The organism is Corynebacterium sp. MSK019 (assembly GCF_030232425.1).
Lineage (GTDB): Bacteria > Actinomycetota > Actinomycetes > Mycobacteriales > Mycobacteriaceae > Corynebacterium > Corynebacterium jeikeium_D.
Genome location: NZ_JASPJT010000006.1, coordinates 1 through 57671, shown reverse-complemented (window position 1 = coordinate 57671; position 57671 = coordinate 1). Strand labels below are relative to the sequence as shown.

At 58.3% G+C, this 57671-nt stretch carries 47 protein-coding genes and 4 tRNA genes (1 of these 51 running past the window's edge); 16 read left to right on the top strand and 35 right to left on the bottom strand.

Features of this window, described 5'->3' with window-relative positions; all coding sequences use genetic code 11:
• On the bottom strand, positions 1-521 hold the 5' portion of the coding sequence (locus tag QP982_RS05620; RefSeq protein ID WP_224433852.1) for an SMI1/KNR4 family protein. Its footprint begins 10 nt before the window's first position; the window shows 521 of its 531 coding nt (coding positions 1-521); it begins with the start codon at positions 519-521; its stop codon lies off the left edge, out of view.
• A gap of 176 nt (positions 522-697) precedes the next feature.
• Between QP982_RS05620 and pepN the strand changes: the two genes are divergently transcribed.
• Entirely contained in the window at positions 698-3400 is a 2703-nt protein-coding gene (gene pepN, locus QP982_RS05615; RefSeq protein WP_284870290.1) for an aminopeptidase N, read from the top strand.
• Between the two features lie 67 nt (positions 3401-3467).
• Positions 3468-3866, top strand: coding sequence for a globin (locus QP982_RS05610; RefSeq protein ID WP_016422288.1), 399 nt, complete (start codon positions 3468-3470; stop codon positions 3864-3866).
• An 18-nt stretch (positions 3867-3884) separates the two neighbouring features.
• Here the strand turns inward: QP982_RS05610 and QP982_RS05605 are convergent, their stop codons facing one another.
• The 5 genes from QP982_RS05605 to QP982_RS05585 form a co-directional block, all read right to left on the bottom strand.
• A complete protein-coding gene (locus QP982_RS05605; protein WP_070607783.1) occupies positions 3885-4688 on the bottom strand; it encodes a DUF8185 domain-containing protein in 804 nt (267 codons plus the stop codon).
• Positions 4689-4694: 6 nt separating this feature from the next.
• Positions 4695-5138 carry an acyl-CoA thioesterase gene (locus QP982_RS05600; protein WP_016422286.1) on the bottom strand — a complete coding sequence of 148 codons (444 nt, stop codon included), beginning with the start codon at positions 5136-5138 and terminating at the stop codon, positions 4695-4697.
• 135 nt (positions 5139-5273) lie between these two features.
• Entirely contained in the window at positions 5274-6944 is a 1671-nt protein-coding gene (ettA, locus tag QP982_RS05595; RefSeq protein WP_016422285.1) for an energy-dependent translational throttle protein EttA, read from the bottom strand.
• 285 nt (positions 6945-7229) lie between these two features.
• Positions 7230-7790: a single-stranded DNA-binding protein gene (locus QP982_RS05590; RefSeq protein ID WP_284870289.1), complete on the bottom strand. Its 561-nt coding sequence runs from the start codon at positions 7788-7790 to the stop codon at positions 7230-7232.
• Between the two features lie 232 nt (positions 7791-8022).
• Positions 8023-10170, bottom strand: a complete 2148-nt coding sequence (locus QP982_RS05585; RefSeq protein ID WP_069359320.1) for a bifunctional copper resistance protein CopD/cytochrome c oxidase assembly protein — start codon at positions 10168-10170, stop codon at positions 8023-8025.
• A gap of 86 nt (positions 10171-10256) precedes the next feature.
• Here QP982_RS05585 and QP982_RS05580 point away from each other — a divergent pair.
• Positions 10257-10329: transfer RNA gene (locus QP982_RS05580), tRNA-Arg, on the top strand.
• Between the two features lie 55 nt (positions 10330-10384).
• Here the strand turns inward: QP982_RS05580 and QP982_RS05575 are convergent.
• The gene (locus tag QP982_RS05575; protein WP_016422282.1) at positions 10385-11029 is read right to left on the bottom strand and encodes a TetR/AcrR family transcriptional regulator; all 645 of its coding nucleotides are present in this window, start codon (positions 11027-11029) and stop codon (positions 10385-10387) included.
• 95 nt (positions 11030-11124) lie between these two features.
• Positions 11125-11313: a hypothetical protein gene (locus tag QP982_RS05570; protein ID WP_042388509.1), complete on the bottom strand. Its 189-nt coding sequence runs from the start codon at positions 11311-11313 to the stop codon at positions 11125-11127.
• Between QP982_RS05570 and orn the strand changes: the two genes are divergently transcribed.
• The gene (gene orn / locus QP982_RS05565; RefSeq protein WP_150961543.1) at positions 11312-11965 is read left to right on the top strand and encodes an oligoribonuclease; all 654 of its coding nucleotides are present in this window, start codon (positions 11312-11314) and stop codon (positions 11963-11965) included. The genes QP982_RS05570 and orn overlap by 2 nt on opposite strands.
• Positions 11966-12108: 143 nt before the next feature.
• A tRNA-His gene (locus QP982_RS05560) sits at positions 12109-12184 on the top strand.
• A gap of 283 nt (positions 12185-12467) precedes the next feature.
• Here QP982_RS05560 and QP982_RS05555 read toward each other — a convergent pair.
• Both QP982_RS05555 and QP982_RS05550 read right to left on the bottom strand, forming a co-directional pair.
• A complete protein-coding gene (locus tag QP982_RS05555; protein WP_049172923.1) occupies positions 12468-13262 on the bottom strand; it encodes an ABC transporter ATP-binding protein in 795 nt (264 codons plus the stop codon).
• A 102-nt stretch (positions 13263-13364) separates the two neighbouring features.
• A complete protein-coding gene (locus tag QP982_RS05550) occupies positions 13365-14381 on the bottom strand; it encodes an FtsX-like permease family protein (RefSeq protein ID WP_049193207.1) in 1017 nt (338 codons plus the stop codon).
• Positions 14382-14530: 149 nt separating this feature from the next.
• Between QP982_RS05550 and QP982_RS05545 the strand changes: the two genes are divergently transcribed.
• The gene (locus QP982_RS05545; RefSeq protein WP_065421715.1) at positions 14531-15736 is read left to right on the top strand and encodes a sensor histidine kinase; all 1206 of its coding nucleotides are present in this window, start codon (positions 14531-14533) and stop codon (positions 15734-15736) included.
• 61 nt (positions 15737-15797) lie between these two features.
• Positions 15798-16481 carry a LuxR C-terminal-related transcriptional regulator gene (locus QP982_RS05540; RefSeq protein WP_080985607.1) on the top strand — a complete coding sequence of 228 codons (684 nt, stop codon included), beginning with the start codon at positions 15798-15800 and terminating at the stop codon, positions 16479-16481.
• Between the two features lie 53 nt (positions 16482-16534).
• Here the strand turns inward: QP982_RS05540 and QP982_RS05535 are convergent, their stop codons facing one another.
• On the bottom strand, positions 16535-17704 hold the full coding sequence (locus QP982_RS05535; RefSeq protein ID WP_049193203.1) for a L,D-transpeptidase: 1170 nt from the start codon (positions 17702-17704) through the stop codon (positions 16535-16537).
• Between the two features lie 661 nt (positions 17705-18365).
• Here QP982_RS05535 and QP982_RS05530 point away from each other — a divergent pair.
• Positions 18366-18438 (top strand) — tRNA-Lys (locus QP982_RS05530).
• Positions 18439-18613: 175 nt separating this feature from the next.
• Here the strand turns inward: QP982_RS05530 and QP982_RS05525 are convergent.
• Entirely contained in the window at positions 18614-18895 is a 282-nt protein-coding gene (locus QP982_RS05525; RefSeq protein ID WP_284870288.1) for a DUF3618 domain-containing protein, read from the bottom strand.
• A gap of 150 nt (positions 18896-19045) precedes the next feature.
• On the opposite strand from QP982_RS05525, the gene bcp reads away from it, so the two are divergent.
• The 3 genes from bcp to QP982_RS05510 all read left to right on the top strand — a co-directional run bounded on the left by bcp (position 19046) and on the right by QP982_RS05510 (position 22229).
• Entirely contained in the window at positions 19046-19573 is a 528-nt protein-coding gene (bcp, locus tag QP982_RS05520; protein ID WP_049172881.1) for a thioredoxin-dependent thiol peroxidase, read from the top strand.
• 75 nt (positions 19574-19648) lie between these two features.
• Positions 19649-20308 (top strand): TetR/AcrR family transcriptional regulator, encoded by a 660-nt coding sequence (locus QP982_RS05515; RefSeq protein WP_502870634.1) that lies wholly within the window; start codon positions 19649-19651, stop codon positions 20306-20308.
• A gap of 160 nt (positions 20309-20468) precedes the next feature.
• A complete protein-coding gene (locus QP982_RS05510) occupies positions 20469-22229 on the top strand; it encodes a neocarzinostatin apoprotein domain-containing protein (protein ID WP_070549690.1) in 1761 nt (586 codons plus the stop codon).
• 12 nt (positions 22230-22241) lie between these two features.
• On the opposite strand, the gene acpS is transcribed toward QP982_RS05510, so the two are convergent.
• The 5 genes from acpS to QP982_RS05485 all read right to left on the bottom strand — a co-directional run bounded on the left by acpS (position 22242) and on the right by QP982_RS05485 (position 33170).
• On the bottom strand, positions 22242-22646 hold the full coding sequence (gene acpS / locus QP982_RS05505) for a holo-ACP synthase AcpS (RefSeq protein ID WP_016422272.1): 405 nt from the start codon (positions 22644-22646) through the stop codon (positions 22242-22244).
• Positions 22643-31780: a type I polyketide synthase gene (locus QP982_RS05500; RefSeq protein ID WP_284870287.1), complete on the bottom strand. Its 9138-nt coding sequence runs from the start codon at positions 31778-31780 to the stop codon at positions 22643-22645. Before QP982_RS05500 ends, acpS begins: the two co-directional genes overlap by 4 nt.
• 352 nt (positions 31781-32132) lie before the next feature.
• Positions 32133-32330 carry a hypothetical protein gene (locus tag QP982_RS05495; protein WP_016422270.1) on the bottom strand — a complete coding sequence of 66 codons (198 nt, stop codon included), beginning with the start codon at positions 32328-32330 and terminating at the stop codon, positions 32133-32135.
• A 182-nt stretch (positions 32331-32512) separates the two neighbouring features.
• A complete protein-coding gene (locus tag QP982_RS05490; RefSeq protein WP_224783804.1) occupies positions 32513-32926 on the bottom strand; it encodes a hypothetical protein in 414 nt (137 codons plus the stop codon).
• Between the two features lie 162 nt (positions 32927-33088).
• Positions 33089-33170 (bottom strand) — tRNA-Leu (locus tag QP982_RS05485).
• A 223-nt stretch (positions 33171-33393) separates the two neighbouring features.
• Here QP982_RS05485 and QP982_RS05480 point away from each other — a divergent pair.
• Both QP982_RS05480 and QP982_RS05475 read left to right on the top strand, forming a co-directional pair.
• Complete coding sequence (locus QP982_RS05480; protein WP_049172873.1) at positions 33394-33789, top strand: hypothetical protein; 396 nt, start codon at positions 33394-33396, stop codon at positions 33787-33789.
• Positions 33790-33822: 33 nt separating this feature from the next.
• Positions 33823-34176: a DUF3817 domain-containing protein gene (locus QP982_RS05475; protein ID WP_005511118.1), complete on the top strand. Its 354-nt coding sequence runs from the start codon at positions 33823-33825 to the stop codon at positions 34174-34176.
• A 34-nt stretch (positions 34177-34210) separates the two neighbouring features.
• On the opposite strand, the gene QP982_RS05470 is transcribed toward QP982_RS05475, so the two are convergent.
• The 8 genes from QP982_RS05470 to clpS all read right to left on the bottom strand — a co-directional run bounded on the left by QP982_RS05470 (position 34211) and on the right by clpS (position 40325).
• Positions 34211-34912 (bottom strand): non-canonical purine NTP pyrophosphatase, encoded by a 702-nt coding sequence (locus QP982_RS05470; protein WP_049172870.1) that lies wholly within the window; start codon positions 34910-34912, stop codon positions 34211-34213.
• The gene (gene rph, locus QP982_RS05465; RefSeq protein ID WP_016422266.1) at positions 34909-35670 is read right to left on the bottom strand and encodes a ribonuclease PH; all 762 of its coding nucleotides are present in this window, start codon (positions 35668-35670) and stop codon (positions 34909-34911) included. The genes QP982_RS05470 and rph overlap by 4 nt, the downstream gene beginning before the upstream one ends.
• Positions 35671-35738: 68 nt before the next feature.
• Entirely contained in the window at positions 35739-36521 is a 783-nt protein-coding gene (locus QP982_RS05460) for an MBL fold metallo-hydrolase (protein WP_070549691.1), read from the bottom strand.
• A gap of 73 nt (positions 36522-36594) precedes the next feature.
• Positions 36595-37461, bottom strand: coding sequence for a glutamate racemase (murI, locus tag QP982_RS05455; RefSeq protein WP_370545756.1), 867 nt, complete (start codon positions 37459-37461; stop codon positions 36595-36597).
• A gap of 108 nt (positions 37462-37569) precedes the next feature.
• The gene (locus tag QP982_RS05450; RefSeq protein WP_016422263.1) at positions 37570-38244 is read right to left on the bottom strand and encodes a rhomboid family intramembrane serine protease; all 675 of its coding nucleotides are present in this window, start codon (positions 38242-38244) and stop codon (positions 37570-37572) included.
• A 16-nt stretch (positions 38245-38260) separates the two neighbouring features.
• Positions 38261-39364, bottom strand: coding sequence for a P1 family peptidase (locus QP982_RS05445; RefSeq protein ID WP_049172868.1), 1104 nt, complete (start codon positions 39362-39364; stop codon positions 38261-38263).
• A gap of 85 nt (positions 39365-39449) precedes the next feature.
• On the bottom strand, positions 39450-40001 hold the full coding sequence (locus QP982_RS05440; protein WP_005511188.1) for a DUF2017 domain-containing protein: 552 nt from the start codon (positions 39999-40001) through the stop codon (positions 39450-39452).
• A gap of 30 nt (positions 40002-40031) precedes the next feature.
• Positions 40032-40325, bottom strand: coding sequence for an ATP-dependent Clp protease adapter ClpS (gene clpS / locus QP982_RS05435; RefSeq protein ID WP_005511165.1), 294 nt, complete (start codon positions 40323-40325; stop codon positions 40032-40034).
• Positions 40326-40406: 81 nt separating this feature from the next.
• On the opposite strand from clpS, the gene QP982_RS05430 reads away from it, so the two are divergent.
• From QP982_RS05430 to QP982_RS05420, 3 genes are all read left to right on the top strand, one after another.
• Positions 40407-41717, top strand: a complete 1311-nt coding sequence (locus QP982_RS05430; protein ID WP_016422259.1) for a nicotinate phosphoribosyltransferase — start codon at positions 40407-40409, stop codon at positions 41715-41717.
• Positions 41718-41845: 128 nt separating this feature from the next.
• Positions 41846-43834, top strand: a complete 1989-nt coding sequence (locus QP982_RS05425; RefSeq protein ID WP_284870310.1) for an ATP-dependent DNA helicase — start codon at positions 41846-41848, stop codon at positions 43832-43834.
• A 182-nt stretch (positions 43835-44016) separates the two neighbouring features.
• On the top strand, positions 44017-45600 hold the full coding sequence (locus QP982_RS05420; protein ID WP_069359083.1) for an AMP-binding protein: 1584 nt from the start codon (positions 44017-44019) through the stop codon (positions 45598-45600).
• Here the strand turns inward: QP982_RS05420 and QP982_RS05415 are convergent.
• From QP982_RS05415 to QP982_RS05370, 10 genes are all read right to left on the bottom strand, one after another.
• A complete protein-coding gene (locus QP982_RS05415) occupies positions 45591-46394 on the bottom strand; it encodes an aminoacyl-tRNA hydrolase (protein ID WP_048732996.1) in 804 nt (267 codons plus the stop codon). The genes QP982_RS05420 and QP982_RS05415 overlap by 10 nt on opposite strands.
• Positions 46394-47686, bottom strand: a complete 1293-nt coding sequence (gene serB / locus QP982_RS05410) for a phosphoserine phosphatase SerB (protein WP_049193346.1) — start codon at positions 47684-47686, stop codon at positions 46394-46396. Before serB ends, QP982_RS05415 begins: the two co-directional genes overlap by 1 nt.
• A gap of 278 nt (positions 47687-47964) precedes the next feature.
• A complete protein-coding gene (gene ctaD, locus QP982_RS05405; protein WP_005511131.1) occupies positions 47965-49665 on the bottom strand; it encodes an aa3-type cytochrome oxidase subunit I in 1701 nt (566 codons plus the stop codon).
• 330 nt (positions 49666-49995) lie between these two features.
• Positions 49996-51012 (bottom strand): class 1b ribonucleoside-diphosphate reductase subunit beta, encoded by a 1017-nt coding sequence (gene nrdF, locus QP982_RS05400; protein WP_016422253.1) that lies wholly within the window; start codon positions 51010-51012, stop codon positions 49996-49998.
• Positions 51013-51350: 338 nt separating this feature from the next.
• Positions 51351-52796: an MFS transporter gene (locus QP982_RS05395; RefSeq protein ID WP_016422252.1), complete on the bottom strand. Its 1446-nt coding sequence runs from the start codon at positions 52794-52796 to the stop codon at positions 51351-51353.
• A 50-nt stretch (positions 52797-52846) separates the two neighbouring features.
• Positions 52847-53572 carry a purine-nucleoside phosphorylase gene (gene deoD, locus QP982_RS05390; RefSeq protein ID WP_016422251.1) on the bottom strand — a complete coding sequence of 242 codons (726 nt, stop codon included), beginning with the start codon at positions 53570-53572 and terminating at the stop codon, positions 52847-52849.
• 235 nt (positions 53573-53807) lie between these two features.
• Positions 53808-55952 carry a class 1b ribonucleoside-diphosphate reductase subunit alpha gene (gene nrdE / locus QP982_RS05385; RefSeq protein WP_172620253.1) on the bottom strand — a complete coding sequence of 715 codons (2145 nt, stop codon included), beginning with the start codon at positions 55950-55952 and terminating at the stop codon, positions 53808-53810.
• 174 nt (positions 55953-56126) lie between these two features.
• Positions 56127-56549, bottom strand: a complete 423-nt coding sequence (gene nrdI / locus QP982_RS05380; protein WP_049181994.1) for a class Ib ribonucleoside-diphosphate reductase assembly flavoprotein NrdI — start codon at positions 56547-56549, stop codon at positions 56127-56129.
• 85 nt (positions 56550-56634) lie between these two features.
• Positions 56635-56859 (bottom strand): glutaredoxin-like protein NrdH, encoded by a 225-nt coding sequence (nrdH, locus tag QP982_RS05375; RefSeq protein WP_005511161.1) that lies wholly within the window; start codon positions 56857-56859, stop codon positions 56635-56637.
• A 566-nt stretch (positions 56860-57425) separates the two neighbouring features.
• Positions 57426-57671, bottom strand: a 246-nt coding sequence (locus QP982_RS05370) for a transposase (protein ID WP_502870633.1), incomplete at its 5' end; no start/stop codon positions are given.

Genomic DNA, 57671 nt, shown 5'->3' with positions numbered 1-57671 from the left:
CAGGGCAAGCCCGTAGCCTCCAGGGAATCAGCAGCAGCCTCCAGGTAGGCAGGCCAGTCGGCGTAGTCCAGGAACTCCGAGCCCACCTCGTGGTCCATGGAGACCATCTTCCCCGAGCGCATGTCCAGACAGTAGTTGTTTCCGCCGAAGTCCATGACCAGTGGAATCCATGCCTCGTGATACCACTTGCCATCCGAGTCGGCGCTGTCCATGCTTTCGGCTTCAAAATCATCGAACTCGCCGTCCGCCTGCAGCTGAGTCCACAGCTTGTAGTCGTTCAGAATCGACTTCGGCGGTGCAATCCAGCCACCGTCCCACGGCTCACCGTCCACAGACGCGTGCCGCAGCCACGAAGCTCGCACGTAGTCTGGCAGCTTTACTCCGAGGTCAGCCTCAAGCTGATCCAGTTCCGCTTCTGTCGCCGGGGCCTCCAGGGCGTCATCGCCAAGCTTTGCTTCAATGCGATCCCACGCCGCGTTGACCCGTTCAACCTTGCTTGCATCATCATTGAGTTCGTACATGAAACGAAGTGTATTCACGTTCGGCTTTGCTCGCATGCCAAAGAAGCCAAAATCTCGCCGAATCGACCGTCAATCGATCGCCCGAATCGACACGCAATGAGCGAGGAAGTCGAGGTCACCCCGCCCACCCCACTACTGCCCGATTCCCAATCCGGGGTCGTGGTTACACTTGTCGCATGACTTCCACGAACCTAACCAGGACCGAGGCCGCCGACCGTGCGGCCATGCTCGAGGTGTCCCACTACGACATCTCGCTCGACCTTACGACCGCACCTGTCGGTGGGCCGCACAGCGCACCAACATTCGCTTCCAAGACCACAATTTCTCTGAAAGCGAAGCGCGCTGGTTCCACCTTTATTGACCTGCGTGATGCGGTTCTCAAGAGTGTGACCATCGACGGCGTCGATGCCACGGAGGCCGCTCGCTATGACAGCGAGACCGGCATTAACGTAGACCTGACCGAAGGTGACCACACCGTCGTTATCGATGCGGACTGTCGTTACACCAATAACGGCCAGGGCATTCACCGCTTCCAGGATCCCGCCGATGGCGAAACCTACCTGTACTCGCAGTTTGAAACTGCCGATGCCAAGCGCGTGTTCGCCTGCTTTGACCAGCCGGATTTGAAGGCGACGTATTCAATCCACGTCGTGGCACCGAAGGGTTGGAAGGTTGTTTCCAACTCGGTGGCCAAGACCGGCACCACCACCGATGTCCACGGCAATGAGGCCGACACCTTCGACTTCTCAGTGGATGTTCCGCTGTCGACGTATCTCGTCGCAGTCTGTGCTGGCCCGTGGTACGAGGTCACTGACTCGTGGACCGGCACTGTCGCACCGCACCCGGAAACCCCTGCTGAGCACCAGCCGGAGGGAGAGCTGACCATTCCGCTAGGCCTCTACTGCCGCCAGTCCATCGCCGAGTACCTCGATGCCGACACCTTATTCAAGGAGACCAAGGAAGGCTTCGACTTCTACGCCAAGCACTTCGGCGAGCCCTACCCGTTCGGCAAGTACGACCAGATCTTCTGCCCGGAATACAACATGGGTGCGATGGAAAACGCCGGCTGCGTGACCATCCGCGACGAGTACGTCTTCCGCTCCAAGCCCACTCATTACCTCTACGAGCGTCGCAATGACACCATCCTGCACGAGATGGCTCACATGTGGTTCGGTGATTTGGTCACCATGCAGTGGTGGGATGATCTCTGGCTCAACGAGTCCTTCGCTACCTGGTCGGCTGCCGCCGCACAGGTTGAGGTTTCCGATTACAGCCACGCCTGGACCACCTTCGCCAACGTAGAGAAGGCCTGGGCCTACAAGCAGGATCAGCTGCCGTCGACGCACCCGATTGCCGCCGATGCCAGCGACATTGACACCGTCGAGCAGAACTTCGACGGCATCACCTACGCCAAGGGCGCGTCCACCCTCAAGCAGCTGGCCGCCTACGTTGGTCAGGACGCCTTCCTCGCCGGTGCTCGTCTTCACTTTTCCCGCCACCGCTTTGGCAACGCCACCTTCGCGGATCTGTTGGAGGCGCTCTCCGAGGCCTCCGGTCGCGATCTGTCTGGCTGGGCCGATCAGTGGCTGACCACCACCGGCATCACCACCCTGGCGCCAGAGTTCCATCAAGAGGACGGCAAGTACACCTCCTTCGCAGTCACGCAGGAAGGCGCCGAGCCGGGTGCCGGTGAACTCCGTGATCACCGAATCGCAGTGGGCATCTACAACCTGCGCGGCACCGGCGCGGACGCTGTACTTGAGCGCACCAAGCGCGTGGAAATCGACGTCCGCGGTGCCCGCACCGATGTCCCAGATCTGGTCGACACACCAGTTGGCGACGTCGTGCTGGTTAACGACGACGACCTCACCTACAGCATGATTCGCCTGGACGAAGGCTCGCTTGCCACCGTCATCGACAACATCGGCGCTTTCACCGATTCGATGGCGCGCACACTGTGCTGGTCCGCCACCTGGCAGATGGTTCGCGCAGGCCAGATGCGCGCTCGCGACTTCGTCAACCTGGTGCTTCGCGGCATCCCGGGCGAGGATAAGCTCTCCGTCTTGGAGCGCGTCATCGCTCAGGCGGTCAGCGCCGTCAACGTCTACGCCGATCCTCAGTGGGCCGAGTCCACCGGCCGCGATCTGCTGGCTCAGGGGCTGTTGGACTACGCGAAGAAGGAAACCGACGCCGACCGCGCCCTGGTTTTCGTTAACGCTCTGGCTACCGTGGGCTCGTCGAATAGCGACGTCGCCGACGCACTGCGCGCCATCTACGCCGGCGACGCCGACAAGGCTGGCTTCCCCGCTGTCACTGTCGACACCGACATGCAGTGGCGCGCCTTGAAGGCTCTGGTTTCCGCTGGTCTCGAAGGCGAGGAGGCCATCGCAGAGCTTGAAAAGACCGACAATTCAGCACTCGGCGCGCAGGCCGCCATCGCCTGCCGCGCCTCCGTGCCGACGCTCGCCAACAAGGCCCGCGTCTGGGCTGAGGCGACTGTCTCCGGCGACGACGCCCCATCGAACCTTGTCATTCGCCACCTGCTGGCCGGCTTCAACGCGCCGGGCTCGGGTGCAGTGCTCGCGCAGGCGCTTGACGACGACTCCCGTGCCACCATCAGCGCGGAGCAGTCGGCAACCTCGCTGTCGGAGCACTTCTTCGCTGTTGCCAACAGCTGGTGGAAGCAGTTCTCCTCCGAGACGGCCCAGACTCTCCTCGAGGGCTTCTACCCCACTTGGGAGATCAGCGAGTCGGCAATCGCGGCCGCTCAGCGCCTGCTCGACAGCGAGGAGACTGCGTCGCCGGTCAAGCGCATCATTTCTGAGCAGCAGTTCCTGGTGAAGCTCGCTCTCCGCGCCCGCGAGTTCGACGCGAAGTAACAAGTGATTTCGGCCGGCACTTTGGCCGTTATCGTTTTCGTGGCATCAAGTCGATAGACTTGGTGCCATGACAACTTCTCAGACGCTCTTTGACTCCGTCGGCGGCGAGGATGTCTTCAATCGCATCGTCCATGGTTTTTACACGCGCATGCGTTCCGATGACCTCATCGGCCCGATGTACCCCAGCGATGACTGGGAGGGCGCCGAGGATCGACTACGTATGTTTCTCGTCCAGTACTGGGGCGGGCCGCACACCTACAGCGAACAGCGTGGTCATCCGCGCCTGCGCATGCGCCACATGCCGTTTTCCATCGGCGAGGCCGAACGCGACCGCTGGCTGGAAATCATGAGCGCCTCACTCGCAGACATTTCCGATGACGAGCTCCCCCGCCCCCAGCGCGAAGCCATGTGGAACCACATGGTGCAGGTTGCTGACATGCTCATCAACCGCTTCGACGCGCAGTAGGAATTAGGCCCTGCGCCGCTAGTTCAGCAGCGGCAGCACGCCAAAGGACTCGAGCGTAAAGATCGAGCCAAACCGCCCATCCAGCCGGTGCCACCGTCCCTTTGCGGACACGCGCACCGGCTCTTTTTCATCCGGTTGCTCCGGGATGAAGCCCATCGTGCACAGCGCAAACACGTCCCGCATGGTCACGTCCACGACGCTTTTCGACGTCGCCTGCGACTGCCCCTCCCCTGTATCAACAGTGGCTTCACCGGTACCGCCGCTGACAGTGAGAACCTTTTGGTCCAGCAGAGACGGTGGCATGCCCATCGGGCCGGAAGATTCGACGGCGACCGCGCGCCCCTGCTTCTCGAGAGTCCGGAAAGCAGTCGCTGGAACATAGTCGACAACCTGCCATCCTTCCGGCACTGGCAGGAATCCCGGCCAGGAGGACGCCGACTGCGCATGCACGCGGTATGGCATCGCGGTGAGCGAAGCTTCTTTCTCCTCTTCGTCCTCAGCAGTTTTTGCCTGCGCAAAGGCACGCACTGCGATGTCTTTAATCTCCGCGGCGGTGACGATGATGTCGTCGGGAAGCGCGTGCAGCGCAATCGTGCGCATGGCGAGCGGGCCGATTGGGGTCTTCACCCATACCTGCGACATTGCGGGCGCAGCGTTAGGTGCCGACGAGGAACTGATACCAGCGGCGGCGGTCTTACGTGCTCGGATGCGTAGCAACGTGCTCTCGTCGAGGGCGTAGGCCTTATGGGCCAGGACACCCAGATTCTTCAGGGCATCGGGAGTGCCAAAGGTCAGCTCGGCAGCGGGATGAGAAGTGGTCACGGCGAATTACTTGTCCTGGTCTTCCTTGTTGTCTTCGATTGCGGGAGCTGCAAAACGCTCCAGTTCACGGCGGGCAGACGGGGAGAGCTCGACTGCCTTCGCAGTCTTGAGATCAAACATCACCATCACGGTTTCGAGCACAGCAACGATGTGATCATGCTGGTCGGAGATTGTCTGGCGAAGTGTGAAAGAGGTGCGACCGAAGTTGATGATCTCGGTCTCAACCACAACTTCCTGGGTGTCCGGCAAAATAGCGCGGACGTAGTCAATCTCCAGGCGACGCACCACTGCCGCAGGCATCCCTGCCCCGCCGCCGAGACCGCGCATCACAAAGTCCAGACGAGCCTGCTGGGCGTATTCCAGGAAAGCGGTGTTGTTGGCGTGGCCATACTGATCGAAATCAGACCAGCGGATAGCGACGTTGGTACGAAATGGTGCTGATTCAGTCATACCCAGAACTATAGGCGTTTTCTGGAGCTACGAGCCTGCGAATACGCGAAAGCCCGGGACCTGTGCACTGGTGCGAGCCAGTCCACAAGGTTCCGGACTTTGCCGTTGGCAAAAATCAGATTCGCGCGAAACAGATTATCGGGTCAGGCGACGGTGCGTGACGCGCGACGGGCGTGCAGCCTCCTCGCCGTAACGCTCAATCTTGTTCTTCTCGTAGCCCTCGAAGTTGCCCTCGAACCAGAACCACTTGCCCTCTTCGAAGTTGCCTTCCCATGCGAGGATGTGGGTACAGGTGCGGTCCAGGAACCAACGGTCGTGGGAAATGACCACGGCACAGCCCGGGAAGTTCTGCAGTGCGTTTTCCAGCGAAGACAGGGTTTCGACGTCAAGGTCGTTAGTCGGCTCATCCAGGAGGATCAGGTTACCGCCCTGCTTCAGGGTCAGCGCGAGGTTCAGACGGTTGCGCTCACCACCGGAGAGAACCTTCGACGGCTTCTGCTGGTCCGCACCCTTGAAACCGAATGCAGACAGGTACGCACGAGACGGCATCTCGTTCTGGCCGACCACGATGTAGTCGAGACCATCAGAGACAACCTCCCAGACGGTCTTTTCCGGATCGATGTTTTCACGACCCTGGTCAACGTAGCTGAGCTGAACAGTCTGACCGACCTTGACCTCACCGGAATCCGGCTGCTCCAGACCCACGATGGTCTTGAACAGGGTGGACTTACCCACACCGTTCGGGCCAATCACACCGACGATGCCGTTACGCGGCAGGGTGAACGACAGGTCCTTAATCAGGACGCGGCCATCGAAGCCCTTCTCCAGGTCCTTGACCTCAACAACCTGGTTACCCAGGCGCGGCGGGGTCGGAATCTGGATCTCTTCGAAGTCGAGCTTCTTGTACTGCTCGGCTTCCTCCACCATCTGCTCGTAGCGCTCCAGACGGGCCTTGTTCTTGGCCTGGCGAGCCTTCTGACCCGAGCGGACCCACGCCAGCTCGTCCTTCAGGCGCTTCTGCAGCTTGGCGTCCTTCTTACCTGCAACCTCGAGGCGCTCAGCCTTCTTCTCCAGGTAAGTCGAGTAATTGCCCTCGTACGGGTAGAGCTTGCCGCGGTCGACCTCACAGATCCAGCCAGCGACGTGATCCAGGAAGTAACGGTCGTGGGTCACGGCCAGGACGGCACCCGGGTACTTAGCCAGGTGCTGCTCGAGCCACAGCACAGACTCGGCGTCCAGGTGGTTAGTCGGCTCGTCGAGAAGCAGCAGGTCCGGCTCGGAGAGCAGCAGCTTTGCCAGTGCTACACGACGACGCTCACCACCGGAGAGGTGAGTAACCGGCTCGTCCGCCGGCGGGCAGCGAAGCGCATCCATTGCCTGCTCAATCTTGGAATCCAGCTCCCAAGCATCAGCGGCGTCGAGCTCCTCCTGGAGCTTGCCCATTTCTTCCATGAGCTCGTCGGTGTAATTGGTGGCCATCTCCTCGGCGATGGCTTCAAAACGAGCCTTCTTCTCGAAGATGTCGCCGAGGCCCTCCTCGACGTTGCCGCGAACGGTCTTCTCCTCATTCAGCGGAGGCTCCTGCAGCAGGATGCCGACAGTGGCGCCCGGCTCCAGGAAAGCTTCACCGTTACTCGGCTGATCAAGGCCAGCCATAATCTTCAGAATCGACGACTTACCTGCGCCGTTCGGACCGACCACGCCGATCTTTGCGCCCGGGTAAAACGCCATGGTGACGTTGTCGAGAATAACCTTATCGCCGTGCGCCTTGCGCACGTTTTTCATCTGGTAGATGAACTCACCCATGGTGGAATTTCGTCCCCTCGTAGAAAGGAAATAAGCAATCCCTGTAGAGGTTACGCATAGGAACCAAAAGGCACAATCTACATGGGCGTACCCGCAATCCTTTCCCACCAAAATCTCTGCCAGGCTCCTAGCAAAACTAGCTGCGAGATAACGCTGCCGAATCGTATGCGATCCCTCCCCTTTCTCAGCAGCGTCACCTCACGTGCAGTAATTACCCCTCCCCTCTTTCCGCTCTTTCAGCGGCTCCCCCTCATTCCGCTCTACAACGATGTACTGGCTCCTGGGTTAGAACGGCGCACTGACTCCTGCATCAGCCATTTCTCGCTGCTCCGAACTAGCTGCACCTGTGTTCCCCGCCTCACCAGCGCCGCCCGTACTAGCAGTGAAGGTGCGCACGGCCCCGGCCTGAGACGCAACTGTCTCAGTAACCGAAGCTTCCGAATCCCCAGTCGATGACTCACCAAGACCAGTCGGCGACTCATGCGGCTTCTCAGTCATAGTCTTCACCGTTGCCAGGTGACGGCGCAGATTCGGACCTACCGCCTTAGCAATGATCTTCTGGCGCTGATGCTTCGTACCATCATCGCCCTCCCAGCGATCCGTACGAACGTGACCGTGGACAATGACGGCTTGGCCCTTCCACACCGTGTTATTCACGTTCTCGGCAAGCTTGCCCCAGCATTCAACATCAAAGTACGAAGTCTCCGACTGCTCCCAGCCATTTTCCCCCCTCCACGACTTACTGGATGCCACAGAAAACTTGCAGACCTTTGCCCCAGAATTGGTATTTCGATTTTCCACATGATGGACCACATTGCCCACCACGGTAATAACTGCCTCAGACATCGGGCTCCTCCCCCAAAGAAAGCGTTTACCTACGTCGGCCGAATAATTCGAAGGTGTCTCATTCGTGCCGTGCCAATTACTTTTCCGGCTTCGAGAAACAAATGAAAGAGGTACATAAAAAGCCTGTGGATAAGTTTGTCGAAAAGACAACTATCCACAGGCTACGTATGAAGTTGAGGGGCGAAGTCGCGGCAATCCTCGTCGTCAAGCATGCAAAATCAGCTTAACGACGCTACCTTCCGCGCCTCTTCGAGGCATCAATCGGATTATCCATGTGCACCGGATGCTGCGCGTCAACCTCCGAGGTGTAGTAATCGCGCTCGTCCTCGCCACCAACACCGACCTGCTGGCTCATGCGAGCGAGCATTTCGTTGTAAGCGGCCAACTCCTCATCATTGTTGCGGTCTGCGACGCGGTCGTAGCGGGCTGCATCCCTCTCATCGGAACGCCGCCACTGTACAAACAGCGCAACGGTAACGATGTAGAGCGGAACCTCACCGGCAGCCCACGCGACGGCACCACCAACGTTCTGATCTTCCAGGAGATTCACTGCCCAAGGGAGATCCAGGCTGGCGTAGTAGGTCTCGGCAAGCACCTTCTGCGACTGCATCAGCGAAATACCGAACCAAGCGTGGAACGGCAACGAACCCATCAGCGTGACCAGCTTGACCGACGGCTCAATCTGCTGTGGTGCAGCATCGACACCAATAATGACCCAGTAGAAGATGTAACCGGAGATCAAGAAGTGGATGTTCATGAACACGTGGCCCGCGTGCTCATCAGCCAAGAAGTCATAAATCGGTGTCATGTAAAGCAGGTAAAAGCCCGCAACGAACTGCACCGTTGCCACGACCGGGTGCGTGAGGAAACGCGACACCGGGTTGTTGATGAAGACCACCAGCCACTCACGAATACCCGGCAGACCATCGCGGCCGGCCGGCTTCAGCGCACGCAGCGCAAGCGTAACCGGACCACCCAGCACCAGCATGACCGGAATACCCATGGAGTAAAGCATGTGGGCGATCATGTGAACCGAGAACAGAGCCGGCATGTACACGCCCAGCGCACTGCACGAAGTAAACAGCAACGTGGCACAACCAGCGAGCCACCACAGGGTGTTGGACAGTGGCCAGGTACCGCCGCGCTTCTTCAGCAGGTAGAGCCAGTACAGGTAAATCCACGCGGCAATGATGGCGGCAGAGCCGAAGAAGATGTCAAAGCGCCACTGCGTGAACATGGCTTCCCAACCGAATGGGATTTCCAGGTTGTAACCGAGCTTGACCTGCATCTGCGTAATCGACGGCAGGCCTTCACCACCGGCCTGCTCAGAGAAATTCGGTGGCGGCGGAGTACGGCCCAGAGCTACGGCAACGCCGATTGTCAGCGCCATGATGATGACCTCGACAATGGCCAGGCGCCAGAATGGGCGATTCGACTGAGCGCGCTCGATCTCCGGAATGGTGATCTTGCGGTGCACATAGCCACATAGACCCAGGAAGATGGTGAGCACAGCCTTGACCAGCACCATGATGCCGTAATTGTTGCTGACCAGGTCAGACCAGTCAATGTTGATGGCTGCGTTAATGAAGCCGGAGGCAGACATGGCGATGAAAGCCACCAACGCCACGAAAGAATAGCGCTTCACTACCTCTGGCATCCATTCACCGCGACGACGCGCGTGGCCAACCAGCGCCATCAAACCGCCGACCCAAAACACAGTGAAGGTCAAGTGCCAGATGTAGGAGTTAGTGCCGTAGTCATGGGCACCACCGGAGGCATTGTGGCTTACAACCGCCAGCGGCATCATCGACACCAAGCTGATGGCGAAGAACACCGGCTGCCAAATCCACTTACGAGTCAGCGATGAACCAAGCGCCACAATGCCCGCAAAAATAGCTACCCACAGCCACGCCAAGCCCTCCTTGGTCTGCTCCAACGACACAGCCCAGTTACTCAGCTGAATCGTCGTCGACAGCGGCTGGCCCGACACATCGGAGAGCACCAGCGGAATCTCCATCAGCGCCATGAGGCCCCAGCCGAGCATGGCCCACATACCCGTGCGGGATGCCGTGTAGCCGTCGAGGCCCAAAGTGCCGTCGGCACGCTGCTTCGTACCGAAAGCGGCGAGCATAAACGAACCGACACCGAGGCAGGCGAGCAGCTCACCGGCCGCCTTCGCGAACGGGAACCCGAAGGTGGTGATTGTGCCGGGATCGGGAATACCCAACGTGGCGCGCGAATCCATGTTGAACGCCATCGAGAGCAAACCAGCTAGAACGCCGCCGATAAGTACAAAAACAACGTACCAACCAGCAGATTTACGGACTTTCTTATCCTTGCTAACAGGCGGAGAGGTCTCGGCCTTGGTCGTGGCAGTCATAGCCCTAAGCTTAGCGACCAAAGTCCCTAGAACAGAACCGGTTGTGATTGGCTACATTAGAGACGCTACAATGCTTTTCTTAGCTAGCCTCCATAGCTCAGTGGACAGAGCAGTCGGCTTCTACCCGATTGGTCGAGGGTTCGAATCCTTCTGGGGGCGCAAAAATAACCCGCCTGAACTGGTTTTATACCAGATGCAGGCGGGTTTTTACTTCTTAGTTCTTCTTGTTATCCGCAGGATCCGGGCGCAAGTAGCGGTCAACCATGTCGACGACCTCTTCGACAGATTCCTTGTCTAGCGTCGCGTCCTTGCCATCCGGGCGCCACACCAGCACCATCGTCTGAATCAGACGGTAAATGTTGCGCGCCAGCAGATATGGATCGTGCTCGCGAATAGTGCCGTCTTCCTGCCCGTGACGGACACCGGGGAGAATGAATTTCTCCACAATTTCCAGCTGTGTATCGCTCATCTCTCCAGTGAGCGCTTCTAAGACACGGTCGGGATCTGTCTTGACCAGGCCAGGGAAAAAGTCACTTTCGATGATGCGTTGAACGACGATTCGAATACGCAGCAACATGCGAGCGCGCGAATCGCCAGGGACATAGCGGAGCCCCTCAAGCATGTGCAGGATTTCGCGGTTGGTCACTTCCCCCAGAAGCTCACCAATGTCAGCGTATCGACGATATACGGTCGGACGCGAAACTCCTGCCTTGCGAGCAATTTCTGCAATCGAAGTCCTACGCAAGCCCACAGTCATTACGCTTTCGCGCGCAGCGGCAATGATGACATCATCGACGGATGGTTTCTGTGCCGCGGTGGTGCTTTGAGCAGCGTCGCCAACACGCCTCGTCTCATCCATGTAACTATTTCTCCCGTTGGAATCCGAACTCAGAAGTAATTTTATCAGGCAAATAGGTCGATTTAGTTCATGCCCCGTTGTCCAATTCTAAGATCTTACTTTCCAGTTAATTTCGTTTCCCCCACAATTCGCTCCACAAACCACACGGCAATCCACACGCCCGACCACAGCACAATCCACATCGCTAAGCTGGGCGTAGTCAGCGTGTGCCCCACAGCCCAGTCCGGGCACAAAATAAGGCGCACTGCAGAATCATGCCGAATCTCAGCGAAAGGTGAAATCATGGCTCAGCCCGATCCCGACCTCCAGCTCTCCCCTGAGCTCGACCGCATCGTGTGGATTGACTGTGAGATGACGGGCCTCGAACCCGAGCGCCACGTCATTGTCGAAATCGCGGCTCTCGTCACCGATGCCAACCTCAACGTCCTCGGGGAAGGCGTGGACATCGTCGTGCACGCGTCCGAGACCGAATTGGCGCAGATGGATGATTTCGTCACCAAGATGCATGCGAAGTCCGGCCTGGATCAGGAAATTCGCGACAGCAAGACTAATGTCGCCGACGCCGAACAGGCTGTTTTGGACTACATCCGTCAGTGGGTTCCCGAGCCGCGCACCGCCCCACTGGCAGGCAACTCGATTGCCTCCGACCGCAAGTTCATCCACCGCTACATGCCAGAGCTCGACCAGCACCTGCACTACCGCATGATTGATGTCTCTTCCTTCAAGGAACTGGCCCGCCGTTGGTACCCCCAGGTTCTCAAGGGCGCTCCAGAAAAGGGTCTCGCTCACCGAGCTCTCGCAGATATCAAGGAGTCGATCCGCGAGCTGGACTACTACCGCCGCGCCATGCTCCTACCCCACCCTGGCCCCGATGCCGACGCTGTTTCCGCCGCAAGCAAGGAATCCACAGAAAAGTACGGTGAAATTCGCGGCTAGCTCGCTTTACGACGGCCCCAAACCCTAACCCTTTCCAAATTTATCCGGGTTGACCTGCTGTTTTTGTTTCCAGCCCACTGTGGGCTACCATATAGTTCGCTGCAGAGATGAGCTGAGAAAACAGCTACTTTAATGCGGTAATGGTGACTGTAGTTCAGTTGGTAGAGCACCAGGTTGTGATCCTGGGTGTCGCGGGTTCGAGTCCCGTCAGTCACCCCAAGTAGAACCCTCGGCCAGGATTGTTCCCGGTCGAGGGTTTTGTGTTTCCACGACCCCTAGAATCCGCCGACTGCGTTTATGTTTAGCGGCAGCGGGCCAATGCGAGTTACTGACTACGTTTATGTCAAAAATGACCCAAAAAATGGCATGAAAGTGTCATAAACTCACACAGTTTCACATTTGCAGCCCATTGTTTCTGGAGTTCAAGGACAAAATGTGCGCCTTTCCGGCGGCGTGGTTATCTGACCCAGCCTTTTCGATGCCGCCTCCTCCCCCATAGTCACTACCGAGTAGCTACCAAGCCAGCATCCGCGGACTGCAGCTTGCCGTCAACCATCTCCACGATTCGGTCGGCACCGTGAAGCTGCCCCAGGTCGTGGGTGATGTACAGGGTGGCCACACCCATCTTCCGCGTCACATCCATAATCAGTCGCGTCACCGCCCCTGCACTCTTCTGATCCAAAGCCGCGGTCGGTTCGTCGACTAGCAGCACTTCCGGCTCATTCATCAGTGCGCGCGCAACATTGACGCGCGCCTGCTGACCACCGGAAAGCTGGCTCACGCGACGTTCTCCCAGCCCAGCCAGTCCGACTGCCTCTAGCAGCTCATCCGCGCGCTTCTCCGCTTCACGACGGCCACCCGCGGGCCACCCGAAAACACGGCCCAGTCGCCGCATTGCGATGAGCTGCTGCTTAACCGTCAGCGCTGGCAGAAGATTCGGCTGCTGGAAAACAATACCGATGTGTTCGCGACGAATCTTGGCAGCATCCGCGCCGCGAGCGCTCAAATCAATGGCCTTCCTTTCCGCACTCTCGTCCGCGCCTGCACCGTTCGCGTCCTGTTTGTTGGAGTACAGCGTGACATGTCCGGTATCGGCACTCTTCAAACAACCTGCGATGGTCAACAGAGTCGACTTGCCGGAACCCGATGGTCCGACCAGTCCCACTACCTCGCCTGCCCGGATCTTCAGCGAGATGTCATCCAAAATGGTGCGTTTGTTGTCGCCATCTTGGACGGTCAGCGAGATGTTCTTTAGAGCGAGTGCCACGGGAGCCTGGTTGTCGATGTAGGTAGTCATTTTGTCCTCAATTCCTCAATTCCTCAGTTGCAGGTTGTGCATGATTAACGCGATGTGAGTGTTCTGTGGGAAGCCGCCGTGCTAGGCCGTACTAACGAGCCACTACGCATTCGCCAATGCGGTGGTCGGATCGACGCGGAATACCGGCACCAGTGCCAGCAGCGCACCAACTACGCCGGTCACGGCCAGAATGAGCCCCGGCACGACGGTCGTGGAAGCATCGACCACAATTGGCATGACGTCGCCGCTCTGCAGAGCCCAGCCCGCCGCTGCAGTCACCGCAACACCGCCGCCGACTCCGATTGCCAGCACGGCCAGGACCTGCGCCAGAGAGTCAGCCACCAGCACGGAGCGGGACGCACCGAGCGCCGAGGAAATGGCCACACCACGCAGTCGTTGAACAGTCCACACTGTGAAGAACGCGCCTACCACCAGCGCAGAAATCACATACAGCATCGAGGTCATCGCGTTCAGCGAGGTCTGCTCGCCCTGATAGGAAGCCGACAGGTTATTGCGCTCGCCGTCGCGCAGAATTGTTCCTTCCGGGACATTCGGCAGCTGCGTCGCAGACTCGTCGACAACCATCGCCGCCGGCACCATCTGCCCCGGTGTCAGGTCTTCCATCACACCGCGCCCGGCATAAATGACCGCTTGGTGGTCCAACCACTTATCCCCCGCCACGCGCGCAACGGTGGCCTCGTGCTCGCCCATCGCGCCAGACAGGGTCAGCGAGTCACCTTCCGCAATGGCGGTTTCACTGACACCGTCGGTGACGGCCACCTGGTCGTCGTTAAGCGAAAAGTCGGAGATGACGGTGACGGGCGTTTCATCGACGCGCGCACGACTGACGTAGACATCGCGGATGGTGGCGTTGTTATCGTTCGCCCACGTCTGGACGCTCTTTCGCGCCGTCTCGCCGATGCTTGACGACGACAGCGACGTAGCCCCCTCCGAGATGACGACGGCGTCGTTTTTGCCGTAGACCTCGTCAAGTGCGGAGACGGACTGGGCTGACAGTCCGGCAGCCAAAGCCGAGAGGAACGTGACCATCACAGCAATCATGCCGACGGTGATGGTGATCAGTGCGGCACGGCCTGGAGCGGCTCGAAGTTCTTTCATTGACTGGTACATACTCATTATGGTCGTGGATTCAAAGGCGGATTTAATCGCCAGGGAGGTTGAACTTCGTCTCCAACTTTCGGTTGATGTTGACAATTCCGGCTTGTCAGCGGTGTTTTGGCAGGTGGAACTGCCCTAAGCTCGAGAGCGTGGATACTCCTGAGACCCTGAATCGCAGCTGGCAATTACTGCGGTTTGCCCTGGATGTTTTGGTGCTGGTGCTGCTGGCGGTATGCGTGGTTCCGGATCCGCAGTGGCGAATCATCACCTATGCGGCGTGCTTTCTAGCGGTGTACATTGCAGGTTCCATTGGGCCGATTGGGCAGGCTCGGCATGGCAACGTAGCCAACGAGGTCGCGCTGACTAAGCCGCGTGGCCTGCTGTTGGGCTGGCTTGTGATTCTGCTGCTGTGCTGGGCGGCGTTGGCGTTTGCAACGCTGGACGCCTCGTTCCTGGTTTTCCCACTGTTTTTCGTAATTTTGCAGGTAACCGGCGGCCTTATGGCCGTAATCATGGTGGCGGCGACAACGGCGACGGCAATTGGCGCCATCGCTATCCATACTCCGCTGACATTTGGTGGTGTCCTCGGCCCCATTCTGGGTGGGACGTTTGTACTCACGGTGGGGCTGGGGTTCCGGCTCCTGCAGAAGGAGACTATCGAAAAGACCAAGGCGCTGGAGGAGCTCTCAGCTGCCCGCGCCCACTCGGAAGCACTGTCCCGTCGTGCCGGTGAGCTGGACGAACGCGCACGCCTCGCAGCCGATATTCATGACACCGTGGCGCAGGGGCTTTCCTCCATCCAGCTGCTGCTGCATTCGGTGGAGTCCCGCATGAAAAGTGCTCCCACTCAGCATGACCAGACCTCGGTGGATTCGCTACAGCTCGCCCGCAAGGTTGCGGCCGACAATCTCGCCGAGACCCGGCGCATCATCGCAGCACTTCAGCCGGCTCCCCTCGAAGGCGCAGACCTATCCGGTGCGTTGGAGAAGGTCTGCTCCTCCACGGTGCTGGGCGATGCTGTCAGCTTCTGCGTCGACGGCACACCCACGCGGCTGCCGGCCACCGTCGAAGCAACCATTATCAGGGTGGCCCAGGCGAGCTTGGCGAACGTCGTCAAGCATGCACACGCCACGCGTTGCCGTGTCACCCTGACCTACCAGCCCGACGAGGTTCTGCTCGACTGCGTCGACAACGGCATCGGCTTCGACCCCACCGCACCAACTAACGACGACAGCGTGGGGATCGCCAACGCGCGCCGACGCGTGGAGAAGCTCGGCGGCACCTTCACCATCGAGTCGGAACCGGGGCGTGGCTGCGGTGTCAGCGTCAGCATCCCGCACGAGCTCGCCTCTTAAAGTCCCGCGCCTGGTATGCAGGTAGGAAACGACCATTCACATCACCCGAGGAGTTAGCCAGGTGACCAAGCCCATCGGAGTCCTCATCGCCGACGATCACCCCATCGTCCGCGCTGGTCTTCGCGCAGTCGTTGAATCGGCGCCGGATATCGTCGTGGTTGGCGAGGCGGCCAGCGGTGACGAGGCGGTCGAGAAGGTGCGCGCATCGCTTGACGACGACTCTTGCGACCACATCGATCTGGTACTCATGGACCTTCGCTTTGGTGAGGCCCCTGGCACTGCTACCCGCGCAGGCGGAGTTGATGCCACCGCAGCCATCCGCGCACTGGCCGGGCGCGGCGCAAAGGCCCCAGAAGTGTTGGTGGTGACCAATTATTCTTCGGACTCCGATGTGCTCGGCGCTGTCACCGCAGGCGCAGTTGGTTATCTGCTGAAGGATGCCGCTCCGGAGGAGCTCATCGATGGTATCCGTCGTGCCGTTCGCGGCGAGACCGTGCTGAACACACAAGTGGCCGGGCGCTTGATGGGTCGGATGCGCAACCCCAGTACAGCACTAACCCCGCGCGAACTCGAAGTGCTCGAGTTGGTCGCGCGGGGTATGTCGAATAGAAAAATTGCAGAACAGCTGGTGCTCACCGAAGCGACTGTGAAATCGCATCTGGTACATATTTTCACCAAGCTAGACGTCAGCTCCCGCACCGCGGCTGTTGCTCGGGCGCAGGAGCTGGGAATGTTGGGTGATTAGGAAACGGACTAACCCGCGTGGCTTAAATGATGGCCTCACTTAGAGGACATGAGCTACCAGGAGCTGGTCTCGTCGGCGTTGCCCTTCTTCCAGGTCTCCCACGGAATGTTCCAGTCACCTAGTCCATCAACACCGGAGAGCGTCTCACCAATCGTATTCTTCACAATCACGATGTCACCGCGCTTAGTGTTGTCCAGGAACCACTTAGCGTTGGCGTCAGTGACGTTGATGCAGCCGTGAGACTGGTTGACGCTGCCCTGTGCCCACGTTGACCACGGTGCACCGTGGACGTAGATACCGGAGTAAGACATCTGCGTTGCATAGTTAACCGGCGTGACGTAGCCACCGTTTTCCAGAGACAGGCCGTAGGTACGAGAGTCCATCACCATGGTCTCGTTGCGATCACCGATGATGTACTGGCCATTCGGAGTCGGGTGAACATTCGACCCCATAGAGATAGGCATGGAGTTTACGACTTCACCGTTCTTCTTAATGACCATGGTCTTCGTCGCGTCATCAGCGATAGCAATGACTTCATCACCGATAGTGAAGCTGGTTTCGGCGGACTCCGCACCGTACATATCGTCACCAAGATCCGTGCCGTAAATATCGGACTTCACGGTAACCTTGGTCCCCGGCTTCCAGTACTCCTTTGGACGCCAGCGCACCTCACTGTTATTCAGCCAGTAGAAAGCGCCTTCCACCTTAGGCTCGGTGGTCACCTTAATTGCTTCCTCAGCAGCCTTGCGGTCCGAAATACTCGCGCTGAACTTCACAGCAATAGTCTGACCGACACCCACGGTGGAACCATCCAGCGGGGACAGGTAACCATTTACCTGAGAAGTCGGCTCGACGGTGGTGAAAGAAGTAGCCAGCTTTTCTGTGCCCGAGGTGGCGTTAATCTCATAGGTCTTTGAGTAGCCCAGGGGTTCTGCAGTGGTCCACTTGGTACCACTGGAGTCGAGCTTGCCCTTGACCTCTTTGCCCTCAGGGTTGGTCATAACAACCTTGTCCAGGTGATGTCCCTCTTCCACCTGAACCGAAATCGGGTCAACCACCGAAACATCGGTGGCGTCGTCCTTCACACTGGCGACAAGACCAACGTCTGGCTTCTCCGCCTCTTGCTGCTCGGCATTATCTCCGCCGACGGTACAAGCAGCTAGCGAGATGGTGGTCGCAAATGTCACCACCGCCATCGACAGGCGCTTAAAAGATTGCCGCATGATCGTGCTTCACTCCAACAGTGCAATTATTAAGTAGTAAGTCCCGGGGACACACTGCGACACACAGCGGAGTCCTGCTACAGCCCCTGGTGCGCCCTCGAAAAAGGTCAGACTACCCTGCAGCGGCACTAGCCACCGATAAAACGCTCGCCCTAACTGAAAAGCCTTATTGACTGCCCAATCGCAGTCATCAACCCCTCACAGGGCGCAGCACGCAAAGTAGCCCAACGGTTCCTACAGTTAACCCTCTGGAAAATTGCTGTGCAACCCCAAAAAACCGGGGCACTTCAACCGACCTGGGAAAACAGCGCCCCCTTGAAGCTGCGTTACCGAAAAGTAATCAGTTCGCTATTCAAAAGTGCCACCGGACGCTACCGAGCGTTACTGAACACTGCCGAACGTAACCGAACGCCACTGGGGCATCTACGCACGCTCCGACGTTGATGCCTTTGATACAGGCCCTACCCCACTTTGAGGATTTCCAAACTTTTTTTGAACTTTTTTCAAACGGTTGCGCAAAACCTTTCAAAAAACATGCAAAAACATCAATTCAAAAACAGCATCTGACCAGCCGATTTTACAAACAATCAGAAACCTGGTTATATATCATCTCGTTGCCGGCGAGGAGCTCACACAGAGAGCACCAAGCAGGAAACAGTAAGCGCCATTAGCTCAACTGGCAGAGCAGCTGACTCTTAATCAGCGGGTTCGGGGTTCGAGTCCCTGATGGCGCACAATACAGACCGGGAAGGTAGAAATACCCTCCCGGTCTTTTTGTTGCACAACAAGCGCAGGTGCCAACTTGCACCCCTCGCTCGCACCCCACGCCTGACTCAAACAAGGGTTAGATACGCAAAAGCGCACGGCCCCAGGTAACTACCCGAAGCGCGTGCGCTAACTACCGAAAAACTACTTAGCAGCAGTCTCAATCATCTCGCGAATGCGGTCGATTTCCTTGCTGCGGTTACGGTTGCGACGAATGCCCATTGCGATGCCGCCAACAACAAGTGCGGCAACGACACCCAGTACTGCCTGCACCTTCGGCTCATTCAGAGCATCGAGAACGCGGGTCTTTGCGTCATCCGCAACGTTCTTCGGATTCGTTCGCACGGTTAGCTCATCCAGAGTACGGGCGAGCTGGTTACGGTTACGCTCAATATCGCGCTGGATATCTTCAATGCTGCGAGCCACGTAAACTCCCTAAAAAGTTGAATATCTAAAGTGATTGTTCGCCTAAAAGACTAACACTTCCACTACAGCAACGTGGGCGAGCACGGGGAAAAACTCAACGCATTGCTTCAGAGTCGACACGCACCGCTCCAGAGTCGATACGATGAAGCCATGACTACTTCTTCCTCCAGCGACAAAGAATACGGCCAGAACAACATCCGTCTGGAAGCTGGCGACCCTGCCCCAGCGTTTACTCTTCTCAACGACGCCGAAGAGCAGGTTTCTCTGTCGGACTACGCGGGCAAGCCCGTGCTGATTTACTTCTACCCGCGGGCCAACACCCCAGGTTGCACCACTGAGGCATGCGACTTCCGCGATGAATCCGCTGCCCTGAACGATGCCGGCATTCCTGTCGTAGGTATTTCTCCGGACAAGCCGGCGAAACTCGCAAAGTTCCGCGAGGACCACGGCTTAAACTTCACCCTTCTGTCCGATCCGGACAAGGAAACCATGACCGCATTCGGCGCTTTCGGCGAGAAGAAGAACTACGGCAAGATTGTCCAGGGCGTCATCCGCTCGACTTTCCTGGTTAATGCCGAAGGAGAAATTGAAAAGGCCTGGTACAACGTTCGCGCCAAGGGGCACGTCCAGCGCGTACTGCGTGACTTGGGCGTGGAATCACAGGCTTCCGAAAGCTAACTAGCCGCAAGGCCTACTTTGACCCTGGCCCCAAACTCTCCTCCCACATCATCCCGATTAGACGGTTTCGTAGTAGTGACTCAATCCCAGGACGCACCGAATATTCTTCGTCCCCGTCGCACTCCGGCTCAGCAACGCAGCCGAGAGCGGTACGCACGCATGCTCAGCTCGGCACGCACAGTGCTCATCGAGCACGGGTTTGAGTCTTTCACTTTCGACGAAGTCGCTCGCATCGCAGATATCCCCATTGGCACGCTCTACCAATTCTTCGCAAACAAGTATGTGATGATCTGCGAGCTCGACCGTCAGGACACCGAGGCCGTCATCGAGGAAGTCTCACGCTTCGGCGAAACAGTCCCCACCTTGAAATGGCCGGAGTTTCTCTCGGAGTTCATCGATCACCTGGCAAAACTCTGGCGCGAGGACGTTTCCAGAAGAGCCGTATGGCTGGCTGTTCAATCAACGCCCGCCACACGCGCAACCGCAGAAGATATGAAGTCACGCCTGGTCACCGAGATTTCAAAGGTGCTGCGCCCGCTGGTGCCGTCGTCAAGCGATGCGGAACTGAACTTCATCTCCGACCTCATGATTAACGCCACGTACGCCCTGCTGAATTATGCGGTGGACCATCCGGGAAGCGATGCTGAGCGGGAAGCTCATTACGAGCTGACGGTGCAGGAAATCAAACGCATGACAATCTCTTATCTCATGAGCGTCGCGGAGGCCGCAGACTAGAGAGCGCCCCTCGCCCACCTCGGCAGGGGCATTTATTGCCCTTATCAATACGCGGAGGGTAGGCTTGCCTTAGTTTACGCTTTACTCTGGTCAGCGCGGTGGGGTTCCCTGTTTTTCGCCGCGCCTGCGCCGGAACTCCCAAACAGAATCAGAGGTTCACATGTCCACGACGCAGGGCGCTTTCCGACGGAGCCTGCTTCCCCGCTCTATTGTTCTAGCTTCGGCAATCGTAGTGAGTACGGGATTTTTACCCGCAGTCCCCGCATCGGCACAGTCACTGCCATCGATTGGACAGCTCGGCGGTTCGCTCCCCGGCATCGGCGACCTTCTCGGCGGCAGCACCGATCAGTCTGAGCGCCAGCTCTCTGTGACCCCTGCCACCGATCTGTCCGACGGCGCCACCGTGACCATCAAGGGAGTCGGCTACCCCGCTAACGCAAATATTTACCTGGCCCAGACAATCGAGAAGCCAAAGTCGGGCTACCCTTCGACCTACGGCGAAGCGGCCAAGGTGACAGTCGGCGCTGACGGAAGTTTTACGCAGGAGATGAAGGTCGCGACCAGCTTTGGCGATGTCGACTGCACCTCCACCCAGTGCTACGTAGCCTCCTTTACTGCGTTCCCTAATCTTTCTGACCGCAGCAATGACCAGTGGGTCCCCATCACCTTCAAGGCGGGTGCTACTTCCCAGGCTGCTCAATCACAGGGTTCCACCAGCGCGGCACCGAGCGGTGGCCAGAGCACTGGTTCGGGCTCCCAGTCACAGTCGGGCTCGCAGTCACCGTCGCAGTCACGGGGTAACGCATCGGTGAGCCTGTCCAAGACCTCAGACTTGAACCCGAGCGGCGACACCATTCGAGTTGAAGGCAAGGGATTCAAGACCTCTGGACCGGGCATCTACGTCGGTATCGCGCAAAATGACCAGATGGATGTGACCAACGCCGATTCCTTCGGCCCGGATACCCAGTTTGTGTCTACCTCTCGCGGCAACTTGAAGTCCGACGGCAGCTTCAGCGTGGATCTTCCGGTCAGCGCGAAGTTCGGCACGGCAGACTGCATGCAGAACGCTTGCTCGGTCTACACCATTGCTGCTCACGGTTCTTCCGACCGCAGCCAGGACACGGCGACCGCGGTATCGTTTGCCGGCGGAGCTGCCAAGCAGGACGCTACCCTGCCCTCCGGCGGTGGCTCCTCACAGTCCGCAGGCAGCGCAAGCTCCGGCACCAGTGGCAGCACAGGGTCTAGTGGAACGAGTAGCACCAGCGCTTCCAGTGGCTCCAGCAGCTCCAACGGCAGCAGCTCCTCGACCGGCACCCCGTCGGTAAGCCTGTCCACCACGGAACTGAACCCATCGGGCAGCACCGCAATTACTGTCTCCGGCAGCGGATTCAAGACCAGCGGCAACGGCATCTACGTCGCAGTGGCTGAGAAGAACAAGTTCTCCACCACCAACGCTGATGCTTTCTCCGCCGCTGAGTTTGTGCGCACCTCCCAGATGTCCTCCGACGGCAGCTTCTCTACAACGCTCAATGTCGAGGCCGTCACCTCGGCCGCCAACTGCGTCGAAAATGACTGCGCGCTCTACACCTTTGCTGCTCACGGTTCCTCCGACCGCAGCCAGGACACGGCCACGGACCTCAGCGTCGGCGGCTCCGCCAAGGAACGCGAAGAAGCTGTGAAGACCGGTGCCTCCAAGACCGGAGAGTCCAAGGCCAGCGGCTCCTCCAAGGCATCTGGCAAGGTTTCCGCAAAGTCCAACGCTTCCGGCAATGGCCTCGACGAAGTTGATGTGCAGACTCAGCAGGCCGCGACCAACTCCCCGCTCCAAACCGCCGCAGTCGCCGGAACCGGCGCAATCCTGGGCGCGCTAATCTTCGGTGCCGGCATCCTGGTCGGTCGCCGTCAGAAGTCCGTCGATTAGCGCGGTGCCGGACTAGTCCAGGCGTACGACGGCGATTGCGTAGTCGCCGTCGTGCGAGATGCTTAACGACGGCCCCAGCTGCCACTCCTGATCGTGGAAATGGCGGCTCACAGCACCGTGGAGACTGATGCTCACGCGACCGTAGGCATCCGGCTGCACCTCTATTTCCCGCCAGTCCAGCTGATCGCGCGCAATCGGCGGTTGGCTGCCGAAGAGGGTCTGCGACCAGGCCTTGATGAAGGCTTCCTTCGCAGCCCAGCGGCCCGCTAAGTGACGCGCCAGCGCGCCGCCGACTGCTCCGCGGCGCCTAGCTACCAGTAGCTCCGCAGGTGTGAAAACAGCCTGCGCGAACTGACTTCCTGGCATATTCAGCTGCTCTTCGAAGCCCGGAATATAGACGAGGTCTACGCCAATCATGGCTGGAGGACACCATCGATCAGACGGGCGCCGTCGGAAAGCAGAACTGCCTTTTCCAATGCAGCGGGTGAACCGAACCGACCACCGTCCGCCAGGTTTCGCTCGCGTGGACGCTCGTAGAGGGCTTCTCCACCGTAAATAGCCTCATCAATGCGACGCAGACCAGCCGCTTCGCGGTTGTACGCCGCGGACCGCCAACGCTCCGCAGCCTCAGCGCCATCGTGCTGCACTATCGCTTGGTAGAAAGCTTCCGGATGCACGACTGCCACCAGTGCCGAGACATGTCCGAACCCGAGCGAGGTAACAAAGCCAGCCTTCAGCGGCAACGTATTGCCGAAATTGACTGCCTTCGTTGGCCATACCAGACGCGAATGCTCAGCCAATGCGGGATCGACGCAGTCCAGCGATCGATTACCTGGCACAATGCCGCTGCGCAACACCTGGGTCAGACCAATGATCTGGAACGCTGCAGCACCACCCTTAGCGTGTCCCGTCAGCGATTTCTGAGAGACCACCAACAGCGGGTTAGAGCGCTCGCGACCGAGTTCATCTGCAATGCGTTCATGCAGTTCGGACTCATTTGGGTCGTTGGCATTGGTCGAGGTGTCGTGCTTGGACAACACCGCGACCTGATCCGCAGTGACATCGAGTGCTGCAAGGGCGCGAGCCAACCGAGACTTCTCGCCGCCCTGAGCGGCCGCTAGCGCGCCCAAACCCGGCGCCGGAATGGATGTGTGCGCGCCGTCGGCGAAGGACTGGGCGTATGCGACGACACCGAGCACGGGGAGCCCCATGTCACGGGCGATGTCTCCGCGAGCCAACAGCACCGTGCCACCGCCTTGCGATTCCACAAAACCTCCGCGTCGACGATCGTTCGGCCTGGAGAAGTACTCATGCTCGATGCCTTTGTCTTCCATGGTGGCGGAGTCAGCTGTGGCGGCCATGTCGCCGAAACCTGTAATTCCCTCTGTGGATAGGTCATCGAAGCCACCTGCGACAACGAAATCTGCCTTACCCAGGGCAATCTTGTCGACGCCCTCCTCCACCGACACCGCTGCCGTCGCACAGGCTGCGACAGGGTGAATCATCTGCCCGTAGCCACCGACATAAGACTGCATAACGTGGGCGGCAATAACATTTGGCAATGCCTCCTGCAGGACGTCATTGGCTCGCGGTTGCCCCAGCAGGCCGTCGATGTAGAGACTGCGCAGCGACTCCATCGCACCAATACCTGTGCCCTGGGTCGACGACACTCGCGCCGGGTTGACCGCTTCCAGCAGTTGCGCTGGGCTGAAGCCCGATGACAAAAAGGCATCGACAGTACAGACAATGTTCCACAAGCTCACGCGGTCCAGATTGTCCATCATGTCTGCCGGAATACCGTATCGTGCCGGGTCAAAGCCCTGCGGAATTTGACCGCCAACATAGCGGCTCATCGCCATTCGGCGCGGAACCTGCACTGGTGTGCCAGCGGCTCGTGTCACAAGCCACTGCCCTGTCTCGGCATCGAAGCTCGCAGTGGTGTTGTCCGGGTTGGAACTGACAAAAGTCTCCGCTGCCGCGCGGTCACGCACAGCAAAGCTCAACGCACGATCCAGGTAGACCGTGGTCAGCTCAGTCATCGTATTATCAACCAAATCGCCATCATCGGCGTAACGACGCACACCAACTCGCGCCAGCACTTCATCGCGGTAACGCGAAGCAATGTCGCTTTCTGCCAACGGTTGCCCGTCGGCGTCGCGCCAGCCACCCTCATAGGAAATCAACCCCATTGACCAGGCTAATTCCACAATTCCTGCTGCAGAAATATCATCGACTTCAGCCTCAAAGCGCGTCCGGGAAGAACCGTACGGCCCAAGCTCACCGGCGCCCACGATGACCACCATGTCCTCCAGAGCCGCTGCGATGTCACCAAAGGTCGGTGTTGTCTGCGCAATTGGTCGGCGAGGGCTTGGCAGGCCGCTCAAAACACGGCTTGACGACGGCTCCTGCGAGCTCGCCCCGCTAGAGATCTCAGAGTTTTGAGCTGCTGGGGCAGCCGCCTGTGCAGCCTCCTGCGCCATTTGCGCAATGTTGAGGTCGACGTCACCCAATCCGCCGGTGAGATCGGCCTGAATCGGGCGGGTTTGTGCCTTCTTCCGAGCCTCCGAGCTCGCGAGCTCAATGAGTTCAGCTGCCATTTCTTCGGTGGAGAAGGTGCGTACTCCCTTTGCTTCCACTGCAGCAACCAATGGGTCGTTTCCACCCATCAGGTTGGTGCCTCGAACCCAACCAATCTGTGCATGAGCCAGAGTGGTGCGGGTGCGCCAAGCGTCCTCCACATTCCAGCGCGCCACCACTGCATCGAGTGCGGCCTTGGCTTCACCATAGGCACCATCACCGCCGAAGCGACCACGGTTCGGTGAACCCGGCAGCACCACATGCAAACGATGGTCCAGATTATTGTCCCCGCCAAGTGCTGACATCCCTGCGATGAGTCGTTCCACCGACCACAGAAGCAGACGCATTTGGGTCTCGGACGCAGGACCGGCGTCGGCAAGCGAACCCGAAACCGTAGGCGCCGCGAACGGGAATAGCAACGTCGGTGACAGTGCAGGCTTGGTCACAACCACTTCCGCACCAATCGTCGTAGTCTGCTCGGTTCCGATCCAGTCGATAAGGGAATCCAGGTCCTGGAAGCTGGACAGGTTCGCCGGTACCACCCACAGCTTCGCCTCGCCCTGCGCATGCATGCGGTAGAGCTGCTTGTAGAAGCTCAGGCGCTCATGTCCCAGGCGTGAGGTAGTGACAACAACGGTTGCTCCCTGAGACAGCAACTGTGCAGTCACAGCGGAGCCAATCGAATTTGGCGATGCACCGGTAACAACTGCGATGTCGGCATTCATCGATAGTTCGTCCACATTCGTGATGGACTCATCCGCCAGCTGTCGGTAGATACTCGCCAACTGTGTTCGCCCTGCCGCGTCTGCCTTGACAGCCCACCACTGTGCCTGCTCGACTGCGGTTTCGTGGATACTGCCCGGCGCGGTGTCAGCCACGTCTTCATCAGCGGCTGCCCAGAGGCGTGCTAGGTCATCGCGGGAGGTGGCCCAGCGGTCGTCGAGCAGCACTGCCTTGGTGGGCGTAAACGTCGGGGTGACCAGCTTCGGCCAGTCCGCACCGAGTTCAGCAGTGACGAGATTTACCAGGTTGCTGTCGGCGTCTTCGGCATCGAAGTCAATGGCACCGGTAATCTCGTGGCCGAGTTGCTCCAGAATCGTGCGTGCAGCGGTGGCAAGAATTCCTCGTTGACCAGTCAGTTTATCTGCAAACTCAGTGAGTGCAGCCGAGTCGGCCATCCCAGCACTACTGTCGCTTGCCGACGGCTTAGCGACAGATACACCTCGCTGCGAGGCGACCGCGAGGATTGCTTCATCGATCAGCTGGTTGAGTTCAGCAGTACTGGTTGGGGCGGCCGGTGCCAGATGCGCAAGATCACCGCCGCGCAGGGATGCGCCCTCGCGAGTACCGAGCATCATCTCGGCGCTAACTGCGGTTGCCCACCCCTTGCCGAGCTGCCATTCATCGACCACATAGTCATCGATGTAATTCGCGCCTGCACCGGCAGGACCGGTAATCCGGCGAATACCGTCGGCAATGGCTTCGGAGAGAATCGGACCGAATGCCGAATACCCACTGGCCAAGCTATCAATCTTGTCCTTTAGATCAGCCAGTTCCGCATCTGCGGCCCCTTCGATTGAACCGAGGTCGAATTCCACTCCGAGATCGAGCAGCAGTTGATTGCGTCGAGATGAGACTCCATCGACCAGAGTCTCAATGGAGTCGGCGGCGCCGAGCTGGTCGGGGCGCACCTTCGTCCATTGGCAAATAAGAACTTCCAGCGCTTCTGCCGGGCTGACTGCGATATCAGCAACTTCGGCAGCCGGAGTGGCAGCACTCGTGATCGTGGTTGCCTGTTCGGTCGCCGCGGATTGGTCTGCGGATACCGCCGGCGCCGCTGATCCTGCTTCTCCCGATGCTCCTGCTGCTCCAGATAGGGTCTGCGCCGCGTCCTGCTCTGGTGTCACCTCCGACTCGGGCTCAGTCTTTTCCGGCTGAATTTGGTCGCGCATAAACGCTGCATCAGCATCACGCTCGAGATTGAGCACTCGAATGTCACGGCTTCGGTGGCGGGGCAACTGGCAGGTGCGGGCAGCCAGGTTTGCCAGTGTGGGCGCTGTACCTACACCAACTTCAATAATGCGGCTGACGCCGAGATCCTCAAGCAACAGATCCTGAGTTTCGACCCACCTCACCGGTGAGCAGAATTGCCAGGCCAGCAACTCGACCAGCAACATGCGGGCCAGGCGCGCCGGGTTTTCAGCAGCAGTATCAAAGTCGGCAAGGATGTTTTCCAGAATGTCTGAGTCGACGACTGCAGCCATCTGTCGGACGAACTTCTCGGTCAGCTCAAAAGAGGTCGCGGTGAGATTCGGGATATAGCGCCCCACCAGGCGCTCTGGAGCGATTTCCGCTGGCAGCAGCCGCTCCAGGTGTTTACGGAAGGAATCCACACCGTCGCGTAGGACACTGGAGTGGAATGGCACATCAATACCTGGGATACGCACGTATCCCTTGCCGTCCGAGCTGCGGCGCTCGCACTGATCAGCCAGTGCCGCAAGGCCCGCGACGGTGCCGGCGACGGCGTACTGCTTGCCTGCCAGGTTGAGATTTACGACTTCGAGGAACTCACCGGTTTCCTGCGACAACCGATTAACAAACTCAGTGACCTCGTCCTCGCGTACGCCGATCTTGTCCGGACGCAGGGCGCACAAACCATAGTTGGACCTCCCCTGCTCATCACGTTCGACCAGTTCATGCATGGTCAAACCGCGGCGGTAGACAACCTCCAACACGGCATCTGCGTCAAGCGCACCAGCGAAAGCCGCCAGCGCGTTGTACTCACCGACAGAGTGTCCCGCAAAGTGAGCTGTTTCATCCAGCAGCCCTGCTTCACGGAGCTCCACAACCTGCGCCAGCCCCAACGTCGCCATCGCAACCTGGGTGAACTGAGTCAGATTCAGGACACCTTCTGGGTGGAAATAGCGCACACCATCCACAACCACCTCTACCGGGTTGTCCCGAACAATAGCCAGTACGGAAAAGCCAAGCTTCTCTCGGGTCATCGCATCCGCCTGGTCCCACACGCGGCGGGCCGCTACGCTGCGAGTCCGGGCAGACAGCCCCATCCCCTGTGATTGAATCCCCTGGCCAGGGAAGACATATGCAGTCGTCGGTGCGGCAATTACAGCAGTGGCAGTCAGTACCAGCTCGCCCTCTACTGTGGCCGTGACTTCACGGACTTCACCGGCGCCTGGACGGTCATCAAAACCACGGCGTTCGACAGAGAATTTCACTTCCTGACCAGGTAGAACCGGACTCAGCATAGTCGCAGTGAACTCAATCACCCGATTGCCAATGCCGGCATCCGACGTGGCAACAGCCGCATGCTCGGCCATCGCCGACAGCCACATTCCATGGACAATAACCCCTGGTAGACCAGCTAGCGCTGCTGCCCGGGAATCGACGTGGATAGGATTGCGATCGCCCGTGACACAGCTAAATGGCTCCATCGCCTTAGGCGCTTCCACGGTCAAGGCACCGCGGAAACTCCGTGGCGTATCCGTGACCGTTGGAAATGGCACAGTATTGGTCCGCGCTGTCTCGCCGCCGTTTCGGCCACGAATGGCAAAGCGTTCACTCAAGGTGGCGAGCAGCGTATCGCCATCACGAACCTCCGCGCGCACCACAACTAACCGCCCTAAGTCCGTATCAACGGCCTCGTCGACACGCGCACTAATCCGCAACGTTGTGGTTTCCTGAGGCAGAGCCCCAATCATACGAATGTGATGCTCAAGGTGAACAAGCGCGAGCATGCCCTCAACAACATCAATGCCGGTCTCAGTACGCGCCTGCGCGACTGCCGCAAAAATCGCTGGCCAAGCATGCCCGACCAACGCGTCCGGCACCGTCGCCTGTGACTCATCGCCGGCAGCTGCAATAGTGACCGCATCGTAGTCAGCCATCGCCATCGGATCCCACACGGATTCCCACTCCGCGACCCCATCGACGATGTTTGCAAGCTCACCGCCAGCCGCGATTCGCGTCAGCTCCCGCATCGCGGCTGCCGCATCCTCATGCTTGACGACGGGCACTGCGCCCACCGCTGCACTCTGGCACAGGCGAATTCGCAGTTTCGTATTCTCACCCGCAGCATCGGGCAGCGGAACGGTCAGCTGTGCCCAGACGAGCTCCTCCCCGCCCTCATCATTGCTGCCATCAGCTCCAATGGTCTCCAAAATGGCACCAGTACCTGGGTGCTCCAGGCGTTGTGAACGAGAGACATCACTTGCGTCAGATACACATACCCACTCATGTTCCGCGCCAAGTGCCAGCGCCGGATTCGGCTGCTGTCGGCCAGCCCACCAAATCACAGGTGCTGCGAGCATCCGGCTGAGGGTGTCAACAGGTGCCTCCGGCAGGTAGCCGGTATCCATCAATGCCTGTGCGGTAGCTTTTTCAAACCGACCCAGAATTTCCGCTACTGGCTCATTCGCGCGGGTAATGCCCGAAACAGCCTGCGGCCCTGGGATGATGCAGACTTGATCCGCATCGTAGCGAGAGTCATGCGCCTGCCATAGGGAGTCCGATCGCCACCAGCGACGAACCTCATCATCGATAACCGGAACGAATGGCACAGGTTTGCCAGGTGTGCGGCAGAGCTCAGAGATAAAGAAGGTGACATCTGCTGGGTGGAGCTGGGTATCCAGATCCAGCAGGCCGGACAGTCGCGAGATTTCGTTCTGCGGCTGGGTGTGCAAGCTGTCGCCGTCGGCAAGCGCGTCAAACGTGCCCGCGTCGACTGCATTCAGTCGTGCCTCTACGCGGTCGACGAGTGCGACGAAGCGCGTCGACCACGTTGGATCGAGGAACGTCCCTTCGGGCGCACACAGTTCGAGATAGCGGTTCAGCACCTCGGCATACGTCATGGTGCTGACATCTCCGAAGTACGGCTTCGCGGTGGCGTTAATCGCCTCGATGATCTCTGCGCGTCGTTCGGTGACCTTAGTGAGGTCACCTGCGACTTCGTCAAGCAATCTGCCTGCGCGTGCTGCGGCGTTATCAATTTCGTGGATATCAGCACCCAACTGGCTGCGCCCCGACGCCATGCCATCCATGGCGCTACCAGCGGGAATCCAGTTGTCAGTGCCGACGGTGTCGACCAACATTTGTTTCACGGACTCGGAGGCGGTCGACTCCTTTGCTGCCATCGCAGCTGTGCCGATGATGACAGCATCTACCGGCATCGGCGCCAATCCGCACCGTGTCGACCACGTGCCCATCAGATAATCACGGGCCTGCTCTGGCTTGCCGATACCGCCGCCAACAGCAAGCACCACATCTCGCTTGCGGATCTTTGCGTAGGTGTTAATTAGCAGGTCATCGAGATCTTCCCAGGAGTGGTGGCCACCGGCACGCCCACCTTCAACCTGCATGATGATTGGATACGGCGTGCCCTGCTGCGCCAAGGTGTCTGCAATTTCGAGCACCGACTCGATTTGAGCGATTGTGCCCGGTTTGAAGGAGATATGCGGAATCCCGCCCTCACGCAGCTGCTTTACTAGCTCAACTGCCTCGTCCACCTCGGGGATTCCCGCGGAGATGGTGACGCCATCAATCGGTCGCCCCGCTGCCACTGCGCGCGGGAGCAAACGGCGGCTTCCAATGTGCAAACCCCACAGGTACGGATCCAAAAACATGGTGTTGAACTGTGCACTGCGGCCCTCCTCGAGCAGATCGGAGAGTCGCGCCACATTAGCCTCGAAGATTTCCGGCGTGACTTGGCCGCCACCGGCCAGCTCCGCCCAGAACCCCGCATTCGCAGCAGCCGCCACAATTTCAGGGTCAACGGTTGTCGGGGTCATACCGCCGAGCAGAATTGGCGAGCGCCCGGTCAACTTGGTGAACTTCGTCTCGACACGGGGCTTGTCTCCAGTGACCAGACGCGGCGCAAACTCCAGCCACGATGTCGGGTGCTCAATGTCGCTCTCAGACAGGACGCCCCTCCCCGCAGCTGTCGCCGCAGGAATCACCGCCACGCCATAGCCTTCAGCGTTGCGTTCTGTCAGCTTGACGACGCCTGTGTTCGGCCCCAGATCCAAAATGGTGGTTGCTCCTTGGTCGATGAGCCCCCGTACCTCGGCGCTCCAGTCACTGGGGTCAACCAAGATTGCACGCGCAAGCCGGTCCGCCGTTTCCGCATCTAGCCCAATGCGCTCAGCTCGCTCCACTACCCATGCCACAGCAGGTACCAGCGCTGGGTGATGGAATGCGCCACTAACTGGCAGAACTGTACATTCGACTTTCCGACCCTTCGGCTGCTGCGTTGTGAGCTGCTCTGCCAGCTGGTCTAGTTCATCCTGCTTGCCGATAACTACGCTGGTAGTCTGCGTATTCTTCAGACCGATGACACAGCCCTGGGGGAGGAAAGGCTCCAACTCCTCGACCGTCAGGCCAGAGATACTCATCATCGGCGCGTGCCCAAATCCGGCTACTCGGCTTCCGCGCGCACACGCCACACCGATGAGGCGAGCTAGCGCCAGAAGCTCTGCTGCCTTCTCTGGGCGAGCGACAATCTCAGCGGCAAGAACACCTTGCGAATGACCGGTTACCGCTACCGCTTCGGTGATATTAATTCCCTGCTTTTCCAGCAACTCGACAATGCCCAACTGTGCCAAGACGATGCCCGGGACGCTGACCGCAGGGTTGGTTGTATCTCCGGTAAATGGCTCGTCTGTAACGAGTGAGATTGCCCAGCCAAAGGGGTCGAAACCTGCGGGAAGCTGGCCGATGAGATCGTCGTCAAGCGGTGTGAGCAGTTCCTCAGCGCGAGTGAAAACTTCCCGTAGTTTCTTTGAGTTGCCACTGGCCATGACGCTGGAGAGAGTGTCCAGCCATGGTTGCGATTGACCGGCGAAAGTGACTGCAAAAGTGCCCAGGTCTGGAGCAGTTACGACGTTGGTCTGCAAAGTGGCGAGTTTTTCGTATTTCACGTGGCTGAGGTCCTTGTCTTGTGGAGTACGAAATGAAAACATCTTTTGTTTCCAAATCCTTGCCAGGACACTATGCCATAAATCATGAGGAATCCATCATGTTTTTCTCGCGCAGTTTCGCGGCGCCATCAACGCGAAGATAATTTGCAGCCCCAAAACGAGAGGCTGAACACGGCTGCGAAATCAGCGAGTACAACGCTTCGAAAGCGCAAGAACTTCGCAGGTAGGAAACAGTGTTCCCCTGTCGAAAAGTTGCTTGCGCTTCACCACCCTGGCAGCGCCGGCGGTGGAAAATAAAACGCGGAAGACCGAGCCAATTTATGCCCAATCGGTGATGAACATCACACCCGGAATGCGTGTCAATGGGCGCCGAGAACGCTCAATCTTTCCTCGATTAATCGCCTAGCATATCCAGAATTGTGGACTCCGCTTCTTCTAAGCGCCGCTCTGACTCTTCAAGATCCTGCTGCGACTTACCATCGCGCTCGACCTTGCCGTCGAAGATTGCGCAGGGATCATCGTTGACCACAGTGTCGTCGGGAACTATGCCACGACGCGCCATGTACTCATCCAGATGCATCGAGATGCTCATGTTGCCTCCCTGCTTCCACCTTACGATTCAAGATACGATTCGATCAGCGTCATTGTATCGACAGATTCGATTGCCCTACGCAGTGGAATGAGCGAACAAAGGTTTCCCAGAATGGCACTCACGCGCGCTGTGCGACTGCCCCGTCTTGCGTTCCCGCTAAAAGAGGCAGGACTGTCGCAGGTCTACAACTGGTCTGGCGGCCAGGGTTTTCCATCGGGGAAATACCGGTCAAATTTCCAGCCCAGACGGAAGGGGAGCACGAACTTTGGCGGGCAGTTGTTGGCCTCCCACATTGTCTTGGGTTTTGCCGCGTGTTCAGCGACCTTGCGGTCGGTGTACACCCCGTGACAGATGGGGTCCCAGAAATTGCTATCGGTGATTTCAAGAGTGGGGGTACCACTAAACACTCCGTAGAGGAGCTGGTCGCGGCTTTCAACCTCGACTTCGAAGTCTTCCCAGGTGCCAATCATGTCGCCGGGTTGTGCGCGCCACCAGTTGTCAATCGCGAGGGCGGTTTCTTCAGACTCGACGAACCCGCCGAGAGGTTCAGTGTTATCTGGGTAGCGGGGATAAACGACGCAGACAACAATTTTCATAGTCATGGTTCTACACCGTGCACGGGAGATTAGCGACCTTGGAATAGCTTCGGGCGGGAAATGGGCCAGATTTTGGGCACGCGGCCTAATGAGGGCGGAAAATCTGACGGGGTGGAGAACGAAGATACCCCGTGACCTGCATAGTCACGGGGTATTTATGTGTGCGCCTGGGGAGACTTGAACTCCCACGCCCTAAGGCACTGGAACCTAAATCCAGCGCGTCTGCCAATTCCGCCACAGGCGCCCGTCGCGAATCCGTGACAGTTACGTACAGTCCCCGTAAGCATGGACTACTGATAAGCCACCTACAGGCGCAACGAACTTTCACAGCTCATTTGGACTGTACACACTTTAACGGGTTTGCCGCAGATTTCCTAATGTCCTAGCTGAATTCCTAATGTCCCATCCCCTGCCTTATCCAGCGAGCGCGCTAGCTTGGCAGGTCACGGACTAGCTATGGTGGTTATGTGTCCACTTCACAGCATCCCAATACCACTGACAAGCCAGCGAAGATTCCCACTCGTACCCGCGTGGTGCAACTAATCTTCTTGGCTCTTGCAGTCGGCGCCACTCTTGTACTCGCCTACTGGCAGCTCAGCAGGTGGAACACAACCAGCTCATTCCAAAACCTGGGCTACGCACTGCAGTGGCCAGCTTTCGGCCTGTTCTTTATTTGGGCCTACCGCAAGTACATGGAGTACGAACGCGAACGCCTGAGCGGCAATAGCGAGGCCGCATTTGAGGCTAAAGACGATGTCATGACGGAAATCCCAGACGAATTCCTGCCGACCAACCCGGATGGCTCGCGAAAGGTGCAGCGTGTGGATGAGACACAATCGACGGATTCTGGCACCAACGCCTAGGCGATAACTGCTTATTCGAGAAAAGGACTTTTAGTGACCAACATCAATCCAGATCGTCAAGAGCGCGTAAGGAAGGCACTGACGTACTTCTCCGTCACCGCCTATTTCACGGGTGTGATGCTGCTCTTGCTGTGTGCCGAGATGATTTACAAGTACCTCATCCTCGACAACTCCGCCGACGCGCCGCGGTGGTTCTTCTACACCGCCCAGATTCACGGCTTCGGCTACATGGCATTCCTCATTGCCACCGTAAACCTGGGCACCAAAGCCCGCTGGGAACCAGCAAAGTGGATCATCACCGCGCTCGGTGGCGTGGTCCCGTTCCTCTCCTTCTTTGTCGAGAAGAAGCGCCGTGAGGAAGTCGAGACCGCTTTCCAGCTGAAGTAGCGGGCTCTCGGCAGCCCGAGGGCTCGCCCCAGGGCTACCCCTTAGCCTCAACCTCAGCCAGAATTTTCAGCGCCGGAGTCAAGGCACGCAGTGCACGCCCCCTGTGGCTAAAAGCGTCCTTGTCTTCGGCGCTCATTTGTGCCGCAGACAAGGCCCCCTCAGCTTCGTTGCCCTCCCCAACTGCGGGCGCGAACACCGGATCGTAGCCGAACCCATTGTCCCCAACAGGCTCGCGCAGAATGGCGCCAGGCCAGCGGCCCTCTACAACCAGCAGCAGATTACCGGCTTCATCGAGGACCGCTGGGAAACCGCCGTCGGCAAGCGCGGACGGCACCTCCTTGGCACCGGGGACGACCAACGCGCAGGCGGTACGGAAGGACGCCGTACGACGCTCATCTGGGCAGTCCCCCATCTGGGCGAGCAGCAGCTCGTAGTTAGCGACATCGTCGCCGTGAGTGCCCGACCAGCGCGCCGAGAGCACACCCGGCATGCCGTTTAGCTCATCGACGCTGAGCCCCGAATCGTCTGCCAAACACGCGTAGCCGGTGTGTTTCGCACCATCGAAAGCCTTGATGTAGGCGTTGTCCGCAAAAGTGCGACCGGTTTCGGGGCGCTCTGGGTACTCCGGGACGTCGCTAAGCGAAAGAAGTTCCACCGAATCAATACCCGCCGCACGCAGGATGCGGTCGAGCTCGACTAGTTTTTTAGAATTTCGGGTAGCGACGAGGAGCTTCACGGCAGCTCACCCGGGTACGGCGCACGCAGAACTTCCTGCTGCAGGGCAACGAGCTCACGCAGGCCCTTTTCCGCCGAGTCGAGCATGTCATTCAGCTGATCGCGGTCGAAGGTGCCTTCCTCGCCAGTGCCCTGGATTTCGACGAACTTGCCCTCTGCGGTCATCACCACGTTGAGGTCGACCTCAGCGCGGGAGTCCTCCTCGTAAGGCAGATCTAGACAGACACGGCCGTCAATAATGCCAACCGAAACAGCTGCGACTGGTGCCTTCAGCGGGGTGCCCGGAACAGCGCCCACTGCATGCAGGTAGGTCAGGGCATCAGCCAGCGCGACGTACGCACCGGTGATGGAAGCGGTTCGAGTACCACCATCCGCCTGCAGAACATCACAGTCGATGTTGATGGTGTTCTCACCGAGTTCCTTCAAGTCGATAGCAGCTCGCAAGGAGCGACCGATCAGACGGGAAATCTCGTGAGTGCGACCCTTGACCTTGCCGCGCATTGACTCGCGGGGCATGCGCTCGTGGGTAGAGGCCGGCAGCATGGAGTACTCAGCGGTCAACCAGCCCTCGCCGGAGTCACGCTTGAATCGTGGCACCGACTGTTCGACGGAAGCGGTGCACATTACACGCGTATTACCGAAAGTAACCAGCACAGAACCGGCCGGATTGTCGGTGAAGCCACGAGTGATGGTCACCTTGCGCATTTCATCAACCGCGCGTCCATCGGCACGGCGAAAATCGGAATTAGCTGTAGTCATGCCAACTACCCTACCGCCCGGCGCGAAAGCGGTGCGACAGCTGTACGGAAACCCGATAGTCGCTGAGACTAGCCGCCTAGCTCCATGCCCAGGTAGGCCAATTCAACGTCACCGGCAAAGGTACTCTTCGCAGCACGTAGTGCTTCTTCACCGTCGGCGTATGGCGGAATGTGAGTCAGCACCAACTTCTTAACCCCCGCCAGCGTCGCTGCCTTTCCGGCCTCGTAGCCCGTCAGGTGCATATCCGGTGGGGTGCCCTCTTCGTTGCTGCACCATGTGGCTTCACAAATGAAGATATCCGCATCCCGCGCCAGCTCCACCAGTTCATCGGTCCACGCAGTATCTCCGGTGTACGCAATGGTCAGACCATCTGCTTCAATGCGATATCCAACAGCTGGCACCGGGTGGACCATGTTATACGGCGTGACGACGGCGCCTCCGTCCGCTTCGCCCCCACCGACTAACAGTGGCTCACCTGGGTTACTCACAACCTGGTCAAAAGTGTCTTCCAGGTTGGCATCTTCTTCACTTCCCAGTGCTTTGCACATGGTGCCTATCCGGTCGTGAATGTCTCCGGGGCCAACCAGGAGATTCCGGGAACTCGCCGGGGCTGTCGGGTGGAAGCGACGCCAGACGAGCAGCCCTGGAATGTCTGCAGTGTGGTCTGGGTGCACATGAGTTAGTAACAAATCACAAGCTGCAGGATCAGAGATCTTCTGCAATTCGGCGAGGACACCGGGACCCAAATCAATGACAAAGGTTCGACCGTTATCCAGCTCAATGAGGTAGCCAGATGCTGGCGCCGATGGGCCACCCATGCTGCCTGTACATCCCAGAACCTTCAATCGCATACTTCAAGCTTGCCATGTAATTGATCAAAAACGAGCAAAAAACCAATGGAGTGTCTGGATTTAATAAGAAAGGTCACATTTGGGAATGCATAGTGACCTGGCTAATACCCGGCCCAAGGAAGCGCTTTGCCAGGGATGCAAAAACTTGCGGATCTCCAGTGGATTCGAATGTGCGCACAGGGTTCGGATTACTCTCCGGGTCAGCGAGCATGTCGGTCTTTGTGAGGATGCGCAGAACATCCTTCGACGTCTCCTCCGCCGACGACACTAGGGCGACGTCCTCCCCCATAGCCAGCTGAATCACACCAGACAGCAGCGGATAATGGGTGCAGCCCAGAACGAGGGTGTCTACACCATCGGCCTGCAATGGCGCGAGGTAGCCCTCCGCAAGTCCCAGAATCTGGCGACCAGAGGTGATTCCTCGCTCGACAAAGTCCACGAATCGCGGGCAGTCGACCGCAGAGACATCCACGCCAGGCACTGCATCAAAGAGATCTTGGTAGGCACGGGAGCGAATCGTGGCGGCGGTACCGATTACGCCGACTTTTCCATTCCTGGTAGTCGAGACCGCACGGCGCACAGCGGGCAGAATGACCTCGACTACTGGGACTGGGTAGCGCTCGCGGGCATCACGCAAAAATGCGGCCGAAGCCGTGTTGCAGGCAATGACAATCATCTTGCAGCCGCGTGCAACCAGTTCATCGGCAATCGCTTCCGCGTGCTGACGAACCTCGGCGATGCGCAACGGGCCGTAAGGGCCGTTGGCAGTATCGCCGATGTACATAATCGACTCGTGCGGCAGCTGATCCATGATGGCACGTGCCACTGTCAGCCCACCGACGCCGGAGTCAAAGATGCCAATCGGCGCTGTTCGGTCGGGGAAGCCGCTATCCTGCGCTCTCAGCTGATTGACTGCCTGAGTTTCTGCTCCTGCTCCCACCGCTATCTGGACTCCTCATATCGTTGGTCAAACACCGAAGCTCCTATTCTAGGCCGATTTCGTCAGGAGCTGATGCCACGTACCTCGGGCTCTTAGCGACGTGCACTCTTAGCCACGTGCACGACCGCGCTTAAACATCACCGCAGCCCAGATGCCCGCAAGCCCACCGAAGAGGTGCATCTGCCAACTAACAGCCATCTGTGTTGGCAGCACTCCCCAGATAAGACCCGAATACATCGATGCCAGAATCACGCCCAAAATAATCTGCATCACCCGACGATTCACGAAACCGCGTACGACCAAAAACGCCAGCCAGCCGTAAATCAGGCCGGACGCACCGATGTGGACGGTATTTACACCGCCGACCAGCCAGGTCAGACCGCCACCAACGACCGTAATCAAGAGTGTGACCTGCCAAAATAGCCGCTTCGACGACATTGCAATCAAACCGGCGAACAACGCCCCGGGCAGAGAGTTCGCCACAATGTGCCCGTAATCTGCGTGCAGCAGCGGTGCGGTCAAAATTCCCCACAGCGTCGAGGTTTCGCGTGGGCGCACACCGAAGTTGTTCAGCGCCCCACCAAAGATGAATTCGTTGACAAGAAAGACCGTCCAGATAAGTGCCAGGTACCCAATAGCCGTACTGATGGCCGCCCCGAGCCCGCCGTCGCGATCCTGTGGAACAATCTGATTATTCCGCCGCGTCTGCACGGGACCGCCCATCGGGTACTGCGCATAGTTCTGGTAATTCTGCTGTTGTCCCGAGCTCCATTGCGGATTCATTGGCGAACTTCCTTCACTACTTGTCCAGCATCTCTGACAGCGCGGCTACTTCCGCGCGTCCCGTTGCACTCATCACGGCATCGACAATAGCCATCTGCACCGCATCGGCCGCCATCGCAGCCAACAGGGCCACCACATCCGAGCCCACGGGTTCAGCGTTTCCGCTATCCGCCGCCTCGGCCGAGCTGAGGGCAAACAGCGTGTCACCGTCCATCGGCGCATGAGCCGGCCGAATCGCTCGCGCCAACCCGTCATGACCGCACATCGCCAACCGCTTCAACTGCGCAGTTGTCACCGGCGCATTGGTTATCAACGTGCCAATCGTTGTGTTTCGCGTGTTTGCCGACGACTCCCCGTCGCCAGCCGCATCGGCGAGAATTTTGGTTCTACCGACGAAAACCTGGTCCAGCCGGGCCAATGCCTCCTTGCTGGCACCGGCAGCCGCGGGCATTCCGTAAAGGTGTCCCTCCGGGTCAATGACCGCACCAAAGGAGTTCACCACCATTGCGGCAGCCACAAAGTACTTACCATCGGCGGAGGTCACACGGGCTTGTCCAAAACCACCCTTGATTGCCCCGGCCATAGCACCGACACCGGCACCTACTGTCCCGGAGGGAGTGTCCTCCGGGACGTCGTCAAGCGCGTGCGACAACGCCTCGCGCCCTAGTTCAGCGGTGGGCAGCGTCGGCTCCCCCAACAGCAAGTCGAAGATGACAGCACCGGGAACGATGGGCACGAGGATATCCGGACGAGTTGGGGTGACCTCAAAGCCAATGCCGCGGTCGCGCAGTTCGCGCATAACTCCGTCGGCAGCTGCGAGGCCGTACGCGGAGCCGCCAGCCAAAACGACAGCGTGGGCGCGTTCGACGGTATTCTCCGGTGCGAGCAGGTCGGTCTCGCGGGTGCCCGGACCGCCGCCGCGGACATCGACAGCGCCGACAGCACCGCCTGGAGCGGCGATGACGGTGACTCCGGTATCCCCCTCAGAAGCATGGCCGATAGAGATGCCGTCGATGGAGTCGAGACAGCCTGCGCCGATGTCGATGCTCGCGCCCAGCGCAGCACTGCTGGCTTGGTGTCGAATGTCGGTGGGGCTGATTGCGAAGATCTCAGAATTCATTGTCGACCACGGCACCTTTCACCACAGTTCATGGCAGCTAACCTCAGTTGATTACTGCATCTTTTCGGGGTTTTGCTCGGATTCGCTACTCACCCATGAGCTGGTCCAACAGTGACTCTTGGTTGTAGGACAGCCACTGGTACATCGCGTCGGTCTGCTCAATCTGTTCGATGGAGCCATTGAGGTTCTCCATGGAAACATGCAGGTAAATACGTAGGTCATTGATACCCGCCACCCAGGCATGGGCATCACTTTCGGAAATGGATACCTGCCCCGACTCGGCGGGCTCCAGGGCGTCGATAATCGCACGCAGGGAATGGAGCTTGCTCTCTACAATCTCCGATTCATGCAGCTGGCGCATGAGGGCGTTTTCCCCCTCCACGCTCTCCTCACCCGGCTTGGTGAAGTCCGGCAACAGGCGCGCAAGCTTCGGATCGGATGGGGCCTCGGAGTGTCCGACAGGCATTCCCGTCATTTCCGCGAGCTCATCCTTCGGTGCCGACCGGGCTCGCTCCATCAGCGAGTCCGCCACAGTAGCAGCCAGATTCAGCAGCAAATCCCGCTCCGTGCCTTCAAAAGCCGTGACGTACTTGACGCCACCGCCGAGAAGGGATCGCTTGCGCTTCCAAGGACGCATGTAAATTCTCTCCCGCTGTCGAATATCGGCTTAGTCAGCCTGCTCCATTGTTGCCCACAAGCCTGCCTTGTGGAGCTTCTTCACATCGGCCTCCACCTTGTCACGCTCACCGGAAGACACGATTGCCTTGCCCTCCGTGTGAACCGTCATCATCAGCGCGTGCGCCTTCTTTCGGTCCATGCCGAAGAGCATCTGAAACACGTAGGTGACATAACTCATCGAATTAACCTGGTCATCCCACACAATGCACTGCCAGGGTCGGTTCGATTCCGTCACGACATCGGCATCCATAGTGGGCATCGGTGTTGCTGCTGGCATGCTCATAGGCACCAGGATAGTACGGAGTGGCGCGCGCTCGCCGGAACCGACTGCCCCGGCCCGCTTCAGCCGACTAGACTGTTGACCGTGATTGATAAGCATTCCTCCACCGCCCTTCTCACCGATAAGTACGAGCTGACGATGCTGCAGGCATCGCTTGCCGACGGATCCGGCGAGCGCCAGGTCGCCTTCGAGGTGTTTGGCCGTCGCCTGCCGAATGAGCGTCGCTATGGCGTTGTCGCTGGTACAGCGCGTGTGTTGGATGCTATCCGCAACTTCCGCTTCACCGAGGAACAGCTGGCTTCGCTGGACTTCCTCGATGACAGGACGCTGGATTACCTGCGTAACTATTCCTTCAGTGGCCAAGTCGACGGCTACCGCGAGGGAGAGCTCTACTTCCCCGCCTCGCCCATTTTGACGGTGCGAGGCACTTTCGCCGAGTGCGTCATTTTGGAGACTGTTATTCTCTCCATTCTCAATGCGGACTCCGCCATCGCCTCGGCAGCAACCCGAATGGTCACGGCTGCCGGTGGGCGCCCGATTATTGAAATGGGTTCGCGTCGCACTCATGAAGAAGCAGCTGTGACTGCTGCCCGCGCCGCTTACCTGGCAGGTTTTAGCGCCACCTCCAACTTGGAGGCAGCGGCACGGTACAACATCCCAGCCTCCGGTACCGCTGCGCACGCGTGGACTCTGTTGCACACCAACCCAGATGGCACGACGAACGAGGCTGCGGCCTTCAAGGCTCAGATTGACACACTGGGAACCGACACCACTTTGTTGGTGGATACCTACGACATCACCGAGGGCGTCAATACGGCTATTGAGGTCGCGGGTCCGGAACTCGGCGGTGTACGTATTGACTCCGGCGACCTCGGAGTTCTCGCTCGCCAGGTGCGTCAGCAGCTCGACTCGCTGGGGGCGCACAACACCAACATCGTAGTGTCCTCTGACCTCGACGAGTTCGCCATTGCGGCGCTGAGGGCAGAGCCGGTCGATGTCTACGGCGTGGGCACCTCTGTAGTCACTGGCTCCGGCGCACCGACTGCGGGCCTGGTCTACAAGATGGTCGAAGTTGATGGGGTGCCCGTCGCCAAGCGCTCGTTGGACAAGCGAAGCCACGGTGGCGTGAAGGCGGCTATTCGTACCTGCCGTCGTTCCGGTACCGCCGTGGAGGAAATCGCTTTCCCGCTCGGCTCAGAAATCCCGGATGTGGGCAACCTGCACTACCGCGATCTGACCATTCCGATGATGCGCGATGGCGAGGTCGTCGATGGTCTACCGACCTTGGAGGAGTCCCGCGATCACTTGGTTAAAGCGCTGGTCAGCCTCCCGTGGGAGGGACTTGCACTTTCCCGTGACGAGCCGGTACTGTCCGTCCGTTTTCACGGCGTTTAGGCGGCGGGGGAACTGTGTCGGACAGTATCGGGCACGCAGATTTTGCTGAGCTATCGGACGACTTTGAGGACTTTGACGATGTTGACGAGCTAGCTTCACCGAGAGCCAGCGTCCATAACGCGGATAGCATCGAAGCTCTTCTCGATGCGGCAGTGAAGGGACTCGGCGGAACGACTCGACCGAATCAGGTCAAAATGTCCCGGTCGGTGGCCTCCGCCTTTGCGCGCGAGCGGCACCTAGCGGTACAGGCAGGCACCGGTACGGGTAAGTCGCTGGCCTACCTGGTGCCTGCCATTGTGCAAGCAATGGAGTCCGACGAGTCTGTAATCGTTTCCACGGCGACCATTGCGCTGCAACGCCAGCTGGTCGAACGCGACTTGCCGCGGCTAGTCAGTTCGCTAGAGCCACACTTGTCCCGCACGCCAACCTTCGCAATCCTCAAGGGCCGCTCGAACTACCTGTGCAAGTCCAAGGTCGGAAATGTCATCAAAGATCCCGTCATGGACGGTGATGAATCCGAGCAGGCCAGCTCAGGTGACGCCGTTGGCCCCACTGCCCTCCTCAGCGAAGCGCAGCTCAGCCGAACCGCTGCCGAGGTCATGCGGCTACGCGAGTGGGCCAATGACACCGACACCGGCGACCGCGACAGCCTGGACAAGGGCGTTTCCAACGAAGCCTGGCGGCAGGTCTCCGTCACGGCTCGCGAATGCGTCGGTGCCATTTCCTGCCCTTTCGGCGAGGAGTGTTTCGCCGAACAAGCCCGCCGCGAGGCCTCCAACGTTGACATCGTTGTCACCAATCACGCACTGTTGGCCATCGATGCGCTCTCCGACGCCATGATTTTGCCGCAGCACGACTGCGTTGTCATTGACGAGGCTCACGAGCTCGACGGTCGAATCACCTCTGTTGCCACCGACGAGCTCTCCCCTGCCGGTATCACCATGATGGCCCGGCGCGCCCGCAAATTCGGAGCCGCAGAGCAGGTGGATGATGTCACCGATGCCACGGATCTACTCGGCGAGACCGTCGCATTGCTTGCCGACGCCTACAGCGGCGCACTCGAAGAAATTCCCGGTGAGCTTGGAGCGGCGCTAGCTTCGCTCCGCGATAGCCTGTGGCAACTACAGACCACGCTAGGCACCTCTAGTTCAGGCAGCTCTGGCGGGTCGGGCTCCGGTGGTTCGAGTTCTGACTCTGACAACACTGAGCGCCAGACCGTCCGCGCTGCCGTGGAGAATATGCACGACACAGTCGTGCGAATTCTAGAGTTCAGTAGCGACGATGTCGTATGGCCTGGCGAGAACAAGACAGTTTATGTCGCTCCCCTGTCCATCGCAGCACTGCTTCGCGAACGCCTCTTCGGCGAATCCACCGTCGTTTTGACCTCAGCAACACTTGCTCTTGGCGGCAAGTTCGATGCCATGGCCGCCGCTTGGGGGCTTCCCTCCGGTGGGTGGGATGGCTTGGACGTCGGCACGCCCTTTGACCCGCAGAAATCTGGCATCCTCTACGTCGCACGCGACCTGCCACGACCTGGACGCGACGGCGCCACACCGGAGCAGTTCGCGATCATGGAGCGCCTCATCCGCGCCGCTGGTGGGCGAACGCTCGGGCTGTTTTCTTCTCGCCGAGGCGCCGAGGCAGCGGCGGAGGAAATGCGCAAGCGCCTGCCTTACGACGTGCTGTGCCAAGGCGATGACTCTATCGGTGCTCTGGTTGATCGCTTCGCAGCTAATCCGCAGACATGCTTGTTTGGCACGCTGACGCTGTGGCAAGGCGTCGATGTTCCTGGCCCATCGCTATCGTGTGTCATCATCGATCGCATCCCGTTCCCCCGCCCCGACGACCCGCTTTTGTCCGCGCGCTCCGATGCGGCTAATGCCGCTGGCCGAAACGGTTTTATGGAGGTCTCAGCGACACATGCAGCGCTGCTGATGGCGCAGGGTTCTGGTCGTCTGCTACGCCAAGTCGATGACCGCGGGGTTGTTGCGGTACTGGATTCACGGTTGGCTACTGCACGCTATGGTTCCTGGATTGCCGCGTCGATGCCTGACTTCTGGCGGACGACCAACCTGGATATTGCGGCTGGAGCGTTGCAGCGGCTGACCCAAAGCTGATTCAGAGGGGGCTGTCTGGGCTCACGAGGTGACGCTGGATTAGGCATAGTTTCTGGAAAAAATCCCACGCTTTTCTATCCAATACATTATTGTGATGTGAAACACAGCACTGCTACAGTGCCCGAGCTAATGAAGCAGGACACTTGGCAGCCGTGCACGAGATTAGAAAGGCGATTTCCTGCATGCCCCTTTCCAGCAACCTCCCCGACATCGACATCCCGGAGACCTCACTCTTTGAGTTCCTCTTCGGAGAAATTGAGCCACGTCACCAGGACAAGCTTGCAATCGTTGACTCAGGCTCCGAGGTCACCTTCGGTGATCTGAAGGCCAGCATTGAGAAGTTTGCGGGTGCGCTGGCAGCACGTGGGATTAAGAAGGGCGACGTTGTGGCTCTCCACTGCCCCAACTCGACAACCTTCGCGGTCGCTCTTCACGGTGTCCTACGCGCGGGGGCTGTCTGCACGACGGTCGCATCGCTGGCAACTGCGGAGGACATTGAAAACCAACTCCGGATGTCTGACGCGAAGATGATGCTAACGACCTCCTCAATCGGTTGGGCTGGCGCCCACGGCGCTGAGGCTGCTGGTCTGCCGGAAGAGATGATTATCGGCCTGACGGGTCTCCACGGCATGGGCGAGCTGCTTGCCGAGGGGCACGGCGCCCCGGACGTCGACGTATCACCCGATGACGTTGCCGTGATTCCGTTTTCCTCGGGAACCACCGGTGTACCGAAGGGCGTCCAGCTCACTCACCGCAACTTGGTGGCCAACGTCGCTCAGGCGGGTGGAGCTACAGTCAACGCGCTGACCGAGGACACCCCGGCTGTCACTATCCTGCCGTTTTTCCACATCTACGGCCTGACTGCGCTGCTGAATCTGTGCCTGTGGCGCCGCACGACGCAGTACACCATGGGCAAGTTCGACCTCGTCGATTTCCTGTCCATCATCGCCGAGCACAAGGTGAAGTTCGCGTTCATCGCACCACCTGTAGCTGTGGGCCTGGCCAAGCACCCAGCTGTCGATTCCTTTGACTTGTCCAGCCTGGAGACAATCTTCTCGGGTGCCGCTTCTCTCCAACTTGACCTCGCGGAACAGGTGGAAAAGCGCCTTGACTGCGTGGTCGCACAGGGCTTCGGCATGACCGAGTCCTCGCCAGCAGCCCACATCCGCATCGGCCACGATAGTCCGCTGGACTCGATCGGTCGCGCAGTCCCCAACACTCAGTACAAGATTGTCAACCTCGACTCCGACAGCTTTGAGGAAATCCCGGTTCCCGCCGAGGGGCGCTCGGAGGCAGGTGAGCTATGGATTCATGGTCCACAGGTGATGAAGGGCTACCTCAACAACCCGAAGGCGACGGCAGAGACGCTTGTCGACGGTTGGCTGCGTACCGGCGACGTTGCGGAACTCGACGAACACGGGAATGTGTACATCGTCGACCGCTTCAAGGAACTGATTAAGTACAAGGGCTACCAGGTTCCGCCGGCCGAGCTCGAGTCCGTGCTGCTCAGCCACCCGGATATTGCCGATGCCGCCTGCAGTGGTGTCGTTCGCTCCGACGGCGAGGAGATTCCTAAGGCTTACGTCGTCATCAAGGCGGGCGAGCAGGTGACTGAAGACGAGATTATGGACTACGTCGCCGACCGCGTCGCACCGTACAAGAAGGTGCGAGCAGTCGAGTTCATGGATGAAATCCCGAAGTCGGCGACGGGCAAGATTCTGCGCAAGGATCTCAAGGCCATGGAGGCAGCACGCGCTCAGTCGTGAGTTACTGCCCCAGGGGTCACCGCCACGGTGACTGAACCGGGAGCAATCTCGGTAAACCCGGCATCCTGAACCTCAACCGCGCGGAGCTCTGGCGCTGGCCACTGCTCCCGCGGTACTTCTTTCACATCTAACGCATAACCACTTTGCGCCCACGCCCAAGCGTCCTCGACCGACAGACTGGCCGCATAGAGCATTGAGCCGTGTCCAACTTGCGCGGCCACCTTTCCTACGGACATATTCAGGTTTTTGTCCACCCAAATCACTGGCGGAGCAAAGGTGTCAGCGCTCTCATGGTCGCCCGGGGCGCCGGGAGATGTGTTCTCCGGGTCGTCGTAAGGCAAATCGGTGCCGGAAATTTGTAGTTTGGCAATCTCCGGGTAGGTTTCGTCGACAGGAGTTGGCACTAGTGCGCGAGCTTGCGCGCCGTCGACGTCCACGGTGACACCCGGTGCAAGCTGAGCGCGTTGCCAGCCGATATTGCGAGCGCGACGTGTGAGCTTGCGGATGCGCGCACCGTACCAAGACGCCAGACCTTGTTGATAGGCAGAAGTGTCATCGCCTGCGCGTTCGTCCAGGCAACAAGCAACAACAGCCATCGCGGCAGCGCGGAGCAGCGCAGTGCGCGAGGGGCGTTCCTTCTTCGGAACCTCAAGCACAATAGCCATTGCCCACGGCACATCCTCGCCGTGGTCTTCCCTATCAGGTTGCGGCAGGAGATTATGGGCGATACGGAACCACTCCGGTACCGATGATGCGTCCGTGACAGCTGGATCCTTGTGATCCTCGCGTTGCACTACTGCTCCAACGGCACGCGGCGGAAGGTGCCATCTTCGCGGTCGGCATCGTCGATTTCATCGCGGGAAATGCCCAGCATGAACAGAATCGAGTCCATGAATGGAACGTTGACGGACGTGTCAGCGATTTCCTTCAGCGCCGGCTTGGCATTGAAAGCAATACCAAGGCCTGCGACCGACAACATATCGATGTCATTGGCCCCATCGCCGACCGCAACGGTCTGATGCATCTGAAGCCCCGACTCTGCGGCGAACGTCTTGAGGCTGCGGGCCTTCTCCTGCCTATCGACGACATCGCCGACCACGCGTCCAGTCAGCTTTCCGTCCTCGACCTCGAGGGTATTCGCCTTGTAAAAGTCCAGACCGAGATCCTTTGCCAGCGGCTCCAAGATCTGGATAAAGCCACCGGAGACAGCACCACACTTGTAACCGAGGCGCTTCAGCGTGCGGATCGTGGTGCGGGCGCCTGGAGTCAGCTCGATGGAGTTAGTGACTTCCTCTAGGACACTGACCGGCAGGCCAGCCAGAGCCTTAACTCGCTCATGCAGTGACTCGGCGAAGTCCAGCTCACCGCGCATAGCGCGCTCTGTAACCGCTGCAACCTCCGCCTCGCGACCAGCATGGGCGGCCAGCATCTCAATGACCTCACCGGTAATCAAGGTCGAGTCCACATCGAAACAAATCAAGCGCTTGGAGCGGCGTTGCAAACCAGCGCGTTCAATTGCGATGTCAATGTCCTGGTCCTGTGCAAGCTCGGCCAGTGCCTTACGCAGCGGAATGCCCGCACCCGGCTTCGGGTCCGGAATAGAGACCAGCAATTCCAGGCCAGTGACTGGGTAGTCAGCAATACCGCGAATGGAATCGATGTTTGCACCGTAATCAGCAAGAGTGCGGCCGATACGGGAAATATCCTCAGCGTTGACCGGATTGCCCAACACGACAAGTGCGTGGGTGGAGCCATCGCTGCGCTCAATCGGGGCATCCAGCTGGAAACTGACAGTCATGCCGTGAGGCTTCAGTGTTTCAATGAGTCCCTCACGGAGAACACCGACCTTTTCTTCTGTGACACCAACAAGCGCACCGAGGCTCAGATTAGAGCGGAACACCGACTGTTCCACATCCAAAATTTGAACTCCGTGGGCCGCGAGCACGCGGAAGAAAGCTGCGGAGACACCCGGGCGGTCTCGGCCAACAGCGGTAATAAGCACCGGAGCTAGTCCCGGTGCCAACGAAACCGATAGAGCATCGGTATCTACAGACTGACTGGGAGAGATAATTACCTGTTCATTCACCAATCCAGTATCGCATGAAGCCCCGGCAGAGTGCTCATCGCATAGTGGGATTCCGCACTTCAGTGGGTGGCCAGTGACAGGCGCTAGCCATCGCCCTGCTCTCTTGCCCTTCTGGCGCTCCCTGCCCCCCCCTGCTCTCCCTGCGCTCTCTTACTGCCTCTTCCCTAGGAAAGACTCTCAAAGACAAGACTAAGGCCCCATCACGGAGAACCGTGATGGGGCCTTAGCTTCGCGTAGTTATTAACTCAGAGTTGCATCAGCCATGTAGCCACTAGCTCTTAGAGCTGACGACCAACGTGGGCCTCTGCGCGCTGACGCTCAACCATGTGCGGGTAGTGCAGCTCGAACGCCGGGCGCTCCGAGCGGATGCGCGGCATCGAGGTGAAGTTGTGGCGCGGCGGCGGGCAAGAAGTAGCCCACTCGAGGGAGTTACCGTAACCCCACGGGTCATCAACAGTGACGACCTCACCGTAGCGCCAGGACTTGAAGACGTTCCAGACAAACGGGATAACAGACAGACCCAGGATGAACGCACCAACGGTGGAGATCATGTTCAGGGTGGTGAAACCGTCAGTCTCGAGGTAGTCGGCGTAACGACGCGGCATACCCTCGTTACCCAGCCAGTGCTGGACCAGGAAGGTCAGGTTGAAGCCGATGAAGGTCAGCCAGAAGTGAACCTTTGCCAGCTTCTCGTCGAGCATACGACCAGTCATCTTCGGGAACCAGAAGTAAACGCCCGAGTAGGAAGCGAAGACCAGGGTACCGAACAGGGTGTAGTGGAAGTGCGCCACGACGAAGTAAGTATCAGAGACGTGGAAGTCCAGCGGTGGGGAAGCCAGCATAATACCGGTCAAACCACCGAACAGGAAGGTCACGATGAAGCCGAGAGCGAAAGTCATCGGAGCCTCGAAGGTCATGTGGCCACGCCACATGGTGCCCATCCAGTTGATGAACTTAACACCGGTCGGGACCGAAATCAGGAAGGTCATGAACGAGAAGAACGGAAGCAGAACGCCACCGGTCACGAACATGTGGTGTGCCCACACAGCCATGGACAGACCTGCAATAGACAGGGTTGCGAAGACCATACCTGCGTAGCCGAACAGCGGCTTACGGGAAAAGACCGGAACGACCTCGGTGATGATGCCCACGAACGGCAACAGCAGGACGTAGACCTCTGGGTGACCGAAGAACCAGAACAGGTGCTGCCACAGCATTGCGCCACCGTTTGCCGGGTCGTAAATGTGACCGCCCAGCTTACGGTCGTACAAAACACCAAGAGCAGCTGCAGTCAGAATCGGGAAGATCAGCAGAGCCAGGATCGAGGTAACCAGGATGTTCCAGGTGAAGATTGGCATACGGAACATGGTCATGCCTGGTGCACGGAGGCACAGGACAGTGGTGGTCATGTTAATGGCGGAAGCGATGGTACCGACACCACCAACACCGACACCGACAATCCACAGGTCAGAACCGACACCCGGAGAGTGAATCGGGTCAGACAGCGGGGAGTACATGGTCCAACCGAAGTCAGCAGCACCACCCGGGGTCAGGAAGCCCGACAGCATCAGAATGCCACCAATGGTGGTCAGCCAGAAGCCGAAAGCGTTCAGACGCGGGAAAGCCACGTCCGGAGCACCAATCTGAAGTGGCAGAATGTAGTTAGCAAAACCCCAAACAATCGGGGTACCGAACAGAAGCAGCATCACCGTGCCGTGCATGGTGAACATCTGGTTGAACTGCTCGTTAGAAAGGAACTGAAGTCCTGGGGCGAAGAGCTCAGCACGGATAAGCAGAGCCATCAGACCGCCGACAAAGAAGAACGAGAAGGACATAATGATGTACATGATGCCCAGCTTCTTGTGGTCGGTCGTGGTCAGCATTTCCCACGCCCAGCTGCCCTTACGCTCATGTCCGAACGGCTGCGGCCGTTCCGGCGCTACAACGCCATGATCTGGACGAGGCGCTACTGCAGTCATTCTTCCTCCTTACTACGCGAAGATTTCCTGTAACTCACTACAGGGATTTTAAGTTTTGTCCTTGTGAGAATAGTGCAGGCGAGTACGCGACGGCGAACCCACCTACCGCTATGTGCCAGATTCTAGTCTGAACCTTGGAAAAAGTTAAGGCTAAGGGATTTTCCGGCTCACTTCCCCACTCAGCTAAGCACACTATTAGTTTCCTGAGAATTGTCTTAACCTGGGCTAACGCCTATTTAGCAGGAACCGTCGAGGCTAGGACTACTACCCCCGTGTGTGTGCTGTCACCAGAGTGAGGCTCGATGCGGAATGTTCCCTACACCTGTGCTTTTAGAAGTCCCAGTCCTCATCCTCGGTTACTTCAGCCTTACCCATGACGTAGGAAGAGCCGGAACCCGAGAAGAAGTCGTGGTTTTCGTCAGCATTCGGCGACAGGGCCGACAGGATCGACGGCGAAACGCGAGTCTCGTCGGCCGGGAACATACCCTCGTAGCCCAAGTTGTTTAGAGCCTTGTTGCCGTTGTAACGCAGGAAACGCTTGACATCCTCGGTCCAACCGAGTTCGTCGTACATCTCTTCGGTGTACTGAATCTCGTTGTCGTAGAGATCAAACATGAGGTCGAAGGTGTAATCCTTCAGCTCGTCACGTTCGGCCTGGGTCAGACGCTCCAGGTTGCGCTGGTACTTGTAACCGATGTAGTAACCGTGAACTGCCTCATCACGAATGATTAGGCGAATAATGTCCGCGGTGTTAGTCAGCTTGGCGTGGCTGGACCAGTACATCGGCAGGTAGAAGCCCGAGTAGAACAGGAAGGACTCCAACAAAGTGGAAGCGACCTTCTTCTTCTGCGGATTATCGCCCTCGTAGTAGTCGAGGATAATCTTGGCCTTCTTCTGCAGGTACTCATTCTCCTCGCCCCAACGGAACGCATCCTGAATCTCAGGAGTCGACGCCAGCGTCTGGAAAATCGACGAGTAGCTCTTTGCGTGCACCGATTCCATGAAGGCGATATTGGTGTACACAGCTTCCTCGTGCGGAGTCAGCGCATCCGGGATGAGCGATACTGCACCAACCGTGCCCTGGATGGTGTCCAGCATGGTCAGACCAGTGAACACGCGCATCGTGGTGCGCTGCTCCAGTGCGTTGAGCGTATTCCAGCTCTTGATGTCATTCGACAGCGGCACCTTTTCCGGCAACCAGAAGTTACCGGTCAGACGATCCCAAACCTCGAGATCCTTATCATCAGGAATCGTGTTCCAGTCAATAGCCGCAACTGGGCATGCACGCGACTCTGGATTCTTCTCACGGTGGGCCGGAGTCGAGGGTGGGCAATCATCGAAACTCACGTGGAAACCTCTCCCTTTTTCATTGATATTGCCGTTTTCCGAACACACCTTATATATAAGGAACGTCCTTCACTCTTTATGAGTCCAAAACAGCGGCTGCAGCGGTGGCTATTCCAGCCTTGTCCCACTACAAAACGTCAGGCTCCCGATGAAAGGAGCCACTACCCTTAGCAGCTTACCCACACCCGCATTATTAAGCACGTGGCCTAGAAGAAATCGCCCCACTTGCCGATTCTTGTTCCCGGCACCCCTCCCCTAACCCCACGTCACACAAAGAAAAAGGTGCTTGACGACGCAATGTCCGTCGTCAAGCACCAAGCGCAAGATGTTGCGCGAACCTAGGCGTGAACCTTCTCTCGGTTTTCCGCCGTGTCGTTGATGATGCGGTCGGAGATGACGTACACCAGCAAACCTACGACAGCCATGAGCGCGAGCAACCAAGCGATGGTAGCGGAGACCCCTTCTGCTTCAGACTGCGCGATGGAGAGGGTGCTGAAGAAGGCCGGTCGAGAATCAACAAGCATGGCCGTTAACGCGATGCCAACCGGGACGGCAATGTTGATCGTCAGATTGTAGAAACCGATTGCAACACCGGACTTGGCGGCAGGAATGTTCTGCAGTGCGGTCGCGACCAACGGCGCATACATGAGCGCGAACCCTGATGGGAACAGAATCATGGAGACGATAACCGTGGCAACACCGGCCCCCGGCAGCACTGCGGGGATGAGCAACGCCACGATGATGATGCTGATAGCCGCGACAATGGCCTGCTTCGAGGGCAGGAACTTGGCAACCTTGCCAGACATTACACCGACGATGACAGCGCAGAGGTAGCCCGGCGCGAGGATATAGGCAGCACCGTCGAGGTTGATGCCATAGAGCTCGTCGACCATATACGGCAACAGAATGGCCGAATACCCCAACTGGACCATGTAAACCACGAGCACAACAATCAGCGCGCAAACGTAGCGAGCATTGGTAAAGAACGACGGGCTGACCACGGCGTTGTCATGTGTCCGGATGTGCCAGACAAAGAGCGCGACGCCCAGCGCAGCGGCAACCAGCCACCACCATTGGAACTGCTGCATGAACAGCATCACCGCAGTGGCGATGACCGCGATGAGGAACAGGCCAAAGATATCCAGGTGACTCTTCTGCTGCTGCTCCTCCGGAACTGTCTTGATCAGGAACGGAATGGCAACAATCAGAATGAGCGAAATCAGGAACATAGCCGGCCAGGAAATGTAGGTAGCCACGATTCCCGAGGTCAACGTTCCAATCAGCAGCGCGGCTTGGAAGGCCGCGGTGGAAAAGCCGAGGTAGGTTTTCTGATCTTCTGGGCTTAGGTACTTGGTGACATAGATGACGTAGAGTGTCTCAGCCGCCGCCAGGCCCGCAGTTTGAATAATGCGGGCAGTAAGCACGATTGGCCATACTCCCTGGAAGAAATAACCCAGTAGAGAGCCCACGGCGACGAAGCCGATACCGACAATCATCAATTTGCGGATACTGATGCTGTCCGCCAATGCGGCGTACACCACCGCTCCAATGCCAATCAAGATACCGGCGAGTGTCGCCTGCAGACTGGCCGTGGAGACACTGAGGTCCAGAGATTCCGCAATCGGCTTGGTCATGAACTTAAAGCCATTGTCCAAGACCAAACAGAATACAAAGGAAAACAGCAAGACCGGGACTGCGGCCTTAGGGTTTGGCGCGGCAGCCTTGGACGCTGCGCTTTCACGGGGATTCACGTTCAAGCTGGTATTGCTGGCGGGATTGCTCATCGCACTGTACCTATTTCACACTTCAAGCCAATTGATTGCGGACCAGGACACTAGAGTCGAGCCAGCGGCAATGCCAGCTCCATCATCGTCGTGAAGGCCTTCTCACGTTCTTCCGGAGTGGTCTTTCCACCGGTGACGATGTTGTCCGACACAGTGAAGATTCCCATGGCCTCCACACCGGCCTCGGCGGCAGTGGCATAAAGGCCAGCAGATTCCATCTCCACCGCCAGCACACCCATGCGTGCCCAACGGTCGTTCACATCATCCTGGAAGTTGTAGAAAATATCGCTGGACAAGATGTTGCCGACGTGTGTAGTGATGCCCTGCTCGCGGGCACGATCGCGAACATCTTCAATCAGACGGAAAGATGCGGACGGGGCGAACGTTCCCGGCAAGTTGTACTGCGATAGAAAATTGGAGTCAGTCGACGCCGTCTGGCCGATAACCACGTCATACAGATCCAGCTCCGGCTGCAACGCACCGCACGAACCGACGCGAATCAGCTTCTTGCAGCCGAAAACATGGATAAGTTCCCAGGAGTACAGCGAGATAGACGGAATGCCCATACCGGATCCCATGACGGACACTTCCTGCCCCTGGTAGGTGCCGGTAAAGCCCAACATGTTGCGAACTTTGTTGAACTGAACGACATCGTCCAAATAGGTCTCCGCAATGAACTTGGCACGCAGCGGGTCACCTGGCAACAAAATGGTTTCTGCAATCGGCGCACCCTTTGGGTTGATGTGTGGAGTGCTCTTACCAGTGGTATCGGACATGGCTTCCAGCCCCTTCCCCCACTAGCCGTGGGTGAAAATTATGCGAACATTGGTGTACCACTGCCCAGGTTAATTACCTGGATTACAACCGTCAATAGTGATATTTACATTTGTTCCCAATTGGGTGGAGTGACGAAAAAGGCGCGAGAATCTCCCGGCAAAACTCGGGGAAATTCTCGCGCCTTCAATGCGCTACAACTGAAGCACTAGATGCCTAGCCCTCAAGCACGCTTGCTTAAAGCATGCAGGATACGCAACCCTCGACCTCAGTACCCTCCAGCGCAACCTGACGCAGGCGGATGTAGTACAGAGTCTTAATACCCTTGCGCCATGCGTAAATCTGCGCACGGTTGAGGTCACGAGTGCTCACCGTGTCCTTGAAGAACAAGGTCAGCGACAGTCCCTGGTCAACATACTTGGTAGCGACCGCGTAAGTGTCAATGATCTTCTCGTAGCCGATTTCGTAGGCGTCCTGGAAGTACTCACGGTTGTCATTGTCCAAGTGCGGAGCCGGATAGTATACGCGACCGATCTTGCCCTCCTTGCGAATCTCAATCTGAGATGCAATCGGGTGAATCGACGAGGTCGAGTTGTTGATGTAGGAAATCGAACCGGTCGGCGGCACTGCCTGCAGGTTACGGTTGAACAGGCCGTACTCCATGACGTCGGCCTTCAGTTGCGCCCAGTCCTCAGCGTCCGGAATGTGCGCGGTGGAGTTCTCGAAGATCTCCTTGACGTGCTGAGTCTTCGGCTGGAACTCTGCCGGATCGAAGTTATCGAAGTACTTGCCGCTGGCGTAGTCAGAGTTCTCAAAGTTGACGAACTTCTGACCGCGCTCGCGAGCAATCTTGTTGGATGCGCGCAGGACTGCGTAGAGCACTGCTGCGAAGTAGGCGTTGGTGAAGTCCAGGCCCTCTTCCGAGCCGTACATAATCTTCTCGCGGCCAAGGTAGCCGTGCAGGTTCATCTGCCCCAGGCCGATGGCGTGAGATCCGTCGTTGCCCTTGCGAATCGATGGCACCGAGTCAATAGAAGTCTGCTCACTGACCGCAGTCAGGCCACGGATGGCAGTCTCGACAGTGCGACCAAAGTCCGGCGAGTCCATGGTCATCGCAATATTCAGCGAACCGAGGTTACAGGAAATGTCCTCACCCACGTGCTCGTAGGACAGGTCCGCATTGTAGGTCGACGGGGTGTTGACCTGCAGAATCTCCGAGCAGAGGTTCGACATGTTAATGCGGCCCTCAATCGGGTTCGCGCGGTTAACCGTGTCCTCGAACATGATGTACGGGTAGCCGGACTCAAACTGAATCTCAGCGATGGTCTGGAAGAACTGACGCGCGTTGATCTTCTGCTTACGAATACGCGGGTCCTCGACCATATCCGCGTAATTCTCGGTGATGCTAATGTCCGCGAACGGCTTACCGTAGACACGCTCGACATCGTACGGGCTGAAGAGGTACATGTCGTCGTTACGCTTGGCCAGCTCGAACGTGATGTCCGGAATGACAACGCCGAGCGACAGCGACTTGATGCGAATCTTCTCGTCCGCGTTCTCACGCTTGGTATCCAGGAAGCGCATGATGTCCGGGTGGTGCGCGTGCAGGTAGACAGCGCCTGCTCCCTGGCGAGCACCCAGCTGGTTAGCGTAGGAGAAGGAGTCCTCCAGCAGCTTCATAACCGGGATGACACCGGAAGACTGATTCTCGATGTGCTTAATCGGAGCGCCCTGTTCACGCAGGTTGCTCAGCAGCAGCGCCACACCACCGCCGCGCTTGGACAGCTGCAGCGAGGAGTTGATGGCGCGGCCAATGGACTCCATGTTGTCCTCGATACGCAGCAGGAAGCAGCTCACCGGCTCGCCGCGCTGGGCCTTACCAGAGTTGAGGAATGTAGGAGTAGCAGGCTGGAAGCGTCCGGCGATGATCTCATCAACCAGGTGCTGCGCGAGCCCCAAGTCGCCGTCGGCAAGCGTAAGAGCAACCATGCACACACGGTCTTCGTAGCGCTCCAAGTAACGCTTGCCGTCGAAAGTCTTCAGCGTGTACGAGGTGTAGTACTTGTAAGCACCCAGGAAAGTCTGAAAACGGAACTTGTGGGCGTAGGCCTGCTTGAACAGCGCCTTGACGTCCTCAAATTCGTACTTCTCCAGAACCTCAGCCTCGTAGTAATGGTTCTCTACCAGATAATCGAGCTTCTCCCGCAAGTTGTGGAAGAACACAGTGTTCTGATTGACATGCTGCAAGAAGAACTGCCGCGCAGCCATGCGGTCTTTATCGAACTGAATCTTGCCGTCTTCACCGTACAGATTCAGCAGCGCATTGAGCGCGTGGTAATCCAGCTTGTCCTCACCCACCGGCTCCGCGACCTGCTTGCCCATTTCCGACACGTTGACTCCTTTAATATTCATTTGCCTGCACAGGGTCTGTTCCAACACTGCCCAGAGCAATCCAATCTAGCTATTTTCCTCGCACACCGCTTTACGACGGCTTCCGCGAGCGTATCCATTCGGTTGTCCTCAGTGCCCCTTCCCTCGGCACTGAGGCTTGCCAACTTAGGCGCTGGCTCTACCGTGGAAGAATTCCTCTAGCCCTTCTCGGACTCGCCGCACATCGTGGTCGGTTCCCATCAGCTCGAAGCGATATAGATATGGAACCTTGCACTTGTAGGAGATGACATCCCCTGCTTTACAGAAGTCCTCACCGAAGTTGAGATTGCCGGCAGCAATCACACCTCGGATGAAAGAGCGGTTGTGCTCATTATTAAGAAATTTGATGACCTGCGGAGGAACTGGCCTTGAGTTACCACCGCTGATGGAAACGCCACCACCATAAGTCGGACAAATGAGGACATAGGGCTCATCGACGATAAGCTCCGGCTCATTACGACGGATGGGAATGCGGGCATTTTTGATACCTAGCTTTTCAACAAACTTGTGTGTATTCCCCGTCGCCGAGGAGAAATACACCACCAGCATGAGAGCTTCACCCTTTACATCGCAAAACCCCCGCAATCTTCGCTTCCCGGGTGGTCAACGAAATCTGCGGAGAGGTGTGTGATTCTTACGCTGCCTGGAGAGCCTTGATGCGATCCGGACGGAAACCCGACCAGGTCTCAGTGCCAGTGTCAACGACCGGCGCCTGGAGGTGACCGAGAGCCATGACGTAGTCCCGAGCCTCATCGTCCATGGTGATGTCGACGATATCGTAGGCAATTCCAGCCTTATCGAGGGCACGAGTGGTAGCGCGGCACTGGACACATGCAGGCTTGCTGTAAACGGTAACCATGACTCTCACAAACTTTCTGGCTTTGGGTAAGACCAATGAATCGGATCGACTTCGTACAAACAACGGAAGCGGCCGAGGAATCAGCGGATTGGTTGAATGACCGAAAGCTCCCAGGGTTCATGAGAAACCGAGTACGGGTGGCAGACAGGTCCTTTTAGCTCTCCTTGGCTCGACATCGAAAACACTACACTTGGTGCCTAGAAAACTCTAGTCATACTAGATGTAGTACTCACAACCATGGTATTCCCTGTTCGGAGATCTCTGGCGCACAAGATGTTGTACACAGACGCACCACAACCTTGTAATTTCACGCTAAAAATTCTAGAAAATCGTAGAAAAACAACTATCGGTGGATTTTGGTTAAACCAATTACTGCATGACGCCCCGCAGCCGACCGCACCGATTCCAGGCGCCGCAGTGTCCCCGCCCTGCCTTTGTCCCTCCCCTACCCAACTTCGGATTCCGCAGCGATCTCAAAAATCGCGGGCTGCACATATGAACACGGGCTGCACATATGAAACTGTATGAGTTTATGACACTTTCAAGCCAATTTTCGGGCGGTAGGGTCAGGCGGTCATTGCATCATGGATAACACCAGAGATTACCTCCCGAGGAGTTAACCCGTCGAGCACGACTCGCGGCCGGTTATTCAGCAATGCTTCGGCCTCGGCGACCTCTTGGTCGGTGACATCGGTAAAGTTGGTGCCTTTGGGGAAATAAAACCGGATATCCCGATTCATCCGCTCATTGCTACCTCGCTGCCACGGCGAATGCGGATCGGCGAAAAACACCTGGATATTCTCCGCGACAGA

What these genes read in the sequence shown, in the direction of transcription:
- pepN (WP_284870290.1), top strand. Translation starts at nt 698, where the DNA reads ATGACTTCCACGAACCTAACCAGGACCGAGGCCGCCGACCGTGCGGCC.
- QP982_RS05610 (WP_016422288.1), top strand. Translation starts at nt 3,468, where the DNA reads ATGACAACTTCTCAGACGCTCTTTGACTCCGTCGGCGGCGAGGATGTC.
- QP982_RS05600 (WP_016422286.1), bottom strand. Translation starts at nt 5,138, where the DNA reads ATGACTGAATCAGCACCATTTCGTACCAACGTCGCTATCCGCTGGTCT.
- ettA (WP_016422285.1), bottom strand. Translation starts at nt 6,944, where the DNA reads ATGGGTGAGTTCATCTACCAGATGAAAAACGTGCGCAAGGCGCACGGC.
- QP982_RS05590 (WP_284870289.1), bottom strand. Translation starts at nt 7,790, where the DNA reads ATGTCTGAGGCAGTTATTACCGTGGTGGGCAATGTGGTCCATCATGTG.
- QP982_RS05585 (WP_069359320.1), bottom strand. Translation starts at nt 10,170, where the DNA reads ATGACTGCCACGACCAAGGCCGAGACCTCTCCGCCTGTTAGCAAGGAT.
- QP982_RS05575 (WP_016422282.1), bottom strand. Translation starts at nt 11,029, where the DNA reads ATGGATGAGACGAGGCGTGTTGGCGACGCTGCTCAAAGCACCACCGCG.
- orn (WP_150961543.1), top strand. Translation starts at nt 11,312, where the DNA reads ATGGCTCAGCCCGATCCCGACCTCCAGCTCTCCCCTGAGCTCGACCGC.
- QP982_RS05570 (WP_042388509.1), bottom strand. Translation starts at nt 11,313, where the DNA reads ATGATTTCACCTTTCGCTGAGATTCGGCATGATTCTGCAGTGCGCCTT.
- QP982_RS05555 (WP_049172923.1), bottom strand. Translation starts at nt 13,262, where the DNA reads ATGACTACCTACATCGACAACCAGGCTCCCGTGGCACTCGCTCTAAAG.
- QP982_RS05550 (WP_049193207.1), bottom strand. Translation starts at nt 14,381, where the DNA reads ATGAAAGAACTTCGAGCCGCTCCAGGCCGTGCCGCACTGATCACCATC.
- QP982_RS05535 (WP_049193203.1), bottom strand. Translation starts at nt 17,704, where the DNA reads ATGCGGCAATCTTTTAAGCGCCTGTCGATGGCGGTGGTGACATTTGCG.
- bcp (WP_049172881.1), top strand. Translation starts at nt 19,046, where the DNA reads ATGACTACTTCTTCCTCCAGCGACAAAGAATACGGCCAGAACAACATC.
- QP982_RS05510 (WP_070549690.1), top strand. Translation starts at nt 20,469, where the DNA reads ATGTCCACGACGCAGGGCGCTTTCCGACGGAGCCTGCTTCCCCGCTCT.
- acpS (WP_016422272.1), bottom strand. Translation starts at nt 22,646, where the DNA reads ATGATTGGCGTAGACCTCGTCTATATTCCGGGCTTCGAAGAGCAGCTG.
- QP982_RS05500 (WP_284870287.1), bottom strand. Translation starts at nt 31,780, where the DNA reads ATGTTTTCATTTCGTACTCCACAAGACAAGGACCTCAGCCACGTGAAA.
- QP982_RS05495 (WP_016422270.1), bottom strand. Translation starts at nt 32,330, where the DNA reads ATGAGCATCTCGATGCATCTGGATGAGTACATGGCGCGTCGTGGCATA.
- QP982_RS05490 (WP_224783804.1), bottom strand. Translation starts at nt 32,926, where the DNA reads ATGAAAATTGTTGTCTGCGTCGTTTATCCCCGCTACCCAGATAACACT.
- rph (WP_016422266.1), bottom strand. Translation starts at nt 35,670, where the DNA reads ATGACTACAGCTAATTCCGATTTTCGCCGTGCCGATGGACGCGCGGTT.
- QP982_RS05460 (WP_070549691.1), bottom strand. Translation starts at nt 36,521, where the DNA reads ATGCGATTGAAGGTTCTGGGATGTACAGGCAGCATGGGTGGCCCATCG.
- QP982_RS05450 (WP_016422263.1), bottom strand. Translation starts at nt 38,244, where the DNA reads ATGAATCCGCAATGGAGCTCGGGACAACAGCAGAATTACCAGAACTAT.
- QP982_RS05445 (WP_049172868.1), bottom strand. Translation starts at nt 39,364, where the DNA reads ATGAATTCTGAGATCTTCGCAATCAGCCCCACCGACATTCGACACCAA.
- QP982_RS05440 (WP_005511188.1), bottom strand. Translation starts at nt 40,001, where the DNA reads ATGCGTCCTTGGAAGCGCAAGCGATCCCTTCTCGGCGGTGGCGTCAAG.
- clpS (WP_005511165.1), bottom strand. Translation starts at nt 40,325, where the DNA reads ATGAGCATGCCAGCAGCAACACCGATGCCCACTATGGATGCCGATGTC.
- QP982_RS05420 (WP_069359083.1), top strand. Translation starts at nt 44,017, where the DNA reads ATGCCCCTTTCCAGCAACCTCCCCGACATCGACATCCCGGAGACCTCA.
- ctaD (WP_005511131.1), bottom strand. Translation starts at nt 49,665, where the DNA reads ATGACTGCAGTAGCGCCTCGTCCAGATCATGGCGTTGTAGCGCCGGAA.
- QP982_RS05395 (WP_016422252.1), bottom strand. Translation starts at nt 52,796, where the DNA reads ATGAGCAATCCCGCCAGCAATACCAGCTTGAACGTGAATCCCCGTGAA.
- deoD (WP_016422251.1), bottom strand. Translation starts at nt 53,572, where the DNA reads ATGTCCGATACCACTGGTAAGAGCACTCCACACATCAACCCAAAGGGT.
- nrdE (WP_172620253.1), bottom strand. Translation starts at nt 55,952, where the DNA reads ATGGGCAAGCAGGTCGCGGAGCCGGTGGGTGAGGACAAGCTGGATTAC.
- nrdI (WP_049181994.1), bottom strand. Translation starts at nt 56,549, where the DNA reads ATGCTGGTGGTGTATTTCTCCTCGGCGACGGGGAATACACACAAGTTT.
- nrdH (WP_005511161.1), bottom strand. Translation starts at nt 56,859, where the DNA reads ATGGTTACCGTTTACAGCAAGCCTGCATGTGTCCAGTGCCGCGCTACC.